Genomic DNA, 47,211 nt, shown 5'->3' with positions numbered 1-47,211 from the left:
GCCGACCGCGTCGTCTTCCTCGCCGACGGCCGGATCGTCGACGAACTCCACGGCCCCACCGCCGACACCGTCCTGGACCGCATGCGCCGCTTCGACGCCAAGGGCCGCACCAGCTGACCCGGCGACAGCCCGCAGCCCCGAAACCCCGAAGCCACCCGTCCCACGAGCGACCCCAGGACTGACACCTCCTCATGTTCCGCACCGCACTACGCAACGTGCTGGCCCACAAGGGCCGACTGTTGATGACGACGCTCGCCGTCATGCTCGGCACCGCCTTCGTGGCAGGCACCCTCGTCTTCACCGACACGCTCGGCAGCGCGCTCAGGTCACAGAACTCCAAGAGCTACACCGACATCGCCGTCACGGTCAGCGACCGGGAGGCCGTCGGCCGCGGCTACGACCACGGCAGCAAGGCCCACACCGGCCCGACCCTCACCGAGGACACCCGCAAGGCCGTCGCGGCACTGCCCGGCGTGGCCGACGTGCGGGGGGTGGTCAGCGGCTTCGCCGGCATCGCCGACAAGAAGGGCGCGCTGATCGGCAACGGCTTCTCCACCACCGGCACCAACTACGTGCCGGGCGCCGACGGCACCGACCCGCGCTACCCGCTGGTCGAGGGGCGCGGCCCGAAGAACGCCAGCGAGATCGCACTGGACGCCAGGACCGCCGAGAAGGGCGGCTACAAGGTCGGCGACACCGTCCGGGTGGCCGTCAACGGCCCGGTGATGGAGCTCAAGCTCACCGGCACCCTGCGCACCAACGACCCGCGTGTGGTGGCCGGCGGCTCGCTGGCCGCGTTCGACAGCGCCACCGCCCAGCAGCTCTACCTGAGCCCGGGCCGCTTCGGCGAGCTGGACGTCAAGGCCAAGCCGGGCACCGACGACTCCGCGCTGCTCGCCACCGTCAAGCAGACCGTCCCGCACGGTGACAACCTCGACGCCAGGACCGGCCGCGAACTGGCCGACGAGCAGGACCGGATGATCCAGCAGGGCACCAAGGGCATGAGCACCGCCCTGCTGGTCTTCGCGGGCATCGCGCTCTTCGTCGGCATCTTCATCATCGCCAACACCTTCACCATGCTGGTCGCCCAGCGCACCAAGGAGCTGGCCCTGCTGCGCGCCATCGGCGCCAGCCGCAAGCAGATCACCCGCTCCGTCAAGATCGAGGCGGCGCTGGTCGGCCTGACCGCGTCGGTGGCCGGCCTGGTGGCCGGCATCGGCATCGCCGCCGGGCTCCAGGCGCTGCTGAACGGCCCGCTGGAGGCCAACCTGCCGGACGGCCCGCTGGTGATCGCCCCGAGCACCGTCATCGCCGCGCTCGCGGTCGGCGTGCTGGTGACCCTGGTCGCCGCCTGGCTCCCGGCCCGCCGCGCCTCCCGGATCGCCCCGGTGGCGGCGATGAGCTCGGCCGAGCAGCCCGCCACCCAGAAGAGCCTGGTGGTCCGCAACACCATCGGCCTGGTGTTCGCCCTGGCCGGCGCGGCCGCGCTGGCCGCGGGTGCGGCGGGCAAGGAGGTCAAGCTGGTCGGGGCCGGCGCGGGCGCGCTGCTGATCGGCGTGTTCGTGCTGACCCCGCTGCTGTCGCGGCCGCTGATCGCGCTGTTCGCCCCGCTGCTGCGCGGGCTGTACGGCACCCCGGGCCGGCTGGCCAAGGAGAACGCGATCCGCAACCCGCGCCGCACCGCCGCCACCGCCTCGGCGCTGACCATCGGCGTCACCCTGATCACCGCGCTGACCGTGGTCGGCGCCTCGGTGAACAAGGCCGTGGACAAGGCGACCGCGAGCGACCTCAAGGCCGACTTCACGGTCACCATGCAGAACTACTCGATGCTCTCCCCCGAGGTCGCCGCCCAGATCGCCAAGGCGCCCGGCGTCAGCGCGATGAGCGTGGAGCGCACCATCCCGGTGACGACCGGCTCGAACGGCTCGCACGGCGCGGACGACTCGGACGGCGCGGACGGCTCGGACACCGAGTGGCTGACGGCGGTGGACGCCGCGACCATCGACCAGCTGGCCACCGTCAAGGTCAAGGAGGGCGCCGCGGACGCCCTCAAGCAGGGCAAGCTGCTGGTCGGTTCCGGCTCCGCCGGGCGCACGCGCTACAAGGTCGGCGAGACGCTCGCCGTCACCTACCCGGACGGCACCAAGGGCTCACTGACCGTCGGCGGCGTGCTGGAGTCCAACACCTCGCTGGCCGGGATCGTCGCCCCCGACGCCGTGGTCGGCCCGCACGCGGCACCCGGCACCGGCCCGAACCGGGTCCTGGTAAAGGGCACCGACGGCCCGACCGAGAAGCTGAAGCAGGCGCTGCGCGACGCGACCGGCGGCAACCCGCTGATCGCCGTCAAGGGCGAGAAGGACATCAAGGCGGAGAACCGCCAGATCGTCACCGGCATCCTGAACATGATGTACGGGCTGCTCGGGATGTCCGTGGTGATCGCGGTGCTCGGCGTCGTCAACACCATGGCGATGTCGGTCTTCGAGCGCCGCCGGGAGATCGGCATGCTGCGGGCGATCGGCCTGGACCGGCTCGGCATCCGCCGGATGGTCCGGCTGGAGTCGCTCCTGATCGCGCTGTTCGGCGGGCTGGTCGGCGTCGTCCTCGGCATCGTGGTCGCCTGGGCAGGCCTGCGCACCCTGACGGACACCTTCAAGGGCATCACCACCGAGGTACCGCCGCTGCAGATCCTCGGCTTCCTGCTGGCGGCCGCCGTAGTGGGCCTGGTGGCCGCCCTCTGGCCCGCCTACAAGGCGGCGAAGATGGACATCCTGGGCGCCATCAAGAGCGAGTAGGCCCGGGGCCGTACGAAGGGAGCCCCCGGGGCGGTTCGAGCGAACCGCCCCGGGGGCTCCTTCGCGTCACGGCCCGGCGAACACCACGCTCCGGTCGGACGGTTGCCGCGAGCCGGTGGTCAGTCCGGCGACGGAGACCAGGAGTTGGACGACCGGCGAAGCCGTCCACCCCTCAGCGTGACGGCGGGGCGCGTGCCGTTCCACGCCGGCAACGGTTTGTCGGTGGCGTGTGCAAGCATCGATCCGCACAGCAGGTGCGTCGCGAGGGGGTTGGTCATGGAGTCGAGCCGGATCACGGGCGAGGGCCCGGACGGCCACCAGCACGTCATGCGGGTCACCCGCGGCTACGGCAACGTCCGTCACGTGAGGTGCGAGACCTGCGGCTACCGCAAGCAGGCCGTGTTCTCGGCCCGGGCCAAGGCCGAGGAGCACCTGTCCTCCGACCACGACGCGGGCGGGTTCCGGCAGGAGTTCAGCCCGGCGCCGATCATCCTGGGGATCCTCGGGTTCATCGCGCTGGTCATCGGCCTGGCGGTGCTCCGGCCCGGCCACTGACCGGGGCGGAACGCACACGCGACCGCCCCGGCCGACGGGGTGCCGGGCGGGGCGGTGACGGTGGACTGCCGGGTCAGGCAGCCGACTTGGCGGCGACGGGCCGGGCGGGCTCGGCCTTGCCACCGCCGAACAGGTTGAAGAACACGGCCAGGGTCGGCAGCAGGTAGAGCAGCCAGACCACCAGCTGCAGCACGGTCGGGTCCGGCTGGAAGTTGAACACGCCCTTCAGCAGGGTGCCGTACCAGCTGTCCTTGGGGATGGTGCTGGAGATGTCGAAGGCCAGGTCGTGCAGGCCGGGCAGCCACCCGGCCTCCTGCAGATCGTGCACGCCGTAGGCGAGCACACCGGCCGCGACCACGACCAGCATCGCGCCGGTCCAGGTGAAGAACTTGGCCAGGTTGATCTTCAGCGCGCCGCGGTAGAACAGCCAGCCGAGCACCACCGAGGTGAGCAGGCCGAGCGCGGCGCCGATCAGCGGGTTCCAGCCGTCGTCGGTCGCCTGCACCGCGGACCAGATGAACAGCGCGGTCTCCAGGCCCTCCCGGCCGACCGCCAGGAAGGAGGTGACCACCAGGGCCGTCGTCCCCATCGCGATCGCCGCGTCCAGTTTGCCGTGCAGCTCGGACTTCAGGTGCCGGGCGGTGCGCCGCATCCAGAACACCATCCAGGTCACCAGCCCGACCGAGATGACCGACAGCGAGCCGCCGAGCGCCTCCTGCGCCTCGAAGGTCAGCTGCGAGGAGCCGAACTGCAGCACCGCGCCGAAGGCCATCGAGAGCACCACGGCCGAGCCGACGCCGAGCCACACCGGCGGCAGCTTGTCCCGCCGGTCGGTCTTGACCAGGTAGGCGATCAGGATGCAGACGACGAGGCTGGCTTCGAGGCCTTCGCGCAGGCCGATCAGGTAGTTGCCGAACACGCGGGCTCCTGGGGTGTCGTGGGGGAGGTACGGGGGGACACGGTCGGGGCCAGGGGCCTAGCCGAACAGGGCCTGGCCCCACCACTCCCCCGGCTTGCGCACGCCCGCCGGGCAGGCGAAGTGGGCGGAGCCGACGTGCTGGATGTACTCGTTGAGCTTGTCGGAGGCCGCGAGCCGCTGCTGCAGCGGCACGAAGGCCTTGCGGGTGTCCCGCTGGTAGGCGAGGAAGAACAGTCCGGCGTCCAGGCGGCCGAGGCCGTCGGTGCCGTCGGTGAAGGAGAAGCCGCGGCGCAGGATCATCAGACCGTTGTTGGCGTCCGGGTGGGCCAGCGCGACGTGGGAGTCGGCGGGCATCGCCTTGAGGTCGGGGGCGTCGTGCTCCTTGGCCTTGCCGTACGGGGCGCCCTCGCCCTTGGTGCGGCCGAAGACGTCCTCCTGCTCCTTGAGCGAGGTGCGGTCCCAGGTCTCGATGTGCATCCGGATCCGCCGGGCGACCAGGTAGGAGCCGCCGGTCATCCACTCCGGGCCGTCGCCGGGGGCGGCCCAGACGTGGCCGGAGAGCTTCGCGGTGTCGGTGCCCGCGATGTTGTGGGTGCCGTCCTTGAACCCCATCAGGTTGCGCGGGGTCTGCGCGTCCGGGGTGGTGGAGGAGGTCTTGCCGAAACCCAGCTGGGACCAGCGGATGCTGACGGTGCCCATGCCGATCCGGGCCAGGTTGCGGATCGCGTGCACGGCGACCTGCGGGTCGTCGGCGCACGCCTGGACGCAGATGTCGCCGCCGCTGCGCAGCGGGTCGAGCTTGTCGCCCTTGAAGTTCGGCAGGTCGATCAGGGCCTCGGGGCGCTGGGCCTTGAGGCCGAAGCGGTCGACGCCCTCCTTCTCGAACAGGCTGGGCCCGAAGCCGACGGTGAGGGTGAGCCGGGAGGCGGGCAGACCCATGGCCTCGCCGGTGTCGTCCGGCGGCGCCTCGGGCAGACCGCTCGCCGCGCCGGTGCCGACCTCGCGGCCGCCGGTCATCGCGGCGGCCGCCTTGGTCCACTCCTTCAGCAGCTTGACCAGGGACTCCCGGGTGGCCTTCTCGGAGACGTCGAAGGCCGCGAAGTGCAGCCGGTCCTGGACCGGGGTGGCGATGCCCGACTGGTGATCGCCGTAGAAGGGCACCTCCCCGCCGCCGGCCGCGCCCGGCGCCGGGGCCGGGTCGTCGTCCTGCCGGCTGGCCGCGGCGACCGAGCCGACGGCGGCGGCGCCGAGCGCGACGCCCGCGCCGGCCCAGCCGATGACGGCGCGTCGGCTGACCGTGCCCCGGTCGGTGGTGGTGGCGGCGGCAGCGGCCGTCATGCCGTTCTGCTGCTCGTTCTCGGCGTCCATCGGCGGGCGGGCCCTTCTCACTCTTGCTGAACTGCTCTGCTACTGAGGTGCGCCGTCGCTGAACCGCTCGGCGCGGGGGTACTGGTGCCGGTGGCCGGTTACTTGACGACCACGGCGGCGGCCAGCTTCGACAGCGGCTCGCCCAGCGAGTTCACCGCGTCGGAGAAGGTCTTGCGCTCGGCCTCGGCGACCTTGTCGTAGGGGGTGAAGGTGCCGTCGGCCTGCTTGTACTTGGCGAGCAGGGCGTTGATGGCGGCGAACTCGGAGTCGAGGGTCTTGGACAGCTCCGGGTCCTTCTCGGCGGCGACCGGCTTCAGCAGCTCGTAGGCCTTCTGCGCACCCTCGACGTTGGCCTGGAAGTCGGCCAGGTCGGTGTGGCTGTAGCGGTCCTCCTCGCCGGTGATCTTGTTGGTGGCGACCTCGTCCAGCAGCTCCTTGGCGCCGTTGGCCATGCTGGTCGCGGTGATCTCGGCGGAGGGGATCTTCTTCTGCCAGTCCTTGAGGTCGTTGACCAGCTGGTCGGCGAGCTTCTTCTCGTCGTCGCCGATCTTGGCGTCGGCCCACAGGGCCTTCTCCAGCCGGTGCCAGCCGGTCCATTCCTGGCCCTGCTCCAGCTTGTCCTCGCGGGTGTCGGTCTTGGGGTCGACGTCGCCGAAGCTCTCGGCGACCGGTTCAGTGCGCTCCCAGCCGGTGCGCGAGGGGGCGTACAGCGACTTGGCCTTCTCCAGGTCGCCGCCCTTGATCGCGGCGGCGAAGGCCTCGACGGCCGGGATGGTCGCGTCGGCCTGCTCCTGGGCGTACTTGCGGTAGGCGTCGACGGCGGTGGCCAGGCGCGGATCGGCCGCGGCGGAGCTGCCGCCCTCGCCGGTCACGGTGATCTTCTGCCGGATGCCGTCGCCGACCATGCCGGGCTTGCAGGCGATCTCGTACGAGCCGGCCTTGATCTCGGCGTTGATGGTGGCCTTGGTGCCCGGGCCTATGTTCTCGCGCTCGGTGACGATCTTGTCGCCCGCGCCGTAGACGTAGACCTCGGTGGTCTTGGAGCCCTTGTTGCTGATGTCCAGCACCACGTGACCGGCCGGGAAGCCGGTCTTGGAGACCTCGCAGGCGGTGTCGGTTGCGTTCACCTTGACGGCGTCCGAGCCGCCCGCCTTGTCGTCCTTCTTGGACGCGCAGCCGGCCAGGGTGGCGGTCGCCACGGCGAGGGTGAGCAGCGCGGCTGCGGTGGAACGGCGACGGGCGGGCATGGGGGCTCCAACGGAAAAGGGCATGGGGGTGCCAAGTCGTGGTAAAGCGCCGACCAGGTCGACGCCTCCGCATTTAGCTAAGGCATACCTTACGTAAGAACCCTTTACCGTCGATACCCACCCCCCTCGAACCCGGCTCGAACCGCCGTCCCGGTCGTTGCCCCAACCGTTGCGGCCCGGGCACGCGAGGGATCCCGAGGGCCCGCGACTACCGCCCGGGCGCGCGGCGGGCGGCGGCGCGGGCCGTTGCGGTGCCACTCCGGCTCGATGGTGCTGGCGTGACCGGTGAGCACCACCTCGCGCACGGTCAGCGGAGAGCGCAGCGGGTGGCGCGGGTTGACGTGCCCGAGGTGGGCGCGCAGCTCCCGGATGTCCACCCGGCCGCGCCGGCGGCCGAGCACGTCCACCGTGCCCCGGGTGGGGTGGGAGACCGCGCCGAGCAGGGCGAGCAGGGTGGACTTGCCCGCGCCGTTGGGGCCGAGCAGTGCCCAGTGCTCGGCGGGCTGGATCTCCAGGGCGATCCCGCGCAGCAGGTGGCGGCCGTCGCGTACGACGTCCACGTCCTGGGTGCGCAGCAGCGGGCCGTACGAACTCATGGGAGGTCTCCGATCGCGGGCCGGGCAGGGTGCGGGCGGGACGCGCCGCACCGGACCGGTCGGCGCCGACCGTCCGTGTGCACCGTACAACCGCCGACCGAAGCGGACTCCGGCCGTCCGAGGGGTGGACTCATCAAAACCCTGTTGCACGAGGGGAGTTGGGAGGAGGATTGTGCCTTTCCTAGGGGGACGAGGGGGAGGATCGATGACCGCGGAATCGATGACCACGGACGGGGAACGCACCACCACCACGCTGCACGAGCTGGTCGAGCGGCAGGCCCGCCGGGCGCCGGAGGCGGTGGCGGTGCGCTGCGGCGACGACGAGCTGACGTACGGGGAGCTGGATGCGCGGGCCGACCGGCTGGCCGCCCACCTGGCGGGGCGCGGACTGGCCCCGGGTGGCCGGGCGGCGGTCGCGCTGGGCCGGGGCACCGGGGTGTACGTCGCGCTGCTGGCGGTGCTCAAGGCCGGCGCGGCGTTCGTGCCGCTGGAGCCGACCGCGCCCGACGCGCTGCTGCGGCACGTGCTGAGCGACGCGTCGCCCGACCTGGTGGTGACCGAGGCGCGCCACCGGGTGCGGCTGGCGGACGCGGGCGGGGCGCGGCTGGTCTGCATCGACGAACTCACCCTGACCCAGCGGGAGTTCGTTCGTCCCGAGATCTCCCCGGGCGACGTCGCCGGTGTCTTCTACACCTCCGGCTCCACCGGCCTGCCCACCGGCGCCCTGGTCGAGCACCGCAACCTGCTGGCCGCGTACGCGGGCTGGCGCGAGGTCTACGGGCTCTCGCCGGAGGACCGGATCCTGCAGACGGCGAGCCTGGAGTTCGACGTCTTCACCGCCGACTGGGTCCGCGCGCTGGGCACCGGCGCGACCCTGGTGGTCACCACGTTCAACCTGACCCTGGACCGCACCGCCGATCTGGCCGCCCTGCCCGCCCTGGTGGCGGAGGAGCGGATCACGGTCATGGAGCTGAACGTCCGCACCGCGCGCCGCCTCACCGCCCTGCTGACCGCGACCAACGGCTCGCTGCCCGGGGTGCGGCTGCTCACCGTGGGCGCCGAGAAGTGGTACCTGGACGAGCAGTTGGGCCTGCAGCGCCTGCTCGGCGAGGGCACCCGGGTGCTGAACGTCTACGGTCTGGCGGAGGCGACCGTGGACAGCACCTACTTCGAGGTTCGCGGCGCGGCCGCCGCCGAGGGCGCCGAGCGGGTCTCGCTGGTCGGCCGTCCCTTCCCCGGCACCCGGGTGTACGTCCTGGGGCCGCACGACACCCCGGTGGCCCCCGGTCGGGTCGGCGAGATCGCGATCGCGGGCGGCGGCCTGAGCCGCGGCTACCTCAACCGGCCGGTGGACACCGCCCGCCGCTTCGTCCGGGCGGACTTCGATCCGGACGGGCGGGTGCTGCTGACCGGTGACCTCGGGCTGCTCCGGGCGGACGGCGTACTGGAGTTCATCGGCCGGGCCTCGACGGTGGTCGGGTCGGTCGGCGCCGACCGGGCGACCTCGGTGGCGACCCGGGTCAAGGCGGCGGCCCGCGCGGAGGGCGCGCTGCGCGCGCACCCGGCGGTGCAGGAGGCGGCCGTGGTCGAGGTGGAGCCGCGGCCCGGGCAGCGGGTGATGGTCGGCTACGCGGTGCCCGTGCAGGGGGCCCCGGAGGCGGCGGGGGTGGACGGCTGGTCGCTCACCCAGTACCTGCTGGCGGAGCTCAAGGGCTTCTCGGTGCCCGCCGCCGTGGTCTCCGTGCCGGAGCTGCCGCGCACCCGGGCCGGGAAGCTGGACCGCTCCAAGCTCCCGCTGCCGGCCCCGCCGGAGCACACCGGGCCGCGCTCCGTGAAGGCGGGCGGCAGCAGAAAGGGCGGCGGCAAGGCCGGGGGCGGCGGGTCGGCGGCGGACGCGACCGGCTGCCTGGCGGGCTTCATCGTGGTGTTCGGCGCGCTCTTCGCCTGGCTCTTCACCCACGTGTTCTTCAAGGGCGCGACGGACCTCTGGGGCGTGCCCGACGCCTACCACTTCTGGTTCTCGCTGCTCTACCTCTGCGAGAACCTGGCCTTCGGCACCGGGGTGGCCTTCCTGCTCCTCGGCTTCCCGTCGATCCTGCGGCAGGGCCGGTCGTACAGGCTGTCCCTGCTCACCCACTTCTCGGTGTTCTGGCTGCTCGCCTCCTGGTGGCCGCAGGACAACCTCTACCGGCTCACCTCCGCCACGGACTGGACCCGCGAGGCCGTGCTGGTCTACGTGTTCAACATCCCGCTGATGCTGGCCGCGGTGGTGGTCGTGACCTTCCTGCTCCGGAAGCCGAAGACCACGAAGAAGTAGCTGTCAGCGCAGCGCCTCGAACATCCCGGTCAGCGCGTGGTTGGCCGCCGTGAGCAGCGCCTGCGCGGCGTCCAGCGCCTCGGCGTCCGGGCCGGCCAGGGCGACGCCGACGGCGGGCTCCGGGTCGTGGCCCGCCGTCGGGATCAGCGGCAGCAACGTGACGCCGAGCCGGGCGCAGCGCGGGCGCAGCCGGTCGAGGTGGTCGTGCAGCGCCTCGGGGGCGAGCCGGGCACCGAGCGGCATCGCGTCGACGGTGCGAACCACGTGGCCCGGGCCGCGCACCCGGTCGAGGCGTTCGCGCAGCATGAAGGCGGCGGCGGGGCCGGTGAGCCGCAGGTTGATCTCGGTGGGGGCGAGCCGGCGCTGCCGGTCGGTGACGAAGTCGACGTCGTACCAGCCGCGGTAACCCTCGGCGGCCAGCCGCTCCCCCACCGCGAGGGCGAAGCCGCGAGCCGTCTCGGCGGCGGCCCGGGGCACCGCGCCGGGGCCGACGGTGACGCCCTGGTAGCGGGTGCCGGCCACGTCCATGGCACCCGCGCCGACCCGGTGGACGGTGCCGTCCGGGCCGACCACGGCGTCGTAGGTGAGGTCGCGCAGCCGGGCGGCCGGGCCCGGGTCGATGAACTGCTCCAGCAGCAATTCGCCCTGGGACGGCAGGAGTTCGGAACGGACCAGGCGGCGCAGCAGGGAGCCGCCACCGCCGGCGGCGAACAGGTCGGCGGGCTCGACCACGATGGTGCCGTAGCCGCCGACGCCGTGCGGGCTCTTCAGCACGGTGGTCAGGCCCCGGGCGGCGCGGGCGGTGAGCCGGCGGGCGGCCCGGCGGCGGCCGTCCGGGCGCTCCTGCTCCGGGACGGTGATCCCCGGGTGTTCGGGCGCGAGGGCCGCGAACAGCTCGTGGGCGGCGGCCTTGGACTCGTACCGGCGGACGGCGGCCAGCTCGGGCCCCTCGTCCTGACCGGCGGTACGGCCCCAACTCACCACTGGGCGGCCGGAGTCGGCGATCCGAGCGGCCAGCAAGGGCCGGTCGGCGAGCGCCTCGGCCATCGTCCGGCCGCCCGCCACCCCGCTGTGCACCTCGACCGGGCCCCAGTCCAACTCCCGGGCCAGCCAGTCGGTCCACTCCCGGTCGACCTCGGCGGGCAGCACCAGCAGCGCCGGTTCCGGGCTGTAGCAGACGGCCAGGCAGGCGTAGTGGTGCGCCTGCCGCAGCCGCCGGGCGCGCTGCGCGGCGTCCATGCCCGGAGCGAAGAACTGCGCGTTGAAGTCCGCGACGTTGCCGATGTGAACCGCCGCCCGCCCGCCGGTCCAGGCCCCCACCCATCCGTCCATGAGCCGAGAGCTTAGGGCTTCACAGCGCCAACAGCCCCGCGTCGGTGGACTTCAGGCCGCACGCGTCCAGGTAGAAGGCGCGCAGCTGTGGCTCGAAGTCGACGTGCAGCCAGGCGCAGCCGGCCGCGCGGGCGCCGTCGGCGGCCTCGGCGACCAGGCGGGTGGCGATGCCCTGCCGCTGGGCGGCCGGTGCGACCACGGTGTCGAGCAGGAAGGCGTGAACTCCGCCGTCCCAGGCGAGGTTGACGAAGCCGACCAGGGCGGCGTCGGCGGCCCGGCGGGCGGTGACCCAGCCGAGGCTGTGCCGTTCCAGCCGGGCGAGCCACCCGCCGGGTTGGACGGGAAGGCCGAAGCCCTCCGCGTGCAGGGCGTCGAGTTCGGGGTCGGTGAGGGCGCCACGCCACTGGTAGTCGGTCGCCGGGTAGTCGATCGTCACGACGGCAGCGTAGACCGCTTACCTCCCGGGTGATCTCTTCGTTGCGGGTCGGCATGGCGTCGGTGAGCGCCTTCCGCCCTACGTGGTGACGAAGACCAAGTGAACGTGCAGGTTGTAGACAAACCGGCGACCGGTTCCGACATCGGGATTGGGATCCCAGCGCGGTGACCCAGGCGAACGCCAGGCTCTCGATTGTGAGTCAAGACACCATGGCCAAGCGGCAGTTCGGGCATCGCGCCCGGCTTGCGCTGTCGCCTTCCAAGGTGTTGAAGGCCGATGACCGAGCGCACGCGGCCCGCACCATGTGGAACCTTCTCCACGCCTGGTGGCAGATGATGCCGAAGGGAGAGCGGACTCTCGCGAACGCGGACGCCACGGTTCGCCGGGCCCGCGAGGACATCGGCTTTCTCGCCGTCCTGCCCGCGCAGGCCGCGCAATCAGTGCTCAAGACGTACTTCCAGGCCTGGAGGAACTGCTGGGACGGCCGCGCCGACGCCCCGAACTTCAAGGGCCGCTTCCGCACGGTGATGTCCGCGGACATCCCGCAGGGCCGGGACCTGAACATCGTCCGCGTGCACCGCCGGTGGGGGCAGGTCAACATTCCCAAGGTGGGCCGTGTCCGGTTCCGGTGGACCAAGGACCTGCCCGTGGGCAGGCACGCGGGCGCGGAGAACCGGATCACCGGGGCCGGCTGGTCAAGGACGCGCTCGGCTGGCACATCGCCTTCCGTGTCCAGACCCTTGAGGGCGAACCCGCACCCCACCAGGGGCCGGACATCGGCGTTGACATGGGCGTCACCGTGCCCATCGCCCTCTCGGGCGGCGAAACGTACGAGCACGGCGAGTGGCTGACCGACAAGGAGAAGGCCAGGCTCCTGCACCTGGAGCAGCGCGCCGCGCAGCGTACGCACCACCGCAAGCCCGGCGAGCCGACCAGCCGCCGACTGCACCACACCTACGACCAGATCGCAGGACTCCGCGCGAAATCCAGGCGCAGGGCCTCGGACTGGCAGCACCAGACGACCACCGCCGCCGGGAGAGCACTTCAAATGACCTCCACGACCGACTACAAGGGCGCCCGCGCCGCCTCGCTCAACGCCGCCCGCGACCTCTACGGCGCCGGCAGCGCCGAGTACGGCGCGGTCGCCGCGGCTCGGAGCGCGGTCGGCGTCAACTGACGCCCCGGGCTCAGCTGTTGAACCCGACGTGGACGTGGTCGTGGTGGGTGTCGTCGGTGAAGAACTGGTTGCCGGCGCCCGCGATCGCCACCGGCCCGCCCACGTTGTAGGAACCGGCGGCCGCCGCGTCCCGCATGAAGGACTCGACCAGCTGCCTGGACGTGGCCGGGTCCACCACCGCCCGGCCGTCGATCCGCCAGACGTCGAAGGCCCGGCCCAGCGGATGGTCGCTGGGCCGGGTCGTCCCGAAGACGTCCAGCGGGTGTCCGCTGCGCACCACGCTCACCGACAGCGTGTACGGGCCGGCCAGCCGCAGCATCGCCTCCAGCGCGCTGTCGTGGACGGCACCGCTGCGCAGGTCGGCCGCCGCCGCGGGCGGCAGCTCGATCCTCGGCTCGGCCAGCACCCGGGCCACCGTCGGGGCCGGCGAGGCGGTCGCCGGGCCCGGCTTCCCCGGGTACAGCGCGGTGACGGCCCAGCGCGACTCGGCCCGGCTCAGCCGCACGTCCACGGTGGTGCCGCCCTCGGTCACCGAGCCGTCGGAGGCCCTTGTCCACTGACGGCAGACCACCAGCACGCTCGCCGAGTCGGCCAGGATCCCGCCGTACTGGGCATCGATCACCTCCAGGGTCGCCTCGGCCGCCGCCGGGGCGAGCGGCCCGGCCTGGTCCGCCAGCCCGGGCGGCAGGCCCAGCGCCGCCACCCGGGCCCGGGCCGCCTCCGCGCCCCGCCCGCCGGGCGGCCAGGCCCCGAGCGCGGCGACCAGCTCGACGGCACGGCGCTTGACGTCGGGCTGGATCTCGCCGGGGCCGGGCTGCCAGAGCGGGGGGTTGGGCGGCGGGGTCGGGGTTGACGTCGGCGCCCCGGACACGCCCGGCGTGGGTGCCGTCGTCGCCGCCGTGCCCGAACTCGCTGCCGGAGCCTGCGGTTTGCCCCCGCTCGCACACCCCGCCACACCCAGCAGCACCAACGCCGCACCCGCCCTCAACACCTCGCGCCGCCCAGTGCCCCGGTCACCGTCTCCGCACGTCATGCGGTCAGTATGCGACCGGAGGCCCGGCCGGGGGCGCCGACATCAGCCCAGACGGCGGATCGGCTCCCCCGCGAGGAACGCCGCGATGTCCTCCACCGCCTCGCCGTAGTACCGCCGGTAGTTGTCCCGTGATACGTACCCGAGGTGCGGGGTTGCGAGCAGCCGGGGCGCGGTGCGCAGCGGGTGGTCGGCAGGCAGCGGCTCGATGTCGAAGACGTCCACCGCGGCGCCCGCGATCCGGCCCTCGGTGAGCGCGGCGAGCAGCGCGTCCTGGTCGACGATCGCCGCCCGGGAGGTGTTGACCAGGTAGGCCTCGGGCTTCATCAGGGCGAGTTCGGCGGCGCCGATCAGCCCCCGGGTGCCTTCGTTCGAGGCGAGGTGGAGGGAGACGAAGTCGCTCTCGCGCAGCAGCTGCTCCTTGTCGGACGCCCGGCGCACGCCGGCCTCGGCCGCCCGCTGGTCCGTCAGGTTCCGACTCCAGGCGACGACGTCCATCCCGAAGGCCAGCCCGACCTTGGCCACCAGCGCGCCGATCCGCCCGAGGCCGAGCACCCCGAGCACCCGTCCGTGCAGGTCGGCGCCGACGGTGCTCTGCCAGGGTCCGGCTTCGCGCAGCGCGGTGTTCTCCTGGACGATGCCCCGGGCCAGGCCGAGCAGCAGCGCCCAGGTCAGTTCGACCGGCGGGGTTCCGGAGCTGGCGGTGCCGCAGACCGTCACGCCGTGTGTCTCGGCGCCCGCGTGGTCGATCACCGAGTTGCGCATGCCGGAGGCGATCAGCAGCTTGAGCTTCGGCAGCCGGGCGAACAGTGAGGCGGGGAAGGGCACGCGCTCGCGCAGGGTGACGATGATGTCGAAGTCGGCGAGCGCTGCGGCGAGTTCGTCCTCCGAGCCGTGGTGCTCGTGGAACGCCGTCACGGCGACCCGATCGGCCACCGGGGACCAGTCGACGATGCTGGAGGCGACGTTCTGGAAATCGTCGAGGACCGCACAGCGAAGTGTCGGAAGTGTCATGACCTCAGCCTCGCAGACGGCTCCCCGGACCCGGCGCGCCGGGTCCGGCGGGGGCCCACCGGTCTGCCAGGGTGGCCCGGGGGCATCGACCGAATCCGGGAGACGCACGATGGCCAGGCTGAGCCTCACCACCTTCCTCACCCTCGACGGCGCCTCGCGCACCCTCACCGACCCGCGGTCGGCGCACACCACGGTGCCCGGCGAGGACGTCCCGGCCGAGGTCGCCCGGTTGCAGGAGCGGCTAGGCGGCGCGCGCGAGCTGCAGATCCTCGGCAGCGGGGCGCTGGCCCGCTCCCTGATGAGCCATGACCTGATCGACGAGTACCACCTGCTGGTCGCGCCGGCGGCGCTGGGCGCGGGGCGTGCGGCTCTTCCCGGAGGACGGCCGGCCGACCGCCTTCGAGCTGGCGCAGTCGCGGATCACCGGCGACTCGGGCACGGCACTGCTGACCTACCGCCCGACCGGCTGTGCGGTCTTCGGCGACTTCACGACCCGGTGGGCCCGGGGGACCCGGGGGGACGCAGGGACCAGCCCGCCTCGGTCCGCTCGATCCAGCGCGGCTCGCCGAGCTTCATGTTCAGAACGGTCATCGGGAATTTCAGCTCGCGGGGGTCGAGGATGGCGCGGAAGACCTTCCACAGGATCACGTCCGGGTCGTGTACCCCTTCGCCCAGCTCGATCAGACCGCGCAGGAGTCTGCTGTCGGCACGGGTCAGCTGGGCCTCATGGCCGTCCGCCGTGGCCACCTGGGTGTCCAGGTCGAGGACGAGCCGGCCGTCGAAGGCGGTCAGCGAACCCTGCGGTTCCAGGACGAGGTTCGCCCAGTCGATCCCGCTCATCTCTGTCCCATCCGATCACCGGGGCCGTCCCGGTCCACGTCCGGCAGCCTAACGGGCGCCGCCGCGCTGCGCCCAGGCCCGGTTCCAACCGACCGGCTCCGCGGGCCGGTTGGTGACGATGCCGTCCACGCCGGCGCCCTCCAGGGCCTTCCAGCGGGCGGGCCGGTCCACCGTCCAGACACTTCGTCGGGTGGTTCAGCCGTTCGGAGTCGGGGAAGCCAGCGGCGCCAACAGCGCCTCCGCCGAGGCCGTCCGGGCGTACAGCACCCAGCGCCCGGCGCGGTGGGCGCTCACCAGGCGCGCGTCGCGCAGCGCCGCCAGGTACTGCGAGACGGCCGAGGGCGACAGGCCCGTTCGCCGGGCCAGTTCGGTGGTCGAGGCCGGGGCGGCCAGCTCGGACAGCAGCAGGGCGCGGGAGCGGCCGAGCACCCCCGCCAGCGCCTCGGTGCCGGGCGTCGGCGCGGCGGCAGCCCAGAGGCCGCCGATCCCGCGCGCCGGGTAGGCGAGCTGCGGCGGGTCCGGCGGAACTGACGGGTGCTGTGGGCCTGACGAGTCCGGCGGGCCTGACAGCTCCAGCCGTCCGAGCCGGGTGTACAGGCCCGGACCGGTGAAGGCCGACGGGATCAGCAGCAGGCCCGGCCCCGCCGTCCGACGCCGCAGCGGGCGGGTGCGGTGGCGCAGCCGCAGGGTGTCCTCCGTCCAGCGCAGCTCCGCGTGCAGGTCGTTCAGCACCCGTGCGGCGCCGTGCTCGGCGGCCTGCCGGGCCCGGTGCAGCACATCCGCGTCCAGCACGGCCCGGATCCTCGCCCAGTACGGCGCGAGCGCCAGCTCCCAGTACGCCTCGACCGCCTCGGTCAGCCGGGCCAGCCCGGATGCCGGATCCGCGTGCAGCGCCCGCAGCCGGGGCCCGAGCCGGCGCTGCTCCTCCGCCAGCCGGTCGAGGTCGCGCCGCACCTGCCCCACCGGGGTGGCCCGGATCGCGGCGAGTTCCTCGGCCAGGGTGGGCGCGGGCCCGGCCGGAGCCGGGTTGACGAAGTCGGGCACATAGCCGGCCGGCGGTACCAGCTCGGCGAGCAGCCCGTACGCCGGGCCGAGCGCCGCCAGCCGCGGCCGCACCTGCTCCGCCCACGGCCGGTGGACGGCGTGCGGGAGGCCGGAGCACAGCAGACGCAGGCTCGGGCCGACCTCCCACATGGGCGAGACCGCGAACCGCATCCGCGCCAGGTCCCCCGCCGTGAACAACAGCTCGGCCGCCAACACCCACCCCCGTGGATTCACACATGCCCGAATCAGTGGCGATCAGGCTAGTGCAGTCACGATCATGACCGGCATGACTTCCGACACCACTGCGACCGCCATCGCCTCGGGCACCTGGACCCTCGGTGACCGCACCGTCCACCGGATCGGCTTCGGCTCGATGCGCCTGCCGCAGACCGGCCCGGCGCTCAGGCCCGACGCCGTACCGCGCGACCGCGAGCAGGCCCTGCGAGTGCTGCGCCGCGCCGTCGAACTGGGCGTCAACCACATCGACACCGCCGCCTTCTACTTCTCCCCGCTGCGTTCCGCCAACGAACTGATCAACCGGGCGCTCGCGCCCTACTCCGACGAGCTCGTGATCGCCACCAAGGTCGGCCCCGCCCGCGGCATCGACGGCGAGTGGACCGAGCACGCCCGCACCCCCGAGCGGCTGCGCGCCCAGGTCGAGCAGAACCTGCGCCAACTCGGCCGTGACCACCTCGACCTGGTCAACCTGCGCATCCTCGGCACCGACTCGGTCGCCGAACGCTTCGGCGCGCTCGCCGAGTTGCGCGAGGCCGGGCTGATCCGCCACCTCGGGCTGTCCAACGTCCACGCACACCAGCTCGCCGAGGCCCAGGCCATCGCCCCCGTGGTCTGCGTCCAGAACCCGTACGGCATCGGCGCCTCGGCCGAACAGGACGCGCTGCTGCGACTCTGCGGCGACCAGGGCATCGCCTTCGTCCCCTTCTACGCCATCGCCGGCGCCGGGCGGCAGGACGGCGCCGGTGAGACCGAACCCGCCCAGATCCAGGCGGTCGCCCGGGCCCACGGAATCAGCGCCGCCCAGGTCCGGATCGCCTGGACCCTGCACCGCGGCCCGCACGTCCTCGCCATCCCCGGCACCGGCGACCTGGCCCACCTCGAGGACAACATCGCCGCCGGCGCCCTCCGACTGACCGCCGAGGAACTCGCCCTGCTGGACGAGGCCCACACCGGCTGACCGGAACCATCACCGCCCCGGCTGCGTCGCTCCGTCACATCACCCTTCCCTGAGGAGCCCCGCAGCATGACCGACACCGCCACCCGCTACCTCTACCTCGCCCGCCACGGCGAGGCCGTCTCGGAGGAGGGCGGCCTCAGCGCCGCCGGCCGCCGCCAGGCCGTCCTCCTCGGCCGCCGGCTGGCCGACCGGCCCATCACCGCGGTGCACCACGGCCCGCTTCCCCGGGCAGCGCAGACCGCACGGCTGATCGGCGAGCAACTGGGCGGTGGGGTGGCGGTGTCGGCCTGCGCGGAGGCGGGGGACTACGTTCCGCACCTGCCGCCGCGCGACGAACTTCCCGAGGGCAGCGCCGAGTTCCTGCTGCGCTTCCTCGCCGACACCACGGCGGAGGAGGCCGCGGAGGGCCGGGCTCTGGCCCGTCGGGCCGTCGCCCGGTTCACCGGCCCAGTGGCGGGAACGGAGGAACGCCACGAACTGGTCGTCACCCACGCCTTCCTGGTCGGCTGGCTGATCCGCCACACCCTCGACGCCCCCACCTGGCGCTGGCTCAGCGTCAACGCAGCCAATGCCGCCCTGACCGTCCTCCGCTTCGCCCCCGGCCGACCGGCATCGGTACTGCTGCTCAACGACCAGGGCCACCTGCCGGAGGAACTGCGCTGGACGGGTTTCCCGCCCGAACTGCGGATCTGAGGGCCCGAGGATCGGGGAGTCCAAGGATCGGAGGGGCGTCGACAAAAATATGCAGACCGGTCTACAGATACGGAAGCGCCGATGCCGCCCACCCCTCCCCCTCTACGCACCCTTGTCCTGGGTGCCACCGGCTTCCTCGGCCGCTGGCTGCTCCTCGAACTCCTCGGCCAGGGCGGGGCCGTGGCCGCCACCGTCCGCGACGCCGGACGCGACACCGCCCTGCGCGCGTGGCTGCGCGAACACGGCGCCGACACGACGGCACTGACCACCGTCACCGCCGACCTCACCCGTCCCGGACTCGACCTGTCCCCGGACGACGACGCCCGCCTCACCGAGGTCCGCGACGTCCACAACCTCGCTGCCCGCTACCGGTTCGGCCTCACCCGCGCCGAGGCCGAACCCACGAACGTCCACGGCGCACTGCACGCACTGTGCTGGTCCGCGACCCGGCCCCGGTTGCGCCGTCTGGTCCACCTGTCCGGTTACCGGGTCGGCCGCGACCCCCGCCCCCGTTACCCGCTCGACCCCGGCACCACCGCCGCCCTCTACACCCGCCTCGGCGCGTACGAGGCGTCCAAACAACTCGGCGACGCCGCCGTCCGCGTCACCGCGCCCCGGCTCGGCGTCCCCCTCACCACCGTCAACCCGAGCAGCGTCATCGGCCACTCGGAGACCGGCGAAGCCGGCCAGTACCTCGGCCTTGCCCAGCTGGTGCGCCAACTCCACCGCGGCCGCCTCCCCCTGCTGCCCGGCACCCGGCGCACCTTCCTGCCCGTCGTCACCGTCGACCACCTCGCCCGGTTCCTCGCCGCGGCCCCCGAACACGACCGAGCCCCCGTCGCGGCCCACACCGTCCTGGATCCCAGCACCCCGCACCTCCCAGACCTGATCGCCCTCCTCGCCACCCACCTCGGCGTCCGCCCACCCCGCGGCCTGATCCCCGTCCCCCTCGTCCGCCGCCTCCCCCGCTCGCTCACGGGAGCCGACCCGGAGACCCTCACGTTCCTTTCCGAGGACCGCTACGACACCACCTCCGCCGACCGTCTGGCCACCGCGGCCGGCCTCGCCCACCCGCCCGTCGTCCCCGCTCTCCAGCGCTGGTCCACCCGCCTCGCCGCCGAGAACTTCGGCCACCACTGGAGCGGCGAATCACCGCCGGCATGAGAATCCGGCGCCGAAACCCGCTTGACCGACCGCGGACGATGAGACGGTGATCACCGAGAAGCGCGCCGTCGAGCTGGTCGAGTCGCTGCTGGCGCAGGAGCGGCTGACCTGGATGTGGCGCGGCCCGATCCCCGACCCGGCCGTGTACCACGTGGAGGAACACGCCCTCGGCTGGGTCGTCTCCTGGAACACGGCCGAGTTCGCCCGTACCCGGGATCTGAAGGACCGCCTCGTCGGCAGCGGCCCCTACCTGGTGGACCGGCAGGACGGGAGCATCCACCACATCCCCGTCACCACCTGGGTCACCGACGGCTGGGAGGCTCTCTACCTCCGCCAGATCAAGGGCATCAGGCCGCCCGACCCCCTGGCGTCGACTGTCCGTGAACTCGCCCGATCCGCCGGGCCCGTCGCCGCAATGGCCCACCTGCGCCGGAGGGCACCACGCCTGAGCCTGCACCAGGCCAGGGCTTACCTCCTCGCCGTGCGGCACGGGGCCGAACCGCCGGAGGAGTTGGCGGACCTGACCGAGGAGGAGGTCAGCTGCCCCCTGCTGCCCATCGAGACCCTCCGGCGGGCCCCGGGCGCAGATGGCGGCTCAGATCGCCGACCAGGGTGATGCGGACCCGCCGCTCCACGAAGCGCCACCGCCCGTCACGGCGCTCGAAGCGGTCGTGGTACCGACCGCCGGCGATGGCTTGCAGCGGCAGCTCGGGCAACGCCTGCAACACGGTCACGTACGAGCGCGAGACCGCGGTACCCGCCTGTTCGTCAGCCTCGATCGCGACATTGGTGACGACGTGCTGGGTGCGTGGCGTACCGTCGGAGTAGACGATCAGCGTCTCCCGAAACATCCGCTCGATCGCCTCCCGCCCGCTCACCGGCTCGCCACTGCCCGTGAAGGTGGCATCGGCGAGAAGGTCGCCGAGCCCCGCGAAATCCCCGTCGTCCACGAGCTCGGCGTACCGCGCGATCAGGTTCTCAATGGCCCGATGGCTCGACGCGGGGTCGAGGGGCGGGCGGGTCGATGCGGTCATGAGCTCCCCCGACGAGATGTGTGAGCTGAAGAACCTTCAGTTTCCCTGAACCCATGGAGCTCCCAGGTCTCCAGGGGCCCGCGCAGCTCGACCGTCCAGCACCGGCATCGGGCAATGTGTGAGAGTTGACTCTCACACATTATGAGAGAATACTCTCACACCATGGAGCACGGGAATCGCCTGGGCGATATCGAGATCACCGACCCGAAGGCCATGCGAGCGTTGGCGCATCCGGTACGGCTTGCGATCCTCGAACGTCTGCAACGGCACGGGTCGGCGACGGCGACGCAGTTGTCACCGGATGTCGGAGCCACCCCGTCCGTGACCAGCTGGCATCTGCGCCACCTGGCGGGCTTCGGGCTGGTCCGCGACGCCGAGGCCGGAACGGATCGCCGGGAGCGGCGGTGGGAGGCCGTGGCACGGGGCTTCCGATTCGCGATGCCACAGGACGAGGAGGGCCAGTCCGCCGCACGGGTGCTGTCCCGGGAGATGTTCGCCCGCTCCGCGGGCCTGCCACATCGGTGGGTGACCGAGACCGAACCCGGACTCGATCAGGAGTGGCGCAAGCACGCGGGGCTGGCGAACACCCGCGTGGTGGTGTCCCCCGAGGAACTCGCGGCCATCGAGGACGCGATCGAAAGCGTCCTCGCGCCCTATGTGACGCGTGACCCGGCGCAGCGGCCGAGCGGGAGCCGTGGCGTCCGGCTGCTGCGCTACGTCCTGCCGGAGGCCGCCGAGGAGCGGACCGGCGACACGACATGAACTCCCCACAGGACACGGCCCCCTCGATACCACTGTGGCGGGATCGGCGCTTCGTCCGCCTCTGGGCCGGGCAGTCGGTGTCGCAGTTCGGCGACCGGATCTCCGAACTGGCGTTACCCCTGATCGCCGTGGCGGCGCTGCACGCCTCGGCCGGCCAGGTCGCATGGCTGACCGCGCTCGCCTGGGCCCCGAATCTCCTCGCCGTCGTGCTGGGCGCCTGGGTCGACCAGCGCGTCCACAAGCGCCGCCTGATGATCCTCGCCGATCTGATCCGCGCGTGCGTACTGCTCACCCTGCCCGTCGCCTACCTGTCGGGCACCGTGACGCTTCTCCAGTTGTATGCCGTGGCGCTGCTGACCGGCACCGCGGCGGTGCTGTTCAACACCGCCTATCCGCCCTTCTTCGCCCACCTCGTGCCACGCTCGTCCTACGTCGACGCGAACAGCAAGCTCAGCGCCAGCCGATCCGCTTCCCACGTCGTCGGCCCTGCCGTGGGCGGTGCCCTCGTTCAGGTCCTGACCGCGCCCGTCGCCGTGATCGCCGATGCCCTGTCCTTCCTGGCCTCGGCCGCTCTGCTCGGGCCGATCCGGGTCGACGAACCAGCCGTCGCCGCCGGGGAGACGGCAGGACCTTCGCTGCTGCGGCGGGCCACAGAGGGGCTGGTTTTCGTCGTTCGTCACCCGGTACTGCGGGCGAGCCTCGGCTGCGCGACGACCCTCAACTTCTTCACCTTCGTGTCAAGCGCCGGCTTGACCGTTCTGTTCGCCGTCCAGGTGCTCGGCCTTTCCGCAGGGGCCGTCGGGCTGGCCTTCGGCATCGGATCAACCGGAGCTCTCGCGGGCGCGGTGATCGCCCCGAGGATCTCGCGACGGATCGGCGTGGGACGCAGCATCGCGGCAGGCGCCGTCCTCTTCCCGGCCCCCATCGCCATCGCCGCCACCGCGAGCGGCCCCACATGGGCCCGCGCAGGGGCCCTGGGCGCTGCGCAGTTCCTCTCCGGAATCGGCGTGATGCTGTTCGATGTCAACCTCAACTCCCTGCAAGCCGCGGTGATACCCGACAGCATGCGCAGTCGCGCGGCCGGCGCCTACAGCACCGTCAACTACGGCATACGCCCCCTCGGCGCCATCGTCGGCGGCATGCTCGCCACCCACCTCGGACTCAGGACCACCCTGATCACGGCCGCCGTCGGAGGAACACTGGCACTGCTCTGGCTGCTCCCCTCACCGATACCGCGCATCCGCTCCCTGGCTCCGGACGATCCACTCGCCGCCGACGGCGACACCGAGGCGGACAGCCGACCGGTGGCTCGCTGACACACAGGTGAGGTTCCCGGCCGACAGCTCAGCGGGCCGTCGTTCGCGGTCCGAGCCTGGACGGCGAGCCCGGGCGTCCCGTCCGATACCTCGTGGCGGACGCCCTCGTTCGGACCCGGCACGAGGAACTCCTCTGCGGCGGCGACGTGTTGGTCCGCGCGCCACCGAAGCTACCGGATCCCCGGAACCGAGGACGGCGAGACTACCGCCCCTGCTCGAAGACCAGCTCCGTCCACCGAACGCCCTCGCGTCCGTGCAGGTCCGGGCGCCCGCCCCGGTGCAGCAGGTGCAGGCCGCGCGCCGCCGCGAGGGCGATGGTGTGTTCGGGCGGTAGGTCGAACATGCGGCGCCCGGACGGGACCGGCCCGTGGCGGAGGGTGAGGGCGAGGCGGCCGCCGGGGGCCAGCAGGCGGGCCAGGGCGTCCATCCCGGGCGGGCATTCGGCCGGCGCGAGGTGCATCCAGACGGCGGTGAGCAGCACGAGGTCGTAGCGCCCGCCTTCGGCGCCCAGCAGGGGGAGTGTGGGCAGCGCGTCCGCCACCCACCGCACGCCCGACCCGGCGTGCAGCCGCTCCCCCACGGCCCGCAGTTCGGGCGTCGGCTCGGCCGCCACCACCCGGTGGCCGAGGGCGGCGAGGGCGGCTGCGTCGCGTCCCGTGCCCGCGCCGATGTCGAGGACGGCGGCGGGCGGGGCCGGGTAGAGGTGCAGCCGCGAGCGGTGGACCTCGGCGAAGGTCACACCCTCGTACTGGACGGCGAGTTGTTCCGCCGCCTCACCGTACCCGGCCGTGCTCGCGGGACTGGTCATGCGCCTGCCTCTCTGCGCTCGCTCATTCGGCCTCCCGGACGACCACCGCGTCGCCGGCCGCCGCCGCGCCCGCGAAGAAGTCCCGCAGTTCACGCAGGTCGCCGACCACCCGGGCCGCCCAGGACTCGGACCAGGGCGTCGGATAGTCGAGCTCCGCGACCGTACGGGCGAGCACGGTGTCCTGCTGGCGCACGAGTTCGCCGAGCGCCGAGTCGCGCAGGAACAGGAAGGCGGCCGCGACCTGCTCGGGGCGCAGCACCGGCATGTCGGTACCGGGTTCCCGGCGCGTGCCGCCGTAGACGGGCAGCCGGGCGGTCGGGTCCGGGTGCAGGCCGTTCTCGGTGAGCGCGAGTTCCATCAGGACGGGCGTCTGCCGGACGCCGAGGGCGAGTCCGGCGGCGGCCAGCCGGTCGTACCGCACGTCGCGGCGGCGGGGCACCAGCTCGCCGAGTTGCTCCGGCGAGCAGGTGTCCACGGCCTGCCCGGGCAGGCGGCACCAGAAGTGATCCACGCTCACCCGGAAAGCGTAGCGAACGGGGGCTCGGCGATCGCTGGCTCAGGCCTCGCCGGGGTGCCAGGCCGGCCATTCCCAGGGGCGGTCGGCCCAGTGCACCTTGACCGGATCGCGCGGGTCGAGGCCGGGGAAGAGCTGGTGGATGCGGGGTTCGAACTCCTCGGGGGCGAGCGGCTCCCAGCCGTGGCCCTCGAAGTGGACGAGGCGGTAGCGGCTGTCGGTCCGGAACTCGGCCACCTCGACCAGGGGTGCGGTCGTGCTGTTGGTCTCCATGACCTCCAGCATGTGGCGCGGTGGCAATCAGCGCCCCTTCAGACCCCTCTTCCGGGTCATGTCCCGGCGTCGGCGCGCTCGTTGAGCACGGAAACGTACGACGGGGGGAACGTTGGAAGGACGAGGACATGACTGGGCAGCCCACCGGAGAGCAGTGGCAGTGGCCGTCGAACGCCTGGCAGCCGCCTCCGGTCCCCGCTCCTCCCCCGCCGGGCGCGCCCTTCACGCCCGCGCCGGAGCCGCCGCCGCGCTGTTCCCGGAAGGTGTGGGCGGCCGCGGCGGGCGGGACGCTCGCGGTGCTGGCCGCCGTCCTGGTGATGTGCGGGCCGGGCTCGGACGACGACGTCCGTGTGGTGGCCCTGCCGGGTGCCTCGCCCTCCACCGCCACCCCGTCGGGCCTGCCACCGGTCTCCCCACCGGCCGCGAAGCCCGCGCCCACCCCCTCGCCCTCGTCCTCGCCCTCGCCCTCGTCCTCATCCTCGCCGCTGCCGTCGCCCGGCCCGGCGATCGCCCAGCTGGGCGGCACGGACGAGCCGACGGCCCAGGCGGCGGCCCCGGCAGCGGCCCCGGAGGCGTCCGACGCCCGGCACCCCACGGCCGGTGCCCACCCGAAGCCCGGCCACACCCCGCGCCCTGGCCCCTCCGCCCGCCCCGGCTCGCCGCCCCCGGGCGCCTCGGCCCCCACCCTCGGCCCGGGCACCATCTGTGACCAGGCCGAACGCATCGGCCGCTGGCCCGCCGGCTCCGAACAGGCCCGGATCTGCCACAGCATCTACGGCTGAGTACCCCGGCCCCTGAGCGGGGGCCGTGACCGGCCACTGGTCGGGTCGCCGGAGCCCGCGACCCGGCGGCCCGGCGGCCCGGCGGCCCGGCGGCCCGGCCGAATCACGGCGCGCCCAGCAGCCCCTTGTCCAGCCGCGGTGCCAGCACCTGCGCCAGGGTGTCGGTGATGTGCCCGGTGTCCCGGTACAGCCACGCCCTCCCGGACCGCCGGGCAGCTCGGCCCGCTGCCCGGGCAGAGCAGCGGGCCGAGGTCCAGGGTCCGGACGCCGTAGCGGGGCGGCCAGGCCGCCGTCCAGCAGTGGGTCCGGCTCGAACGCGGTGTCGCGGGGGAAGAAGCGGGCGTCGGAGCAGCCGTCGGAGGCGGCGAGGCAGGTGGGGATGTCCTTGCCCGGCATCGGCGGGGTGTCGCCGAGGTGGGCGAGCGGGGCGCCGAGGGCCGCCGGCCGGTCCGGGGTGCGGGTCCAGCCGGCCGTCCGTTCCTCCTGGCTGCCGTAGCGGTTGAGGCCCGAGAACATGATCAGCCGGGGCTTGGGGCCTGAGGTGAGGCGGGTGAGGGTGCTCTCGCGCCAGCGGTCGCACTCGTCGCAAGTGCGGCCGAGCACGTTGTTGCGCACGGTGAGGGTTCCGAGCATCAAACGATCGACGAATGATCCCCTTCCCAGCCTCCTCCCCGACCGCTCTCCACCCCTCCTCCCGGCCGCCCTCAGACCGCCTTCAGCTCCTTGGTCAACTGCTCGAAGCGGAGGTCCGGCCGGAGCGGGATGCCGAAGCGCTCGTCCCCGTACGGGAACGGGCTGTAGACACCGGTGCGGCGGAATCCGCGTCGCTCGTACCAGGCGATCAGCTCGCTGCGCTGCTCGACCACCTTCATCTCCAGCAGCCCGACGCCCCACTCCTCCCGGGCCACCCGCTCCGCCTCGGCCAGCACCACCCGGCCGATCCCGCCGCCCTGCAGGGTGGGCCGCACCGAGAACATGCCGAAGTAGGCACGGTCCGCGCGCCGCTCCAGCTGACAGCAAGCGACCAGTTCGCCGTCGCGCTCGACCAGCAGCACCACGCCGTCCGGGTCCTGGACCGCCCCGGTGACGGCCTCGGCGTCGGTGCGCCGCCCGTCCAGCAGGTCCGCCTCGGTGGTCCAGCCGGCCTTGCTGGCCTCGCCCCGGTAGGCGGACTCGACCAGCTCGACCAGCGCCGGGACGTCGGCAACGGTCGCGACACGGAAGACGGGCTCCCCGGCAGGGCCCGTAACGGTCTCGGACATGGCGGTTCCTCTCCACGGAAAAGGCGACTTCCGAGGCATGGTGCCACAGCACTCGCACCGCGCGGACCGGGCACCCGCGCCGGGCCATGGCACCCCGCACCATGTGGCGCGGGTTCAGGATGTGGCCCGGGGTGCCTGGCGCCCCTGGCGGATACCTGGCCACCCTGCTCCCCGTCCGGACCAACCACCGCTCGTACCGGGCCCGTTGGGCCATCGCGCCGCAACCGAGATTGTCTTGAGGGGGACAAATGTGGTGTTCATTGCCGAGACCGGCCTGATGTTCCAACCCCCGTGATCACCCTGCCGGTTCACCTCAGTTGCGCAGCCGACGCAGTTCCTCGCGCTCCGCCGGAACCGGGTGCCTCCTACTGCTGCTCGATGGGCGGGCGGCAGGACCGGCGCAGCCGTTCACGCAGGCGTGCCCGCTCCTGGCCTCCGAGTTCGGCGAAGGACAGCTCGCGCTCCCTGGCCATCGCCGCCACCTCGCGCCACCGTGAGCTCGGTGACGGCTGCGGGGCGGCAACTGGAGATGTGGTTCGACCGCGCCGGACCGGAGAAGATCACCGAACTGCCGCCCGCGCGGCGGACCGACCGCGCCGCGGTCCCGTCCGGACCCCGGGTAGGCCGACGGCCCGGCTCACGCACCGCGACGTGAACCGGGCCGTTCAAGTGGCCGCTCGACAGCCCGTCAGCCGCCGGACATCCGGCGGGCGGGCGGTACTCGCTCGGACCCATCGGTTCGAACAGGCCGATCAGGTCCGATCAGGCCGTACTGATCGGGAGAGGTCCGATCAGTACGCGTTGTGCACCTGCCAGAACGCCCAGGCGGCGTTCGGGCTGCCGTAGACGGTGTTCATGTACTGCAGGGCCCACTTGAGCTGGGTGGCGGGGTTGTTCTGCCAGTCGGAACCGGCCGAGGCCATCTTGTTGCCGGGCAGCGCCTGCGGCAGACCGTAGGCACCCGAGCTCGGGTTGGTGGCGTGGATGTTCCAGCCGCTCTCGTGGCTGATGATCTGGTCGAACGAGGCCAGCTGGTTCGCCGGGACGATCGAGGCGGCAAGCGCCTGCAGCGCGGCCGGGGTGTTGGCGACCGGGGTGGCGGCCAGCGGGCTGGCGGCGGCCGTCTTGGCCGGAGCCGCGGCGGGCGCCGGCGCAGCCGGGGCCTTCGTCGGGGCGGCCGCGCCCAGGGTCAGGTGCTGGCCCGGGTAGATCTTGTTCGGGCCGCCGGTCAGCACGGACTTGTTGAGGTCGTAGAGCTTCCGCCAGCCACCCTGCACGTTGTGCGCGGTGGCGATCTTGGTGAGGGAGTCACCGCTCCGGACGGTGTAGCCGGCGGGCGCCTGCGGGGCGGCGGCCTGGGCCGAGTGCGCCGGGGCGGACTTGACGGGGGCGGCGTTCGCGGCGGTGGCGGCGACCACCGGGATGCCGGCGCCGACGCCGACGACCACGGCGGCCGCGACGATGCGCTTGACGGAACCGGCGGCGAACAGGCTGGGGCGAGCGTTGACGGGCAGCATGAAGTGCGATTCCTCTCACACGCCTGCGAGGTGAGCTGTCGGGTTCGGGCTGGAGTTGCCCGGCCGCGCAGAGACGCGGCTTCACCCCTAGCCCCACCGGAACCAGTCCGGATGAGGCGACTTACCTGTGGGTCCCCCGCCCCTGCCGTGGTGCTTCATTGGTGCACGTGCCCGCCCGATCCGGCGGCAGGATTCGGCGTTCCGGAGAGCGGGGTTCGTTTCGTACGGAGACGAACGAGAAGGACCGTAAACGGCCCGGAGCCATTAGCACAAGCCCTCGTGAGCTGGGTCACGGCCCGACCGGATTGTCCGAATGATCCACAACAGTTCTTGATAACGATACGGTAACGGCCCTATGGGTGCGGGCCGCCGGGCCCGGTGCGGCAGCCACCGCCCGATGGCGCGCCGTGCGGTCGTGGGTTCGGGCCGGCGCGCCCGCCCCGGGGCACGCCGACCTGACCGGTAGTCAACCCGTGTGCGGGCCCGGCATATCGACGCCGCCCGGCGCCTCGGCTGCCGGGTCGCACGGGGTGCGGGTGCAGACGAAGCCGGCCTGGTCCAGGTGGTCGACCGTGCCGTCGGCCCGGCACACCACGCGCAGCGGCTCGCCCGCGCAGTAGCCGGCCAGCCCGGTCCAGGCCCCGTCCGGCTCAGGCTGGAAGCGTGAGGTGCGGGCCGCGCCGCCCAGCGCTGTGAGTTCCAGCACGCGGCCCGCTCACAGGTGCAGCGCGACCGCGTCGGCGCCCCAGCACGAGGGGCCGGTCAGCGCCGACAGCTCCGGGTCGGCATCGGTGCGGGGCCGCCAGGGCTCGGGGATCCGCGGCTCGTGCTCGGCGGTGATCGCGATCAGGTCGCGGGCCACCCGGCCGAGGTTGAGGCCGACCGTGGTGTCGGCGAGCGTGACGGCCGCCACATCGTCCTGCTCATCGAACAAGAGCGAGGCGAGGAAGCCGGGCATCGAGCCGCCGCGGCCGACCAGCAGCCGGCCGTCCACCTGCCGGAGCCGCAGGCCCGGGCCGCAGCCGGCCGACCGGTCGCCGTCCGGCGCGGCGGCCGGTCACGGGTTTTCGCCGGGCCTGCGCGGCCGTGCGGCGCGGGAGGCCGGGGCACGGTGCCACAGCACCCGCACCGCGCAGAGCGGGCACCCGCGCCGGGCAATGGCGCCCCGCGCCATGTGACACGGGTTCAGGGTGTGGCCGCGGACACCTGGCGGCCCTGGCGGGTACCTGGCTACCCTGCTCCCCGACCGGACCAACCGCCGGTCGCACCAGGCCCGTTGGGCCATCGCGCCGCAGGCCGTCCACCGGAACCAGAGGAGTGTCCATGCCCCGCTCTTCCCGCTCCGTCCGCCCCACCGGCACCAGCAGATTCGCCGTACGCCGCAGGCTGCCCCTGGCAGCCGCGCTGGCCGCCGCGACCGCCCTGGTCGCCGGCGTCGCCGCGCCCGCCCACGCGGCCGACCCCGCCCCTCTTGCCCCTGTCGTCGAGGGCCGCACGGCCTTCCACCCCGACCGCGACTTCGCCGGCTCCACCGTCGCCGCCCACGAGGGCCGCTCCGGCACCGCGCCCCTCGCCCCGCTCGCCGTCACCCAGACCCCGGGGCTGGACGTCGCCAGCTACCAGGGCAACGTCGACTGGTCCTCGGCGGCCGTCAACGGCGCCCAGTTCGCCTACATCAAGGCCACCGAGGGCACCAGCTACACCAACCCGTACTTCGCCCAGCAGTACAACGGCTCCTACGGCTCCGGCCTGATCCGCGGCGCCTACCACTTCGCGCTGCCGGGCAACTCCTCCGGCTCCGCCCAGGCCAACTGGTTCGTCGACCACGGCGGCGGCTGGTCCGCCGACGGCCAGACCCTGCCGCCCGCACTGGACATCGAGTACAACCCCTACGGCGCCACCTGCTACGGCCTCAGCCAGAGCGCCATGGTCAGCTGGATCCAGGCCTTCAGCGACACCGTCCACTACCGCACCGGCCGCTACCCCACCATCTACACCACGACCAACTGGTGGTCGAGCTGCACCGGCGACTACGGCGGCTTCGGCGCCACCAACCCCCTGTGGATCGCCCGTTACTCCTCCACCGTCGGCACCCTGCCGAACGGCTGGGGCTACCAGACCTTCTGGCAGTACTCCGACACCGGCACGTTCCCCGGCGACCAGGACCTGTTCAACGGCGCCTCCGACCGCCTGAGCGCACTCGCCCTCGGCTGACGACACGCACTCGGCTGCGGAGGCGCTCGCACTCGGCCGGCGCCGCGTTCTCGGCCGGCCGCGAAGCCGAAGCGGCTCCCCGCACCCCGGTGGGTGCGGGGAGCCGCCCGACGCGACGCTCAGCGCGGGTCGACCAGCTCCGGGGCGAACACCGTGCCCAACGGCTCGGGGCCCACGTACTGCTGGCAGTTGCAGGGCCGCGGCTCGTAGCTCAGCGGGCGGCGGTCGGCGTCCCAGGCGGTGGCCGTCTCGACCACCTCGTGGCAGTGGCCCTGCTTGTCGTGCTTGGCCAGGTGGTGGGTGCAGCCGCAGACCGGCTCCGGCGGACGGTTGGCCGTCTCCAGGGCGAGCTGCCGGCGCTGGGCGGCGTCGAGCAGCTCCAACTTGCGCTCGTGGCGCACCTTCAGGGACCGACGGACCTTCGCGGTGACCGACCCACTGCCGTAGAGCACGGCGGGCACCAACCACCACAGGTTCCACAACGAATCCACTGACGCCCCCCACTGCTACCGATTCCTGGCGCTGATCATACGACTGACCAGCACGAACGGCCGCCGCCGGGGGTCAGCGGATCACCGGCAGCACCGGCGCCGACCCGCGGCCCGCCGCCGCCTCGATGAAGGCCACCGGATCGGCGACCTCCGCCAGCAGGTCCCGGGTGAAGTTCAGCGCCCCCTCGGCGGGCGCCGGACCGCCGACCGCCGCGATCAGGTCGAGCAGGTGGACGGTCGCCTCCATCAGCGCCACCTCGCCCAGCGCCCCCACCGTGACACTGCCGAGCAGCGGGTGCGCCACCACTGTGTCGGGCGGCAGGTCCGCGAGCCCGGCCAGGGCCGCCGGGCCCTCGACGCCGAACCGGGCGATCAGCACGGCCGGTTCGGCCGCCTCGGCCGTCCGCTTGGCCGTCTCGGCGATCTGCCCGGCGGCGGTGTGGGCGATCCCGCCCGGCCGGTTGTACGCCCGCAGGACGCCGGCCCCGCTGCTCACCTCGGCCGGCCCGTCCTGCACGGCCGCGCGCAACCCGGTGAACATCTCCGGCACCGGCGCCACATGGGCGTACAGCTCCCGGACGGTCCAATCGGTCAGCCGGGTGGCCCGGCCCCAGTCCTCGGCGCCCAGCGCCGCGCCGCGCTCCCCCCAGGAAGCCCAGGCTTCCGCCAACAGGTCGCGCACGGGGTCGCTCTGAATACCCATCAGCTCTCCTCGGAACGGTGGCCACCGGAGTTCCCCACGCTACCCGGCAGCGCCGGATGGGCAGCGGCCAGGACGGCACCGCCTCGGGCCCGCTCGCCCGGGCCGTCTTCACCGCCGCCGCCTTCGCGGCCTCCGCCAGCTGGCAACTGCTGCTCGCCTCCGGCGGCGCACTGCTCGGCCGGGCGCTCACCGGTCCCCGCGGCCGCCTGCTCACCGCCCTCGGCTCGGCCGCGCTGGTCGGCTGGCTCGCCGTCCGCCTGCTGCGCGACTGAACCCGTGACCGACCGGACCAGCCCCACGGCGCCGCCGCGGCCAACCACCGTCGACCACCGCCGACCACCGCCACCGCTGATTGCGCTCCGTCACCGACCACGCCCCGGTCGACGCCTGTTTTCGGCTTATTCGTACCTTGTATCCTGGTTCTATATCCGCTGCGCTACCTGCCCATCCGCCCGACCGGCCCAGGCACGGCCGACGGGGTTGGCACCGACCCGGAGGAGCGCGGACATGGTTGAGCGGGACGGCCCCGAGAAGCGGGGGCGCCTGAGTCGGCCGCTGGTGCTCGACGCCGCCGTGGCGCTGGTCGACCGTGAGGGCCTGGCCGCGCTGACCATGCGGAGACTGGCGGCCGAGCTCGGGGTCGAGTCGATGGCCCTGTACCGCTACACCCCGGGCAAGGAGGGACTGCTCGACGGCCTGATCGAGGCCTACTTCGCCGAGGTCAACGCCCGGCTGCGGACCAGCGCCCACACCGACCTCCAGGAGCCCGAGTGGCGCCTGGAACTGCGTCGGATCGCCCGGGCCTTCGCCGCCGCCGCGCACGCCCACCCCGAGATCCTGCCGCTGGTGGCGACCCGCCCGCTCACCGTCCCGATGGCCCGCCGGCCCGCACCGGTGCTCGAACTCACCGAGCACATCCTCTCGGTGCTCGGGCGGGCCGGCTTCGACGACGCCACCACACTGACCGCCTACCGCACCTTCGTCGCCTGGAACCTCGGCTGCACGCTGGTGGACAAGCGCCAGGTCGTCGACAACCCGGACGAGCCGGACCCCCTGCTGCGGCTGGGCCTGCACCGGCTGCCCGCCGCCGAGTACCCCCGGCTGCGCGCCCTGGTGCCCCGCTTCGCCGACTTCGACGACGAGCGCGAGATGCTGGCCGGCCTCGACAGCCTGCTGAACGGGATACCTGAGCCACCCCTTGACGCGTTCTACGGCGACGGCACATCCTGAGGTATACGAGGTACGCGTCGGACATATCCACCCAGATGAACGGCGCCGCTCAGGCCCCGCCCGACGACCGAAGCCCGAAGGCCACTGTCTGAAGGCCACGTACCCGACGGCGCCCGGAAGAAGTCACCATGTCCGCCGTCCCATCCGCACAGCCCAGACCTGACATCCTCCAGCTCCGCGTCACCGCCAAGGACGCGGACACCCTGCGCGCACTGCTGCGCGAAACCCGTTCCGACGTCGGCGGACGCCCGCACGTCGAGGCGGACGGCAGCGTCGGCATCGACGTCTACGCTCCCGAACACCAGATCGCGGCCCTCGAACGCGAGGGCGTGACGGTCACCCGCATCGGTAACGCCAGCGAGGCCGGGCGCGCCGCCCAGGCCGAGGTCGGCACCGGCGACCGGTTCGCCCCCGCCGACGCCGTCCCGCACGGCCTGGCCGAGAAGATCGCAGGCTGAGCCGGGAGACCCGTCATGTCGTACCTGAACATCACCGAGGTCGACTCCGCCGTGACCAGCCTGGCCACCGCCTACCCCGGCCTGTCGCACATCATGACCCTGCCCGAGCCCTCGTCCGAGGGCCGCACTGTCCACGCCCTGCAGATCGGAGCGGCCGCCCCGATCCCCAAGGACTGCGTGATGATGATCGGCGGCGTGCACGCCCGCGAGTGGGGCAGCTGCGAGATCCTCGTCCACTTCGCCGCCGACCTGCTGGAGGCCTTCACGGCCGGCACGGGCCTCGGGTACGGCGGCACCACCTTCACCGCCGACCAGGTGCAGGGGTTGCTCAAGCGGCTGGACATCGTGCTCCTCCCGCTGGTCAACCCGGACGGCCGGCTGTACAGCCAGACCGTCGACTCGATGTGGCGCAAGAACCGCAACCCGGCCAACTCCGGCGGCAGTTCGAATCCGGACTGCATCGGCGTCGACATCAACCGCAACTACGACTTCCTCTTCGACTTCGAACGCGCATTCGCGCCGACCGCCACCCCGCGGGTGTCGACCGACCCGTGTGACCAGCAGGTCTACGAGGGTCCGAGCGCCTTCTCCGAACCCGAGACCCGTAACGTCCGTCAGCTGCTGGGCTGGTTCCCGCGGACCAGGTGGTTCGTCGACGTGCACAGCTACTCCCAGGACGTGCTCTACAACTGGGGCGACGACGAGAACCAGTCGGTGGACCCCGACATGAACTTCCGCAACTCCCGGTACAACGGCAAGCGCGGTCTGCCCGGCGACGAGGCGTACGCCGAGTACATCCCCAAGGACGACGCCGACACCGCCCTCGAACTCGCCAAGGCGTTCTGCCGGGGCGTCCAGGGTGTGCGCGGCATCACCTACAAACCGCTGTCCGGGTTCCACCTCTACCCGACCAGCGGGACCAGCGACGACTACGTCTACTCCCGCCACTTCACCGACCCCGACCGGGACAAGGTGCTCGGCTTCACCGTCGAGTGGGGCCTGAAGTTCTTCCACCCGCCGTGGGCGGAGATGGAGAAGATCATCCTCGACGTGGACGCCGGACTGGTGCAGTTCTGCCTGGCCACCGCCTGAAACACCCACACCCACAAGCCATCGCGCCCGACAGCAGGGCGCCCGCCACGACCGGTCGTGGCGGGCGCCCCAACTACTGTGCTCGTACTGTGCCCGCCTGTGCTCGTACTGTGCTCGCCCCAACTACTGCGCTCACGCGGCCCGGTGGAAGAAGAACGGGTCGAGGGACACCGGCACCGGGGTGACGCTGTCGTCACGGGTCACCACGACGTCGAAGGTGACGACGGAGGGGCCGTCGGCACCGCGGTGGGACCGCGATGGGAGTGCGCGGGGAACACTGTACGCCTACGAGGCACACGTACTTCGTACACGAGTCTCCTCGCACCCTCCGGGGCAGGTCAAGGGCGGATCCGGCCCGGGCCCGGGGTAAACCCGGGTCAGACCCGGGCGCCGAGCATCCGCAGCACCAACTCGCCGTAGCGGCGGCCGAGTTCCTCCGGGCTCTCGGAGGAGCGCTCGGTGTACCAGCGGGAGACGTCGATGCCCAGCGAGGTGACGGCGCGGGCCGCGGTGCGCACCTCCGAGACCTGGAACTCGCCCGCCGTCACGCCCGCCTCGATCAGCGCGCTGACCTCGCGCTCGATGTCCAGGCGCAGCGCCGCGACGACCGCGTAGGCGTCCTCGGGGAGCGCGTGCAGCTCGTAGTTGACCACCCGGCCGACGGTCCGGGCCCGGGCATGCCAGACGGTGAACTGGTCGACCAGGCGCCGCATCCGCTCCGCCGGGCCGCCGTCCCCGGCCGCCGCGGCCCGGACCAGGGCGAGGGTGGCGGCGTGCCCGGCCTGGCTGATCTCGGCGAGCAGGGCGGCCTTGGACTGGTAGTGGATGTACAGCGCGGCCGGGCTCATCCCGGCGGCAGTGGCGATGTCCCGGGTGGTGGTGGCATGGAAGCCGCGCTCCGCGAACGACTCGACGGCCGCCTGGAGCAGCCGGTACGCCGCCTCGGGGCGGGTGTCGGCGCCGGGCAGGGTCGGCCAGAGGTCGGCGATGGGCGTGCTGGTCATGGCGTCATCCTCCCAGAGAACTCGCACAGGCATTCCCGCCGACCGTTCGGCGGGTGGACCGGCAGGCTGCCGCGTCCGCCGACTGTTGACAGGCTCCCGCACCGACACCATGCTGAGCAAGCGCTTAGTCAGCGACCGTCCTCAGGATTCGGGATTCGGGATTCGGGATCCTCGCGCGAAAGGCAGGACCCTCCGTGGTGCACTCCTTCAAGGGCCAGGTGGCCGTCGTCACCGGATCGAGCCGGGGCATAGGCCTCGGCATCGCCCGCGAGCTGGTCGATCGCGGCGCCAAGGTCTGCCTCACCGCCCGCAACCCGGAGCCGCTCGCCGAGGCCGTCCGCGACCTGGGCGGCCCGGACAACGCGATCGCCGTCGCGGGCAAGGCCGACGACCCGGCCCACCAGGAGGAGGCGATCGCCCGCACCCTGGAGGCGTTCGGTCGACTCGACCACCTAGTCAACAACACCGGCATCAACCCGGTCTACGGGCCGACGCTGGAGACCGACGACGCGGCCGCCGCCAAGATCATGGCCGTCAATGTGCTCGGCCCGCTGGCCTGGACCCGCCGGGCGCACGCCGCGTGGATGGGCGAGCACGGCGGCGCGGTCGTCAACGTCGCCTCGATCGCCGGCATCCGCTCCTCCGCCGGGATCGGCATGTACGGCATCAGCAAGGCCGCGCTGATCCGGCTGACCGTCGAGCTCGGCGCCGAGCTGGGCCCGCAGGGCGTCCGGGTCAACGCCGTCGCCCCCGCCGTGGTCAAGACCAAGTTCGCCGAGGCGCTGTACGAGGGCCGGGAGGAGCAGGTCTCCAAGGCCTACCCGCTGGGCCGGCTCGGCGTCCCCGAGGACATCGCGGGCGCGGTCGCCTTCCTGCTCTCGTCCGACGCCGGCTGGATCACCGGCCAGACCCTGGTCGTGGACGGCGGCGTCACCCTCGGCGGTGGCCTGTGACGAATCCGCTCGAAGACCAGGGTGTGGTGGTGACCGGCGCCGGCCGGGGCATCGGCGCCGCCCTGGCCAGGGCCTTCGCCGAGGCCGGTGCCCGGGTGGCGGTCAACGACCTGGACGCCGAGGCCGCCCGCGAGGTCGCCGAGGAGTGCGGCGGCACCGCCCTGCCCGGGGACGCCGCCTCCGCCACCGGCCTGGCCGCCCTGGTCGGCCGGGCCCGCGTCGCGCTCGGCGAGATCGACGTGTGGTGCGCCAACGCGGGCGTCGCCCCGGTCGGCGGCGCCGACGCCTCCGCCGCGTCCTGGGCGAGCGCCTGGGAGGTCAACGTGATGGCGCACGTCCGGGCCGCCGAACTGCTGCTCCCCCGCTGGCTGGAGCGCGGCAACGGCCGCTTCGTGGCCACCGTCTCCGCTGCCGGGCTGCTCACCATGCTCGGCTCGGCCCCGTACGCGGTCAGCAAGCACGGCGCGCTCGCCTTCGCCGAGTGGCTCTCCGCCACCTACCGCCACCGGGGCGTCAAGGTGCACGCACTCTGCCCGCAGGGCGTGCGCACCGACATGCTGACCTCGACCGGCCCGGTCGGCGAGGCGCTGCTCGCGCCGACCGCGCTGGACCCGGAGGACGTCGCCGAGGAGGTGATGGACGCGCTGCGCCACGAGCGCTTCCTGATCCTGCCGCACCCCGAGGTCGCCGAGTACTACCGTGTCCGGGCCACCGAGCCGGAGCGCTGGATCGCCGGGATGAACCGGCTCCAGCAGGGGCTGGAGAGGAGCGAGGCGCTGTGAGGGCCTGGCAGGTGGGTGAGCTCGGCGAGCCGGCCGCGGTGATGCGGCTCGCCGGGGACGTGCCGCGGCCGGTGCCGGGGCCGGACCGGCTGCTGGTCCGGGTCAGGGCGGCGGCGGTGAACTTCCCGGACGCGCTGATGGTGCGCGGGCACTACCAGGTCCGCCCCCCGCTGCCGTTCACGCCCGGCGTGGAGCTGTGCGGCGAGGTCGCGGACGGCGCCCGGCAGGGCGAGCGGGTGATCGGCACCCCGGTACTGCCGCACGGCGCCTTCGCCGAGTACGCGCTGCTGGACGCCGCGGCCGCGTTCCCGGCGCCCGAGGCGCTGGACGACGCCGAGGCGGCCGCACTGCACATCGGCTACCAGACCGCCTGGTTCGCGCTGCACCGCCGGGCGCGGCTGCGGGCCGGGGAGACCCTGCTGGTGCACGCGGCGGCCGGCGGGGTCGGCAGCGCCGCGGTCCAGCTCGGCCGGGCCGCCGGGGCCCGGGTGATCGCCGTGGTCGGCGGCGCGGCGAAGGCGGACACGGCACGCTCGCTGGGCGCCGACCTGGTGGTGGACCGGACGGCCGAGGACTTCGTCGCCGCCGTCAAGCAGGCCACCGGCGGGCGCGGCGCGGACGTGGTCTTCGACCCGGTCGGCGGCGACGCCTACACCGGCTCCGCCAAGTGCGTCGCCTTCGAGGGCCGGATCGTGGTGGTCGGCTTCGCCGCCGGAAAGATCCCGGCGCCGGCCCTCAATCACGCCCTGGTGAAGAACTACTCGATCCTGGGCCTGCACTGGGGTCTCTACAACACCCATGACCCGCGCGCCGTCCGCTCCGCGCACGACGAGCTGACCAAGCTCGCCGAGCAGGGCGTGGTCCGGCCACTGGTCAGCGCCCGGGTGCCGCTGGCGGGCGCCGCGGAGGCCGTCCAGCGGGTCGCCGACGGGCTGAGCACCGGCCGGATCGCCGTCCTCGGCGAGTAGGGCCCGTCGGGTTCAGGCGTTGCGGCGGGCGGACTCGTTCTCCTGGGCCAGCCGCCGCAACGCCAGCAGGGCCGGTTCCATCAGGACGGTCCGCAACAGGGCGCGCTCGGCCTGCTCCAGCGGGTCGGCGTCAGGATCGAGCTGGTCGAGGTCGAGAACGGCGGTCCGCTCGGCCAGCTCGGCGTACCCCCGCAGGGCGCCTCGGGAGACCTCCGCACCGAGCGAGCGCAGGGTCTCCAGGGTCTCGCCGAGCACGGCCCGGGCGGGCGCGCGCTCGGAGACCTCCCAGCCGAGTTCGCCGATCAGGGCGTCCACCTCGGCGGCCCCGGGCGCGGGGGCCGGTTCCGCCTCCTCGTCCACGGGGCGCGCCCCGAGCACCAGGCCGAGCACCTGGTGCCGTTCCTCCGCGTGGGCGGCCACCGCGCCGAGCACCTCGCGGGTGGCGCTCACGCTCAGCCCGCGCACACCGATCAGCGCGCGCACCAGGCGCAGCCGGCGCAGGTGGCTCTCGTCGTACTCGGCCTGGGTGGCCGCGGTGGCGCGGCCGGGCGACAGCAGCCGCTCCCGTAGGTAGTACTTGATGGTCGCGGTCGGGACCCCGCTGCGGCGGCTCAGTTCGGAGATGCGCACTCCCACCCTCTCTTTCGTCCGGCGCCTTCGTCCGGCGCTTTCGTCTGGCTTTTGGATACCAACACTGTCTAACATAGATAGTGCCGCTACCCAATATGGCGCCGCCGGCCCACGAGGAGCTCAGCCATGCCCACGCTGCCCTGGATCACCCCGAACCCCGCCAGCCCCGGCACCGACGCGGTCGTCATGGCCTCCCGCTTCGAGGTCCGGTCGCTGACCGACGTCCCGCGCTTCTTCCTCAAGTCGCTCGCCATCTGGCGCCAGCTGCGTACCGCACCCGGCGCCCTGGGCGCCTCGCTGATCGCCCGGCCGCTCAAGCGGACCTTCTACACCCTGTCCGTATGGGAGAGCCGCGAGGCGCTGAACGCCTTCGCGGCCGCCGAACCCCACCGCAGCGTCATGAGAGGCCTGCGGGCCACCATGACGGAGTCCACCTTCACCTTCTGGGAGGTCCCGACCGAAAAGCTCCCCATCCCCTGGCCGGACGCCCACGCCCGGATCGACGCCCAGCGCACCGCCCAACCGTCCTGACACCGCCGGAAATCCCGCTGCGCGAGGGCGGCGGCTCCTGCCAGGATGCCGGGATGACATCGTTCTCCGCCGCTCGCGACTCATTGGAGGGCCTGGCCCTCGGGGACGGATTCGGGGAGCGCTGGTTCCCCCTCTTCCGGACGCCCCGGGAGGCGTTCGACCAGATCCGGGCCCGGCGCACGCCGCAGGAAGGGCCCTGGCACTGGACCGACGACACCGCGATGGCGCTGTCGGTGTACGGGGTCCTCACCGCCTTCGACGCGGTGCACCAGGAGCGCCTCGCCAAGGCCTTCGGGGCTTCCTACCTGGCCGACCAGGGCCGCGGCTACGGGCACGGCATGCACCTGCTGCTGCCCAAGCTGGCCGAACAGCCCGGGAATTGGCGCACCGAGGCGCACGAGCTGTTCGACGGCCAGGGCAGCCTCGGCAACGGTGCGGCCATGCGGGTGGCACCGCTGGGTGCCTGGTTCTGCGCGGACCTCGACGAGGCGGCGGAGCAGGCTGCGCTGTCCGCCGAGGTCACCCACGCGCACCCTCAGGGCGTGGCCGGGGCGGTCGCCGTCGCCCTGGCGGCGGCCCTCGCCGCCCGCGGCCGCACCGGCCCCGCGCCCGCCGGCACCGAGCTGCTGGCAGCGGTGGCCGACCGCACCCCCGCCGGCGCCGTCCGCGACGGGCTGCACCGCGCCGCCGAGTTGCCCGCGGACACCGAACCCTGGCGGGCCGCCGACCTCCTCGGCAACGGACAGCGCATCACGGCCGGCGATACCGTCCCCTTCGCCCTGTGGTCCGCCGCGCACCACCTGGACAGCCTGACCGACGCGCTGTGGACCACCGCCGAGGGCCTCGGCGACGTGGACACCACCTGTGCCATCACCGGCGGCGTGGTCGCGGCCCGCACCGGACTGGCACGGGTGCCGCAGGTCTGGCTGGCCTGTCGCGAACCGCTACCCGACTGGGTCGCGGAAGCCGCCGCCGAGGTCAGCGCCCCGCGATGACCTCCAGGGCCGGGCGGGGCGGGCGGCCGAGCAGCGCCGCCAGGTCGCCCGGCCCGCCCGGCCCGGCCAGGAAGCCGTGTGCGATCGCCGAGTAGGTGCCCACCACCATCGGCACCTGGAAGTCCGGCGCGTCCGAGGCCGCCACCGCCGCCCGGGCCTCGCCCAGCCGACCCGGGCGGTACTCGGCGCCGAGCACCTCGGCCACCTCCGCGCCGCCCAACGCCCGCTCCCCCACCAGCTCGTACATCCGGCCCGCGTGCGCGGCGGGCGCCAGGGCGACGTTCACCGCCACCTCGGCGAGGTCCGCCCGGGCCACCGCCGCCAGCCGCCCGTCGCCGAGCGGCGCGGTGATCACCCCGTCCGGGCCGGGCGCGGCGATCGCGGCCAGGAGCTCCGCGTAGAGGCCGTTGCGCAGCACCGTCCAGCGCAGCGAGGCGGATTCGCGCAGTCGGCGCTCGGTCCAGCGGTGCGCGAGGGCGTACGGCAGGTGGTCCCCGTCGCCGGAGAGGCTGGTGTAGACGACGTGCTCGACGCCCGCCTTCTCCGCCGCCTCGATCGCCGCACCGTGCCGGGCGACCACCACGTCGTCCTCGGCGGCACCGGCCGAGATCAGCAGCAGGGTCATCACCCCGGCGAAGGCCTCCGCCAGGGTCTCCGGCCGGTCGAAGTCCACTAGCCGGCAAGGGATTTCGGCCGGCACCTGCTCGGGCGTCCGGCTCCCGGCGACGACGCCCGCACGCCCGGCGAGGCGCTCCAGCACGAGGGCGCCGAGCCCTCCGTTGACACCGGTGACGAGCAGCATGGTTCCCCTCCAGGGATGATCGGCCGTTGGCTACGCGACCATCCTCGATAGCCTGGGCGTCAGGCGTAAGGAGGCACTTCCATGTCAGTAGGGCACACCACGGTAACCACCCCCCGTCCCGTCCTCTGGTGCGAGGACGGCGTGGACTGCGGGATCCGCGACCTGCTGAACCGGCTCGGCGACAAGTGGTCGGTGCTGGCCGTGGTCGAACTCGCCCAGGGCGTACGGCGGTTCCGCGAGCTGCAGCGGGCGCTGGCGGGGATCTCCCAGCGGATGCTGACCCTGACGGTGCGTCGGCTGGAGCGCGACGGCCTGGTGTCGCGGACCGTCCACCCGACCGTCCCCCCGCAGGTCGAGTACGAGCTGACGCCGCTCGGGCACAGCCTGACCCACCTGGTGCGGGCGATGGTGGACTGGTCCTACGACCACCACGGCGCGATCGTCGACTCGCGCCGGGCCTGGGACGAGGCCAACCCGGGCTCCGAACTGCGCTAGCAGCGTGACCGGCGAGGCGTCGCGTGGTCAAGCCGATGGTCGAGATGCGTGGACGGTGCTATGGCGACCGGTTCGGCAAGGGCCCGGGGTCGTTCCGATGATGTCGGTGAACGCTGCGACGAAGCCGGGTGGACGCGACCTGGGGCACTCCACTTGATAAACGCCGGATCGCCCATGATGGCCCGTTCGGATGAATGCACCGCACGGCGCCATTAGTTCGCCGACGAGCGATGCTCCAATTGCCATGCACTCGGGCCTGAGCTGTGACACCACACCATGGTCGTGCGCGAACCGCACGACCCGCAGCAAGAACGGAACTGCCTCATGGCAATCGCCATCCGCAAGACGCTCGCCCTCGCCACGCTGGCGCTGACGGCCTCCTTCCTGCCCGCCGGTCAGGCGGGGGCCGCCGACGCCGCCCAGCCGGCCCCGCGCACCCCGGGCCTCTACTGCCTCGCCAACTCCTGGCAGACCCCGAACGTCTCCACGAAGCTGTGCAACTCCGGCGACCCCGGCCAGCACTGGACCGTCTCGGGCGAGCAGATCTCCCTCAGCGACGCGCGGGGCTACTGCCTCGCCAACACCTGGGGCACCCAGAGCGTCTCGGTGAAACCGTGCAACCCCAATGACCCGGGGCAGTACTGGACCGTCTCGGGCGAGGAGATCTCCCTCACCTTCGCCCCGGCCTACTGCCTCGCCAACGCCTGGCAGACCCCGAACGTCAGCACGAAGCCGCGCAACGTCACCGACCCCGGGCAGCACTGGGTGATCTTCAACGACCAGATCAGCCTGGCGCTCGCCTGATACCCCACTGCCGTGCCGCTGCGCGGGAAGTCGGCCGGGCCGACTTCCCGCGCAGAGCCGCGCACGTCCGCCGGTGGTCGCACGGGACACCGGATCTGAGCGGTGAAGCCCGTGTCGGGACTTCCACGTGCCGTCACCGCACGGTTCTCCGTCGGATTTGCCGGACACCATCCGATCGGACCGACTACCCTGCGAACATGTCGCGATACGTGCTGTGTCCGCTTGAGAAGGAGTCCCATGTCATCGCCCTGTGACCCTCGCTACGCCCCCGCCGGCGATGTGAGCGCGGCACTCATGATGATCGACTCCCGACTCAAGGCCGTCAACGACGGCAGAAGTGGGGCGGACCCCGAACAGCGGCGGATGGCCGACCAGTTCGCCGCGTCCATGGGCGCTGCCGGGCTCAGCGAGCTCCTGGACGGTGCGTGCACGCTTATCTACATGCACATGAGCTGGCTGCGGTCGGCGTTCGAGCAGCACGACGAGGACGTCGTCGAGTACGTGGTGCCCACCCTGGTGGCCACGATGCGCATGATGCCCAAGACCTTCCGTCCCGAGGTCATCCCCACCATGGCCGGCCTGCTCATCGCCGCGGGCACCGGTCTGAGCCCGAACCTGTGGCGCGCGCAGTACGGCCCGTGGACCGCCGCCGAGATGAATCCCCTGGAGGCCACGGCCGTCCTGCTCGCGGAACACGTCAACCGGGTGTCGGGCAGCAACGATCCCGGCTTCGCCACGCGCTTGATCGCGGAGGCCTTGTCCGAAGCGGGCCAAGACTGATCCGGCACTTCACGCATGTCCGGCTTGTGTTGTTCCCTGTGGCCATCGGCCGTTCGCCGTCGGACGACGTGTCACGGGGTGGTTTGGACCGGGAAGCCGGTGGGGCGGTTCTGCTCCTTCAGCCAGCCGAGCACCTGGTCGAGGGCCTCGACGGTCTGCTGACGGTCGCCGCCGCCGTCGTGGAACAGGATGGTCGGGCCGAGGCCGATCTCCTTCTTGACCGTGGCGACGATGGCAGCTGTGCCGGGCTTGGTGAAGTCCTTCGAGTCGACGTTCCAACCGAGCGGACGCATGCCGTTCGCGGCGGCGATGCGTCGACTGTCGGGGGTGAACGAGCCACCGGGAGCCCGGTAGTACAGCACCTTGGCGCCGCCGCCCGCGGCCTCCTCGATCATCTTCTTCGCGTCCAGGATCTCTTTCTCCTGGTAGGCGACGGGCTTCTTGTCCATGGACGTGTCGTGGTCCACGGTGTGATCGCAGAGCCGGTGGCCGGCCGCGATGACCTGCTTGACCAGGTCGGGGTGGGCCTTGGCCTGCGGTCCGATCATGCAGAACGTCGCCTTCACGCCGTACCGCTTGAGCACATCAAGGACCTTCGGGGTCCAGACGGGGTCAGGGCCGTCGTCGATGGTGATGTTGACGGCGTTGCCTCCGGCCTCGGAGGCGTGGGCTATGTCGTCCGGTATGTGCTCCTGCTGCGTACCGCCACCGTTGCCCTGGGCGCCGGCCTGGCTGCTGTGGCCGTCGGCGGTCGCGTCCCCCTCATGTGCGGCGTTCCGATGGTGGGCGGAAATCGACCCGGTGACCGTCGGAACCGCCCAGGCGGTCGCCGCCACGGCGACGACCGCCATGGCGACGGCCACCCGCGACCGGTTGCCCGGCTTCCCCGTGCGCGCCTTGAAGTCCATCAACGACCACTCCCCCCGACTACAACTGCATGTTCTCCGAGGTTCATGACGTGAACTGAATCGGGAGGGTTCCCTCAGTTCGACGCGCGTAGCCGATCGGTGGACAGCCCGGGCCACGGCCCGCAGCCAACCTGGCACACCTTCGATTCACCCCGGCGGCGCGCGATCCGGGTCATTGAGCGGCCGTCGCGTGGTCCGCGCCACGCCGTCCGTGGCCCGGGCGGGGACGTGGCACGACCGCGCCTTGGGGTAGAGCCCGCTAGCGCTCGTACACCATCTCCGGGAAGCGCGCCGAGGGCCCGTCCAGCAGGTGGTCGTCGTGGCCGCGCAGCCAGCGGTCGAAGAAGGAGGCGACGTAGCTGCGGGTGGCCAGCTCGGCGCGGTCGGGGCGGACGTCGCCGACGTCCTCGGCCAGCTTCTTCGGGCTGATCGCGCCCTGCCGGGCGAGCTGCGGGAGCAGGGACTGCGCGTCGGTGTAGGACCCGTGCCGGGAGCCCTCCATGGTCAGGTCGGCGTGCCAGCCGCTGCTGTGCTGCCACAGGGCGTCCCAGCCGGGCTGCTGGTGGTAGCTGCCGGAGTCGCCGCTCCGAGTGCCCATCAGCAGGAAGGGGCGGTCCAGGCCGTCCTTCGCGACGCTGGACAGGAAGACACCGGTCCTGCCGTCCGGACCGGGGAAGTGCAGCTGCCCGTCCAGGTTGATCCCGGCCGCGATCCGCGGGTCGTCGTGCATGGTCTGCAGGGCGGTGAAGCCGCCCGCCGAGTGGCCGACCATGCCGATCCGGTCGAGGTCGAGCGAGTCGGCGAGCCCGACCGGCAGGCTCCGGTCACGGCGCAGCCCGGCGAGCCGGTCCAGGACGAAGCGGGTGTCGTCGACGCGGGTCTGCAGCGAGGTGCGCAGCACCGCCGCGATGTCGAGGTCGGGCTTGCCCGTCAGCTCGGGGAAGACGGACGTGGCCAGGTCACCGCCCGGGAACTGGACCTCGGAGGCCTCCCAGGTGTGGTCGACGGTGACGACCACGTAGCCGCGCGAGGCGAGGTCCTCGACCAGGGCGGTGCCCCAGGTGCGCGGGTCGCCGAGGCCGGGCGAGTAGAGCACGACGGGGCGCTTGCCGCCGGGGAGGGCGGGCGCGTCGGCGCGGGCGTGGGTGCGGACGTCGGCCCAGTCGGTGCGGCCCGCTTCGAAACCGTAGTTCGCCCCGCCGACGCTCCCGGCGCTGCCGAAGTGCGCGGCCGCGGCGGGCTCCATGTAGCGGGCACGGTCGCCGCCGGTGGCCGGGCGGGCGGTCGGGTACCAGAAGCTGATCATCAGTTCGCGGGGCTTCCCCGGCTTCAGCGGGTACTCCCGGTCCTCGTCGGTCAGGTGCAACGAGGTGGTGCCGATCGGGTACGGCCCGGTCGGCTGCGGCAGCCACGCCGTGGCCTGCCGCTGGCCGCCGGTGCCCTCGGGTGCCGCCACCGCCCCGGGCGTGCCCGCCACGCCCAGGGCCGCCGTCGCCGCCAGCAGTACCGCCGCCACGGCCCGTCCACGCCTGCCCATCGCTGCCTCCTCGTTCTGATCCGTTGACGAGGGAGACGCTACGGTCGGGGACGGGCCGACGCCGTCATACCGGGGAGCCAACTCACCCATGAGTACCCAGGTATGACATCCGTTGCTGATTTCACAGGCGGATATCAGCAATCCGGGCATGACGGCCCGGAAGGTCCGTCGCGGTGTCACCAGAGTGCGAGTTGCGCTTCGGTGTCCTGAGTACGGTCTCGCGCTTCCTCCTCGCCCCGCCGGCGGGGGAGGGTTGCGCCACCTGCCCGCCCCGCACTCGCCGTGCGGCGGGTGCGGGTGGCGCGGGTCTTCCGGTCGGCTCCACGCGGTTTCGACCCTACGGGTCAATACACCTAGCGGTACTTCTTGAGCTCCCGGCGGGCCAGCGAGCGCTTGTGCACCTCGTCCGGCCCGTCGGCGAGGCGCAGGCTTCGGGCGCCGGCCCAGAGCTGGGCGAGCGGGGTGTCCTGGCTGGTGCCGCCGGCGCCGTGCGCCTGGACGGCCTTGTCGAGGATCCACTCGACGGTGCTCGGGGTGGCGATCTTGATGGCCTGGATCTCGGTGTGGGCACCACGGTTGCCGACGGTGTCCATCAGCCAGGCGGTCTTGAGCACCAGCAGCCGCAACTGCTCGATGCGGACCCGGGATTCCGCGATCCAGTCCTGGATCACGCCCTGGTCGGAGAGCGGACGGCCGAAGGCGACCCGCGCGCCGGTTCGGCGGCACATCAGCTCCAACGCCCGCTCGGCCATGCCGATGGCGCGCATGCAGTGGTGGATCCGGCCGGGCCCGAGCCGGGCCTGGGCGACGGCGAAGCCGGTGCCCTCCTCGCCGATCAGGTTCTCCACCGGCACCCGGACGTCCTCGAAGAGCACCTCGGCGTGGCCGCCGTGGTCGGAGTCGTCGTAGCCGAAGACCGTCATTCCGCGCTTGAAGGTGACGCCCGGGGTGTCGCGCGGCACGAGGATCATGCTCTGCTGGCGGTGCGGTTCGGCGGTGGGGTCGGTCTTGCCCATCACGATGATCAGCTTGCAGTCCGGGTTCATCGCCCCGGTGATGTACCACTTCCGGCCGTTGATCACGTACTCGTCGCCGTCGCGGACGATCCGGGTGGCGACGTTGGTGGCGTCCGAGGAGGCCACCTCCGGCTCGGTCATCGCGAAGGCGGAGCGGATCTCGGCGTCCAGCAGCGGGCGCAGCCAGCGCTCCTTCTGCTCGGCGCTGCCGAACTCGGCGAGCAGCTCCATGTTGCCGGTGTCGGGCGCCGCGCAGTTGAGCGCAGGCGGTGCCAACTGGGGGCTGCGGCCGGTGATTTCGGCCAGTGGGGCGTACTGGAGGTTGGTCAGCCCGGCGCCGTGCTCACCGGGGATGAAGAGGTTCCAGAGGCCCTGCTTGCGGGCCTCGACCTTGAGGTCGGCGATCACCGGCGGGACGGCCCAGGGCTCGCGGGCCGGGTCGGCCAGCTGCTCGGCGAGGACGGCCTCGGCCGGGTAGACGTGCTCGCCCATGAAGGCGAGCAGCCGCTCGCGGAGTTCGTTCGTCCGGGCGTCGTAGGCGAAATCCATCGGTCAGTTCTCCTTGAGGGTGCTCAGGCCGTGTCGGGCGAGGATCGGGGCCATCTCACCGGCCCGCTCGAAGCCGGCGCCGAGGGTGCGGCCCTGCTGGAAGCGGAAGTAGATGCCCTCCGCGACGGCGGCGAGCTTGAACGACGCGAAGGCCACGTACCAGTCCAGGTCCTCGGCCTGTCGGCCGGTCGACTCCGCGTAGAGGGAGACGATTTCGTCGGGCTTCGGGAAGCCCGGGGCGGTCATGGCGGAGGGGATGATGCCGCCGCCGACGCCGGCGAG

50 protein-coding genes, 6 pseudogenes and 1 riboswitch (1 of these 57 only partly in view) are annotated in these 47,211 nt (G+C 72.8%); of the genes and pseudogenes, 27 read left to right on the top strand and 29 right to left on the bottom strand.

Annotated features, from left to right (window positions below; genetic code table 11):
• From ABZW30_RS25435 to ABZW30_RS25425, 3 genes and pseudogenes are all read left to right on the top strand, one after another.
• A pseudogene (locus ABZW30_RS25435) lies at positions 1 to 117 on the top strand (ABC transporter ATP-binding protein); the annotation flags it as partial.
• 74 nt (positions 118 to 191) lie between these two features.
• A complete protein-coding gene (locus ABZW30_RS25430) occupies positions 192 to 2,792 on the top strand; it encodes an ABC transporter permease (protein ID WP_355673492.1) in 2,601 nt (866 codons plus the stop codon).
• A 276-nt stretch (positions 2,793 to 3,068) separates the two neighbouring features.
• Positions 3,069 to 3,347, top strand: a complete 279-nt coding sequence (locus ABZW30_RS25425) for a hypothetical protein (protein WP_355673491.1) — start codon at positions 3,069 to 3,071, stop codon at positions 3,345 to 3,347.
• A gap of 73 nt (positions 3,348 to 3,420) precedes the next feature.
• On the opposite strand, the gene efeU is transcribed toward ABZW30_RS25425, so the two are convergent.
• The 4 genes and pseudogenes from efeU to ABZW30_RS25405 all read right to left on the bottom strand — a co-directional run.
• Positions 3,421 to 4,266 (bottom strand): iron uptake transporter permease EfeU, encoded by an 846-nt coding sequence (gene efeU, locus ABZW30_RS25420; RefSeq protein WP_355673490.1) that lies wholly within the window; start codon positions 4,264 to 4,266, stop codon positions 3,421 to 3,423.
• Positions 4,267 to 4,323: 57 nt separating this feature from the next.
• On the bottom strand, positions 4,324 to 5,604 hold the full coding sequence (efeB, locus tag ABZW30_RS25415; protein WP_355673497.1) for an iron uptake transporter deferrochelatase/peroxidase subunit: 1,281 nt from the start codon (positions 5,602 to 5,604) through the stop codon (positions 4,324 to 4,326).
• Between the two features lie 128 nt (positions 5,605 to 5,732).
• Entirely contained in the window at positions 5,733 to 6,881 is a 1,149-nt protein-coding gene (gene efeO / locus ABZW30_RS25410) for an iron uptake system protein EfeO (protein ID WP_355673489.1), read from the bottom strand.
• A 260-nt stretch (positions 6,882 to 7,141) separates the two neighbouring features.
• A pseudogene (locus tag ABZW30_RS25405) lies at positions 7,142 to 7,477 on the bottom strand (ATP-binding cassette domain-containing protein); the annotation flags it as partial.
• 205 nt (positions 7,478 to 7,682) lie between these two features.
• On the opposite strand from ABZW30_RS25405, the gene ABZW30_RS25400 reads away from it, so the two are divergent.
• Positions 7,683 to 9,794: an amino acid adenylation domain-containing protein gene (locus tag ABZW30_RS25400; protein ID WP_355673488.1), complete on the top strand. Its 2,112-nt coding sequence runs from the start codon at positions 7,683 to 7,685 to the stop codon at positions 9,792 to 9,794.
• A gap of 3 nt (positions 9,795 to 9,797) precedes the next feature.
• Here ABZW30_RS25400 and ABZW30_RS25395 read toward each other — a convergent pair whose 3' ends face one another.
• A complete protein-coding gene (locus ABZW30_RS25395; protein WP_355673487.1) occupies positions 9,798 to 11,126 on the bottom strand; it encodes a hypothetical protein in 1,329 nt (442 codons plus the stop codon).
• A 19-nt stretch (positions 11,127 to 11,145) separates the two neighbouring features.
• Positions 11,146 to 11,562 carry a GNAT family N-acetyltransferase gene (locus ABZW30_RS25390; RefSeq protein WP_355673486.1) on the bottom strand — a complete coding sequence of 139 codons (417 nt, stop codon included), beginning with the start codon at positions 11,560 to 11,562 and terminating at the stop codon, positions 11,146 to 11,148.
• Positions 11,563 to 11,756: 194 nt separating this feature from the next.
• Here ABZW30_RS25390 and ABZW30_RS25385 point away from each other — a divergent pair.
• Both ABZW30_RS25385 and ABZW30_RS25380 read left to right on the top strand, forming a co-directional pair.
• A pseudogene (locus tag ABZW30_RS25385) lies at positions 11,757 to 12,589 on the top strand (transposase); the annotation flags it as partial.
• 15 nt (positions 12,590 to 12,604) lie between these two features.
• Positions 12,605 to 12,739 (top strand): annotated as a pseudogene (locus ABZW30_RS25380) (M4 family metallopeptidase); the annotation flags it as partial.
• Between the two features lie 10 nt (positions 12,740 to 12,749).
• Here the strand turns inward: ABZW30_RS25380 and ABZW30_RS25375 are convergent.
• Both ABZW30_RS25375 and ABZW30_RS25370 read right to left on the bottom strand, forming a co-directional pair.
• The gene (locus tag ABZW30_RS25375; RefSeq protein ID WP_355673485.1) at positions 12,750 to 13,610 is read right to left on the bottom strand and encodes a hypothetical protein; all 861 of its coding nucleotides are present in this window, start codon (positions 13,608 to 13,610) and stop codon (positions 12,750 to 12,752) included.
• A gap of 204 nt (positions 13,611 to 13,814) precedes the next feature.
• Positions 13,815 to 14,783: a D-2-hydroxyacid dehydrogenase family protein gene (locus ABZW30_RS25370; protein WP_355673484.1), complete on the bottom strand. Its 969-nt coding sequence runs from the start codon at positions 14,781 to 14,783 to the stop codon at positions 13,815 to 13,817.
• Between ABZW30_RS25370 and ABZW30_RS25365 the strand changes: the two are divergent.
• A pseudogene (locus ABZW30_RS25365) lies at positions 14,722 to 15,108 on the top strand (hypothetical protein); the annotation flags it as partial. The gene ABZW30_RS25370 and the pseudogene ABZW30_RS25365 overlap by 62 nt on opposite strands.
• On the opposite strand, the gene ABZW30_RS25360 reads toward ABZW30_RS25365, so the two are convergent.
• Genes ABZW30_RS25360 through ABZW30_RS25345 form a run of 4 tightly spaced genes read right to left on the bottom strand, consistent with a single transcriptional unit; the run spans position 15,025 to position 16,880 of the window.
• Positions 15,025 to 15,222: a hypothetical protein gene (locus ABZW30_RS25360; protein WP_355673499.1), complete on the bottom strand. Its 198-nt coding sequence runs from the start codon at positions 15,220 to 15,222 to the stop codon at positions 15,025 to 15,027. The pseudogene ABZW30_RS25365 and the gene ABZW30_RS25360 overlap by 84 nt on opposite strands.
• A 47-nt stretch (positions 15,223 to 15,269) precedes the next feature.
• Positions 15,270 to 15,623: a hypothetical protein gene (locus tag ABZW30_RS25355; RefSeq protein ID WP_355673498.1), complete on the bottom strand. Its 354-nt coding sequence runs from the start codon at positions 15,621 to 15,623 to the stop codon at positions 15,270 to 15,272.
• Positions 15,624 to 15,671: 48 nt separating this feature from the next.
• Positions 15,672 to 15,794 (bottom strand): hypothetical protein, encoded by a 123-nt coding sequence (locus ABZW30_RS25350; RefSeq protein WP_355673483.1) that lies wholly within the window; start codon positions 15,792 to 15,794, stop codon positions 15,672 to 15,674.
• Between the two features lie 24 nt (positions 15,795 to 15,818).
• Positions 15,819 to 16,880 (bottom strand): ArsR family transcriptional regulator, encoded by a 1,062-nt coding sequence (locus ABZW30_RS25345; RefSeq protein ID WP_355673482.1) that lies wholly within the window; start codon positions 16,878 to 16,880, stop codon positions 15,819 to 15,821.
• A 73-nt stretch (positions 16,881 to 16,953) separates the two neighbouring features.
• On the opposite strand from ABZW30_RS25345, the gene ABZW30_RS25340 reads away from it, so the two are divergent.
• From ABZW30_RS25340 to ABZW30_RS25325, 4 genes are all read left to right on the top strand, one after another.
• A complete protein-coding gene (locus ABZW30_RS25340) occupies positions 16,954 to 17,862 on the top strand; it encodes an aldo/keto reductase (RefSeq protein WP_355673481.1) in 909 nt (302 codons plus the stop codon).
• A 66-nt stretch (positions 17,863 to 17,928) separates the two neighbouring features.
• Entirely contained in the window at positions 17,929 to 18,555 is a 627-nt protein-coding gene (locus ABZW30_RS25335; RefSeq protein ID WP_355673480.1) for a histidine phosphatase family protein, read from the top strand.
• 81 nt (positions 18,556 to 18,636) lie between these two features.
• Positions 18,637 to 19,719: an SDR family oxidoreductase gene (locus tag ABZW30_RS25330; protein ID WP_355673479.1), complete on the top strand. Its 1,083-nt coding sequence runs from the start codon at positions 18,637 to 18,639 to the stop codon at positions 19,717 to 19,719.
• A 46-nt stretch (positions 19,720 to 19,765) separates the two neighbouring features.
• Positions 19,766 to 20,335, top strand: coding sequence for a YrhB domain-containing protein (locus ABZW30_RS25325; RefSeq protein WP_355673478.1), 570 nt, complete (start codon positions 19,766 to 19,768; stop codon positions 20,333 to 20,335).
• On the opposite strand, the gene ABZW30_RS25320 is transcribed toward ABZW30_RS25325, so the two are convergent.
• Positions 20,256 to 20,753: a nuclear transport factor 2 family protein gene (locus ABZW30_RS25320; RefSeq protein ID WP_355673477.1), complete on the bottom strand. Its 498-nt coding sequence runs from the start codon at positions 20,751 to 20,753 to the stop codon at positions 20,256 to 20,258. The two genes, ABZW30_RS25325 and ABZW30_RS25320, sit on opposite strands and share 80 nt — an antisense overlap.
• Positions 20,754 to 20,894: 141 nt before the next feature.
• On the opposite strand from ABZW30_RS25320, the gene ABZW30_RS25315 reads away from it, so the two are divergent.
• Positions 20,895 to 21,515, top strand: a complete 621-nt coding sequence (locus ABZW30_RS25315; RefSeq protein WP_355673476.1) for a helix-turn-helix domain-containing protein — start codon at positions 20,895 to 20,897, stop codon at positions 21,513 to 21,515.
• The gene (locus ABZW30_RS25310) at positions 21,512 to 22,831 is read left to right on the top strand and encodes an MFS transporter (protein ID WP_355673475.1); all 1,320 of its coding nucleotides are present in this window, start codon (positions 21,512 to 21,514) and stop codon (positions 22,829 to 22,831) included. Before ABZW30_RS25315 ends, ABZW30_RS25310 begins: the two co-directional genes overlap by 4 nt.
• A 202-nt stretch (positions 22,832 to 23,033) precedes the next feature.
• Here ABZW30_RS25310 and ABZW30_RS25305 read toward each other — a convergent pair whose 3' ends face one another.
• Genes ABZW30_RS25305 through ABZW30_RS25295 form a run of 3 tightly spaced genes read right to left on the bottom strand, consistent with a single transcriptional unit; the run spans position 23,034 to position 24,426 of the window.
• Entirely contained in the window at positions 23,034 to 23,639 is a 606-nt protein-coding gene (locus ABZW30_RS25305) for a class I SAM-dependent methyltransferase (protein ID WP_355673474.1), read from the bottom strand.
• Positions 23,640 to 23,661: 22 nt separating this feature from the next.
• Positions 23,662 to 24,156 (bottom strand): hypothetical protein, encoded by a 495-nt coding sequence (locus tag ABZW30_RS25300; protein WP_355673473.1) that lies wholly within the window; start codon positions 24,154 to 24,156, stop codon positions 23,662 to 23,664.
• Between the two features lie 39 nt (positions 24,157 to 24,195).
• A complete protein-coding gene (locus tag ABZW30_RS25295) occupies positions 24,196 to 24,426 on the bottom strand; it encodes a hypothetical protein (protein WP_355673472.1) in 231 nt (76 codons plus the stop codon).
• A 128-nt stretch (positions 24,427 to 24,554) separates the two neighbouring features.
• On the opposite strand from ABZW30_RS25295, the gene ABZW30_RS25290 reads away from it, so the two are divergent.
• Complete coding sequence (locus ABZW30_RS25290; protein ID WP_355673471.1) at positions 24,555 to 25,208, top strand: hypothetical protein; 654 nt, start codon at positions 24,555 to 24,557, stop codon at positions 25,206 to 25,208.
• Between the two features lie 704 nt (positions 25,209 to 25,912).
• Here ABZW30_RS25290 and ABZW30_RS25285 read toward each other — a convergent pair.
• The 4 genes from ABZW30_RS25285 to ABZW30_RS25270 all read right to left on the bottom strand — a co-directional run bounded on the left by ABZW30_RS25285 (position 25,913) and on the right by ABZW30_RS25270 (position 28,981).
• Entirely contained in the window at positions 25,913 to 26,470 is a 558-nt protein-coding gene (locus ABZW30_RS25285; RefSeq protein WP_355673470.1) for a GNAT family N-acetyltransferase, read from the bottom strand.
• 791 nt (positions 26,471 to 27,261) lie between these two features.
• The gene (locus ABZW30_RS25280; protein WP_355673469.1) at positions 27,262 to 27,987 is read right to left on the bottom strand and encodes a LysM peptidoglycan-binding domain-containing protein; all 726 of its coding nucleotides are present in this window, start codon (positions 27,985 to 27,987) and stop codon (positions 27,262 to 27,264) included.
• Positions 27,988 to 27,994: 7 nt separating this feature from the next.
• A riboswitch (cyclic di-AMP (ydaO/yuaA leader) is annotated at positions 27,995 to 28,196 on the bottom strand.
• 257 nt (positions 28,197 to 28,453) lie between these two features.
• Positions 28,454 to 28,693, bottom strand: coding sequence for a hypothetical protein (locus ABZW30_RS25275; protein ID WP_355673468.1), 240 nt, complete (start codon positions 28,691 to 28,693; stop codon positions 28,454 to 28,456).
• A 9-nt stretch (positions 28,694 to 28,702) separates the two neighbouring features.
• On the bottom strand, positions 28,703 to 28,981 hold the full coding sequence (locus tag ABZW30_RS25270) for a hypothetical protein (protein ID WP_355673467.1): 279 nt from the start codon (positions 28,979 to 28,981) through the stop codon (positions 28,703 to 28,705).
• A 329-nt stretch (positions 28,982 to 29,310) separates the two neighbouring features.
• Here ABZW30_RS25270 and ABZW30_RS25265 point away from each other — a divergent pair, with 329 nt between their 5' ends.
• A complete protein-coding gene (locus tag ABZW30_RS25265) occupies positions 29,311 to 30,201 on the top strand; it encodes a lysozyme (RefSeq protein ID WP_355673466.1) in 891 nt (296 codons plus the stop codon).
• 119 nt (positions 30,202 to 30,320) lie between these two features.
• On the opposite strand, the gene ABZW30_RS25260 is transcribed toward ABZW30_RS25265, so the two are convergent.
• Together ABZW30_RS25260 and ABZW30_RS25255 are read right to left on the bottom strand one after the other, a co-directional pair.
• Positions 30,321 to 30,665 (bottom strand): hypothetical protein, encoded by a 345-nt coding sequence (locus ABZW30_RS25260; RefSeq protein WP_355673496.1) that lies wholly within the window; start codon positions 30,663 to 30,665, stop codon positions 30,321 to 30,323.
• 100 nt (positions 30,666 to 30,765) lie between these two features.
• On the bottom strand, positions 30,766 to 31,395 hold the full coding sequence (locus ABZW30_RS25255; RefSeq protein WP_355673465.1) for a maleylpyruvate isomerase N-terminal domain-containing protein: 630 nt from the start codon (positions 31,393 to 31,395) through the stop codon (positions 30,766 to 30,768).
• Between the two features lie 89 nt (positions 31,396 to 31,484).
• Here ABZW30_RS25255 and ABZW30_RS25250 point away from each other — a divergent pair.
• The 4 genes and pseudogenes from ABZW30_RS25250 to ABZW30_RS25235 form a co-directional block, all read left to right on the top strand.
• Positions 31,485 to 31,667: pseudogene (locus ABZW30_RS25250) on the top strand (lysine transporter LysE); the annotation flags it as partial.
• Positions 31,668 to 31,902: 235 nt separating this feature from the next.
• Positions 31,903 to 32,625: a TetR/AcrR family transcriptional regulator gene (locus ABZW30_RS25245; RefSeq protein WP_355673464.1), complete on the top strand. Its 723-nt coding sequence runs from the start codon at positions 31,903 to 31,905 to the stop codon at positions 32,623 to 32,625.
• Positions 32,626 to 32,753: 128 nt separating this feature from the next.
• Entirely contained in the window at positions 32,754 to 33,083 is a 330-nt protein-coding gene (locus tag ABZW30_RS25240) for a hypothetical protein (RefSeq protein WP_355673463.1), read from the top strand.
• 15 nt (positions 33,084 to 33,098) lie between these two features.
• A complete protein-coding gene (locus tag ABZW30_RS25235; protein WP_355673462.1) occupies positions 33,099 to 34,175 on the top strand; it encodes a M14 family metallopeptidase in 1,077 nt (358 codons plus the stop codon).
• A 377-nt stretch (positions 34,176 to 34,552) separates the two neighbouring features.
• Here the strand turns inward: ABZW30_RS25235 and ABZW30_RS25230 are convergent, their stop codons facing one another.
• On the bottom strand, positions 34,553 to 35,179 hold the full coding sequence (locus ABZW30_RS25230; protein ID WP_355673461.1) for a TetR/AcrR family transcriptional regulator: 627 nt from the start codon (positions 35,177 to 35,179) through the stop codon (positions 34,553 to 34,555).
• A gap of 194 nt (positions 35,180 to 35,373) precedes the next feature.
• Here ABZW30_RS25230 and ABZW30_RS25225 point away from each other — a divergent pair, with 194 nt between their 5' ends.
• Genes ABZW30_RS25225 through ABZW30_RS25215 form a run of 3 tightly spaced genes read left to right on the top strand, consistent with a single transcriptional unit; the run spans position 35,374 to position 37,882 of the window.
• The gene (locus ABZW30_RS25225) at positions 35,374 to 36,132 is read left to right on the top strand and encodes an SDR family oxidoreductase (protein WP_355673460.1); all 759 of its coding nucleotides are present in this window, start codon (positions 35,374 to 35,376) and stop codon (positions 36,130 to 36,132) included.
• A complete protein-coding gene (locus ABZW30_RS25220) occupies positions 36,129 to 36,914 on the top strand; it encodes an SDR family oxidoreductase (RefSeq protein WP_355673459.1) in 786 nt (261 codons plus the stop codon). Before ABZW30_RS25225 ends, ABZW30_RS25220 begins: the two co-directional genes overlap by 4 nt.
• Complete coding sequence (locus ABZW30_RS25215) at positions 36,911 to 37,882, top strand: NADPH:quinone oxidoreductase family protein (protein WP_355673458.1); 972 nt, start codon at positions 36,911 to 36,913, stop codon at positions 37,880 to 37,882. Before ABZW30_RS25220 ends, ABZW30_RS25215 begins: the two co-directional genes overlap by 4 nt.
• A 12-nt stretch (positions 37,883 to 37,894) precedes the next feature.
• Here the strand turns inward: ABZW30_RS25215 and ABZW30_RS25210 are convergent, their stop codons facing one another.
• Positions 37,895 to 38,512 carry a MerR family transcriptional regulator gene (locus ABZW30_RS25210; protein WP_355673457.1) on the bottom strand — a complete coding sequence of 206 codons (618 nt, stop codon included), beginning with the start codon at positions 38,510 to 38,512 and terminating at the stop codon, positions 37,895 to 37,897.
• A 126-nt stretch (positions 38,513 to 38,638) separates the two neighbouring features.
• Here ABZW30_RS25210 and ABZW30_RS25205 point away from each other — a divergent pair, with 126 nt between their 5' ends.
• Both ABZW30_RS25205 and ABZW30_RS25200 read left to right on the top strand, forming a co-directional pair.
• Entirely contained in the window at positions 38,639 to 39,043 is a 405-nt protein-coding gene (locus ABZW30_RS25205) for a DUF3291 domain-containing protein (RefSeq protein ID WP_355673456.1), read from the top strand.
• Between the two features lie 53 nt (positions 39,044 to 39,096).
• Entirely contained in the window at positions 39,097 to 40,038 is a 942-nt protein-coding gene (locus tag ABZW30_RS25200; protein ID WP_355673455.1) for an ADP-ribosylglycohydrolase family protein, read from the top strand.
• Here ABZW30_RS25200 and ABZW30_RS25195 read toward each other — a convergent pair.
• A complete protein-coding gene (locus ABZW30_RS25195) occupies positions 40,022 to 40,840 on the bottom strand; it encodes an NAD(P)H-binding protein (RefSeq protein ID WP_355673454.1) in 819 nt (272 codons plus the stop codon). The genes ABZW30_RS25200 and ABZW30_RS25195 overlap by 17 nt on opposite strands.
• A gap of 81 nt (positions 40,841 to 40,921) precedes the next feature.
• Here ABZW30_RS25195 and ABZW30_RS25190 point away from each other — a divergent pair, with 81 nt between their 5' ends.
• The 3 genes from ABZW30_RS25190 (at position 40,922) to ABZW30_RS25180 (ending at position 42,919) form a co-directional block, all read left to right on the top strand.
• Positions 40,922 to 41,335, top strand: a complete 414-nt coding sequence (locus ABZW30_RS25190; protein WP_355673453.1) for a helix-turn-helix domain-containing protein — start codon at positions 40,922 to 40,924, stop codon at positions 41,333 to 41,335.
• Between the two features lie 324 nt (positions 41,336 to 41,659).
• A complete protein-coding gene (locus ABZW30_RS25185) occupies positions 41,660 to 42,139 on the top strand; it encodes a ricin-type beta-trefoil lectin domain protein (RefSeq protein WP_355673452.1) in 480 nt (159 codons plus the stop codon).
• Positions 42,140 to 42,376: 237 nt separating this feature from the next.
• Complete coding sequence (locus ABZW30_RS25180; RefSeq protein ID WP_355673451.1) at positions 42,377 to 42,919, top strand: hypothetical protein; 543 nt, start codon at positions 42,377 to 42,379, stop codon at positions 42,917 to 42,919.
• A gap of 71 nt (positions 42,920 to 42,990) precedes the next feature.
• Here the strand turns inward: ABZW30_RS25180 and ABZW30_RS25175 are convergent, their stop codons facing one another.
• The 4 genes from ABZW30_RS25175 to ABZW30_RS25160 all read right to left on the bottom strand — a co-directional run.
• Positions 42,991 to 43,827, bottom strand: coding sequence for a polysaccharide deacetylase family protein (locus tag ABZW30_RS25175; protein ID WP_355673450.1), 837 nt, complete (start codon positions 43,825 to 43,827; stop codon positions 42,991 to 42,993).
• Between the two features lie 259 nt (positions 43,828 to 44,086).
• Positions 44,087 to 45,364 (bottom strand): esterase, encoded by a 1,278-nt coding sequence (locus tag ABZW30_RS25170; RefSeq protein ID WP_355673449.1) that lies wholly within the window; start codon positions 45,362 to 45,364, stop codon positions 44,087 to 44,089.
• 353 nt (positions 45,365 to 45,717) lie between these two features.
• Positions 45,718 to 46,929, bottom strand: a complete 1,212-nt coding sequence (locus ABZW30_RS25165) for an acyl-CoA dehydrogenase family protein (protein ID WP_355673448.1) — start codon at positions 46,927 to 46,929, stop codon at positions 45,718 to 45,720.
• Positions 46,930 to 46,932: 3 nt separating this feature from the next.
• Positions 46,933 to 47,211, bottom strand: the 3' portion of a protein-coding gene (locus ABZW30_RS25160) for a phosphotransferase family protein (protein WP_355673447.1). It continues 750 nt past the right edge of the window; the window shows 279 of its 1,029 coding nt (coding positions 751-1,029); the start codon falls outside the window, past its right edge — the gene reads right to left on this strand; the stop codon is at positions 46,933 to 46,935.

The organism is Kitasatospora sp. NPDC004669 (assembly GCF_040609455.1).
In the GTDB taxonomy this organism is placed as follows: domain Bacteria; phylum Actinomycetota; class Actinomycetes; order Streptomycetales; family Streptomycetaceae; genus Kitasatospora.
Note: the sequence above shows the minus strand (reverse complement) of the source record. Positions and strands in the feature narration are given on the sequence as shown.

Coding starts and splice junctions, on each gene's coding strand:
- ABZW30_RS25330 (WP_355673479.1), top strand. CDS start 18,637: ATGCCGCCCACCCCTCCCCCTCTACGCACCCTTGTCCTGGGTGCCACC.
- ABZW30_RS25290 (WP_355673471.1), top strand. CDS start 24,555: ATGACTGGGCAGCCCACCGGAGAGCAGTGGCAGTGGCCGTCGAACGCC.
- ABZW30_RS25355 (WP_355673498.1), bottom strand. CDS start 15,623: ATGAGCGGGATCGACTGGGCGAACCTCGTCCTGGAACCGCAGGGTTCG.
- ABZW30_RS25195 (WP_355673454.1), bottom strand. CDS start 40,840: ATGCTGCTCGTCACCGGTGTCAACGGAGGGCTCGGCGCCCTCGTGCTG.
- ABZW30_RS25425 (WP_355673491.1), top strand. CDS start 3,069: ATGGAGTCGAGCCGGATCACGGGCGAGGGCCCGGACGGCCACCAGCAC.
- ABZW30_RS25400 (WP_355673488.1), top strand. CDS start 7,683: ATGACCGCGGAATCGATGACCACGGACGGGGAACGCACCACCACCACG.
- ABZW30_RS25230 (WP_355673461.1), bottom strand. CDS start 35,179: ATGACCAGCACGCCCATCGCCGACCTCTGGCCGACCCTGCCCGGCGCC.
- ABZW30_RS25320 (WP_355673477.1), bottom strand. CDS start 20,753: ATGACCGCATCGACCCGCCCGCCCCTCGACCCCGCGTCGAGCCATCGG.
- ABZW30_RS25340 (WP_355673481.1), top strand. CDS start 16,954: ATGACTTCCGACACCACTGCGACCGCCATCGCCTCGGGCACCTGGACC.
- ABZW30_RS25335 (WP_355673480.1), top strand. CDS start 17,929: ATGACCGACACCGCCACCCGCTACCTCTACCTCGCCCGCCACGGCGAG.
- ABZW30_RS25370 (WP_355673484.1), bottom strand. CDS start 14,783: ATGACACTTCCGACACTTCGCTGTGCGGTCCTCGACGATTTCCAGAAC.
- ABZW30_RS25245 (WP_355673464.1), top strand. CDS start 31,903: ATGGTTGAGCGGGACGGCCCCGAGAAGCGGGGGCGCCTGAGTCGGCCG.
- ABZW30_RS25205 (WP_355673456.1), top strand. CDS start 38,639: ATGCCCACGCTGCCCTGGATCACCCCGAACCCCGCCAGCCCCGGCACC.
- ABZW30_RS25190 (WP_355673453.1), top strand. CDS start 40,922: ATGTCAGTAGGGCACACCACGGTAACCACCCCCCGTCCCGTCCTCTGG.
- efeB (WP_355673497.1), bottom strand. CDS start 5,604: ATGACGGCCGCTGCCGCCGCCACCACCACCGACCGGGGCACGGTCAGC.
- ABZW30_RS25285 (WP_355673470.1), bottom strand. CDS start 26,470: ATGTCCGAGACCGTTACGGGCCCTGCCGGGGAGCCCGTCTTCCGTGTC.
- ABZW30_RS25395 (WP_355673487.1), bottom strand. CDS start 11,126: ATGGACGGATGGGTGGGGGCCTGGACCGGCGGGCGGGCGGCGGTTCAC.
- ABZW30_RS25180 (WP_355673451.1), top strand. CDS start 42,377: ATGTCATCGCCCTGTGACCCTCGCTACGCCCCCGCCGGCGATGTGAGC.
- ABZW30_RS25280 (WP_355673469.1), bottom strand. CDS start 27,987: ATGCTGCCCGTCAACGCTCGCCCCAGCCTGTTCGCCGCCGGTTCCGTC.
- ABZW30_RS25430 (WP_355673492.1), top strand. CDS start 192: ATGTTCCGCACCGCACTACGCAACGTGCTGGCCCACAAGGGCCGACTG.
- efeO (WP_355673489.1), bottom strand. CDS start 6,881: ATGCCCGCCCGTCGCCGTTCCACCGCAGCCGCGCTGCTCACCCTCGCC.
- ABZW30_RS25310 (WP_355673475.1), top strand. CDS start 21,512: ATGAACTCCCCACAGGACACGGCCCCCTCGATACCACTGTGGCGGGAT.
- ABZW30_RS25315 (WP_355673476.1), top strand. CDS start 20,895: ATGAGAGAATACTCTCACACCATGGAGCACGGGAATCGCCTGGGCGAT.
- ABZW30_RS25240 (WP_355673463.1), top strand. CDS start 32,754: ATGTCCGCCGTCCCATCCGCACAGCCCAGACCTGACATCCTCCAGCTC.
- ABZW30_RS25255 (WP_355673465.1), bottom strand. CDS start 31,395: ATGGGTATTCAGAGCGACCCCGTGCGCGACCTGTTGGCGGAAGCCTGG.
- ABZW30_RS25170 (WP_355673449.1), bottom strand. CDS start 45,364: ATGGGCAGGCGTGGACGGGCCGTGGCGGCGGTACTGCTGGCGGCGACG.
- ABZW30_RS25175 (WP_355673450.1), bottom strand. CDS start 43,827: ATGGACTTCAAGGCGCGCACGGGGAAGCCGGGCAACCGGTCGCGGGTG.
- ABZW30_RS25165 (WP_355673448.1), bottom strand. CDS start 46,929: ATGGATTTCGCCTACGACGCCCGGACGAACGAACTCCGCGAGCGGCTG.
- ABZW30_RS25185 (WP_355673452.1), top strand. CDS start 41,660: ATGGCAATCGCCATCCGCAAGACGCTCGCCCTCGCCACGCTGGCGCTG.
- ABZW30_RS25265 (WP_355673466.1), top strand. CDS start 29,311: ATGCCCCGCTCTTCCCGCTCCGTCCGCCCCACCGGCACCAGCAGATTC.
- ABZW30_RS25305 (WP_355673474.1), bottom strand. CDS start 23,639: ATGACCAGTCCCGCGAGCACGGCCGGGTACGGTGAGGCGGCGGAACAA.
- ABZW30_RS25235 (WP_355673462.1), top strand. CDS start 33,099: ATGTCGTACCTGAACATCACCGAGGTCGACTCCGCCGTGACCAGCCTG.
- ABZW30_RS25295 (WP_355673472.1), bottom strand. CDS start 24,426: ATGGAGACCAACAGCACGACCGCACCCCTGGTCGAGGTGGCCGAGTTC.
- ABZW30_RS25200 (WP_355673455.1), top strand. CDS start 39,097: ATGACATCGTTCTCCGCCGCTCGCGACTCATTGGAGGGCCTGGCCCTC.